Annotated in this window: 53 protein-coding genes and 1 pseudogene (1 of these 54 cut by a window edge); 28 read left to right on the plus strand and 26 right to left on the minus strand. The window is 69.3% G+C overall.

The window, feature by feature from the left end; genetic code table 11:
- Positions 1-95: 95 nt before the first annotated feature.
- Both RGD00_RS15420 and RGD00_RS15425 read left to right on the plus strand, forming a co-directional pair.
- Positions 96-446, plus strand: a complete 351-nt coding sequence (locus RGD00_RS15420) for a hypothetical protein (protein ID WP_310458177.1) — start codon at positions 96-98, stop codon at positions 444-446.
- Positions 447-588: 142 nt separating this feature from the next.
- Positions 589-1,290 carry a GntR family transcriptional regulator gene (locus RGD00_RS15425; protein WP_310458178.1) on the plus strand — a complete coding sequence of 234 codons (702 nt, stop codon included), beginning with the start codon at positions 589-591 and terminating at the stop codon, positions 1,288-1,290.
- 9 nt (positions 1,291-1,299) lie between these two features.
- On the opposite strand, the gene RGD00_RS15430 is transcribed toward RGD00_RS15425, so the two are convergent.
- The 4 genes from RGD00_RS15430 to RGD00_RS15445 form a co-directional block, all read right to left on the minus strand.
- Complete coding sequence (locus tag RGD00_RS15430; RefSeq protein WP_310458179.1) at positions 1,300-2,112, minus strand: IclR family transcriptional regulator; 813 nt, start codon at positions 2,110-2,112, stop codon at positions 1,300-1,302.
- A gap of 78 nt (positions 2,113-2,190) precedes the next feature.
- Entirely contained in the window at positions 2,191-3,315 is a 1,125-nt protein-coding gene (locus tag RGD00_RS15435) for an NADH:flavin oxidoreductase/NADH oxidase (RefSeq protein WP_310458180.1), read from the minus strand.
- Between the two features lie 97 nt (positions 3,316-3,412).
- Positions 3,413-4,228: a fumarylacetoacetate hydrolase family protein gene (locus RGD00_RS15440; RefSeq protein WP_310458181.1), complete on the minus strand. Its 816-nt coding sequence runs from the start codon at positions 4,226-4,228 to the stop codon at positions 3,413-3,415.
- Positions 4,229-4,394: 166 nt separating this feature from the next.
- Positions 4,395-5,276: a beta-keto acid cleavage family enzyme gene (locus RGD00_RS15445; protein WP_310458182.1), complete on the minus strand. Its 882-nt coding sequence runs from the start codon at positions 5,274-5,276 to the stop codon at positions 4,395-4,397.
- A gap of 252 nt (positions 5,277-5,528) precedes the next feature.
- On the opposite strand from RGD00_RS15445, the gene RGD00_RS15450 reads away from it, so the two are divergent.
- From RGD00_RS15450 to RGD00_RS15470, 5 genes are all read left to right on the plus strand, one after another.
- Positions 5,529-6,218, plus strand: coding sequence for a GntR family transcriptional regulator (locus tag RGD00_RS15450; RefSeq protein ID WP_310458183.1), 690 nt, complete (start codon positions 5,529-5,531; stop codon positions 6,216-6,218).
- 176 nt (positions 6,219-6,394) lie between these two features.
- Entirely contained in the window at positions 6,395-7,087 is a 693-nt protein-coding gene (locus RGD00_RS15455; protein WP_310458184.1) for an EthD domain-containing protein, read from the plus strand.
- A 37-nt stretch (positions 7,088-7,124) separates the two neighbouring features.
- Positions 7,125-7,856 carry an SDR family oxidoreductase gene (locus tag RGD00_RS15460; protein WP_310458185.1) on the plus strand — a complete coding sequence of 244 codons (732 nt, stop codon included), beginning with the start codon at positions 7,125-7,127 and terminating at the stop codon, positions 7,854-7,856.
- Positions 7,857-7,896: 40 nt separating this feature from the next.
- Positions 7,897-8,622, plus strand: a complete 726-nt coding sequence (locus RGD00_RS15465; protein WP_310458186.1) for a glutathione S-transferase family protein — start codon at positions 7,897-7,899, stop codon at positions 8,620-8,622.
- Between the two features lie 131 nt (positions 8,623-8,753).
- Positions 8,754-9,203, plus strand: coding sequence for a nuclear transport factor 2 family protein (locus tag RGD00_RS15470; protein ID WP_310458187.1), 450 nt, complete (start codon positions 8,754-8,756; stop codon positions 9,201-9,203).
- 44 nt (positions 9,204-9,247) lie between these two features.
- Here RGD00_RS15470 and RGD00_RS15475 read toward each other — a convergent pair whose 3' ends face one another.
- A complete protein-coding gene (locus tag RGD00_RS15475) occupies positions 9,248-10,003 on the minus strand; it encodes an IclR family transcriptional regulator domain-containing protein (protein ID WP_310458188.1) in 756 nt (251 codons plus the stop codon).
- A gap of 125 nt (positions 10,004-10,128) precedes the next feature.
- Between RGD00_RS15475 and RGD00_RS15480 the strand changes: the two genes are divergently transcribed.
- From RGD00_RS15480 to RGD00_RS15525, 10 genes and pseudogenes are all read left to right on the plus strand, one after another.
- Complete coding sequence (locus RGD00_RS15480) at positions 10,129-10,863, plus strand: 3-oxoacid CoA-transferase subunit A (RefSeq protein ID WP_310458189.1); 735 nt, start codon at positions 10,129-10,131, stop codon at positions 10,861-10,863.
- Positions 10,860-11,525, plus strand: a complete 666-nt coding sequence (locus tag RGD00_RS15485) for a 3-oxoacid CoA-transferase subunit B (protein ID WP_310458190.1) — start codon at positions 10,860-10,862, stop codon at positions 11,523-11,525. Before RGD00_RS15480 ends, RGD00_RS15485 begins: the two co-directional genes overlap by 4 nt.
- Position 11,526: 1 nt before the next feature.
- Positions 11,527-12,726, plus strand: a pseudogene (pcaF, locus tag RGD00_RS15490) (3-oxoadipyl-CoA thiolase).
- A 64-nt stretch (positions 12,727-12,790) separates the two neighbouring features.
- Positions 12,791-12,976: a hypothetical protein gene (locus tag RGD00_RS15495; RefSeq protein WP_310458191.1), complete on the plus strand. Its 186-nt coding sequence runs from the start codon at positions 12,791-12,793 to the stop codon at positions 12,974-12,976.
- 117 nt (positions 12,977-13,093) lie between these two features.
- The gene (locus RGD00_RS15500; RefSeq protein ID WP_310458192.1) at positions 13,094-13,585 is read left to right on the plus strand and encodes a MarR family winged helix-turn-helix transcriptional regulator; all 492 of its coding nucleotides are present in this window, start codon (positions 13,094-13,096) and stop codon (positions 13,583-13,585) included.
- 269 nt (positions 13,586-13,854) lie between these two features.
- The gene (gene ectA / locus RGD00_RS15505; RefSeq protein ID WP_310458193.1) at positions 13,855-14,397 is read left to right on the plus strand and encodes a diaminobutyrate acetyltransferase; all 543 of its coding nucleotides are present in this window, start codon (positions 13,855-13,857) and stop codon (positions 14,395-14,397) included.
- A gap of 31 nt (positions 14,398-14,428) precedes the next feature.
- Positions 14,429-15,709 carry a diaminobutyrate--2-oxoglutarate transaminase gene (gene ectB / locus RGD00_RS15510; RefSeq protein WP_310458194.1) on the plus strand — a complete coding sequence of 427 codons (1,281 nt, stop codon included), beginning with the start codon at positions 14,429-14,431 and terminating at the stop codon, positions 15,707-15,709.
- Positions 15,710-15,723: 14 nt separating this feature from the next.
- Complete coding sequence (locus RGD00_RS15515) at positions 15,724-16,125, plus strand: ectoine synthase (protein WP_310458195.1); 402 nt, start codon at positions 15,724-15,726, stop codon at positions 16,123-16,125.
- An 11-nt stretch (positions 16,126-16,136) separates the two neighbouring features.
- Positions 16,137-17,063, plus strand: a complete 927-nt coding sequence (gene thpD, locus RGD00_RS15520; RefSeq protein WP_310458196.1) for an ectoine hydroxylase — start codon at positions 16,137-16,139, stop codon at positions 17,061-17,063.
- A gap of 129 nt (positions 17,064-17,192) precedes the next feature.
- Positions 17,193-17,444 (plus strand): GlsB/YeaQ/YmgE family stress response membrane protein, encoded by a 252-nt coding sequence (locus RGD00_RS15525; protein WP_310458197.1) that lies wholly within the window; start codon positions 17,193-17,195, stop codon positions 17,442-17,444.
- A 30-nt stretch (positions 17,445-17,474) separates the two neighbouring features.
- On the opposite strand, the gene RGD00_RS15530 is transcribed toward RGD00_RS15525, so the two are convergent.
- The 5 genes from RGD00_RS15530 to RGD00_RS15550 all read right to left on the minus strand — a co-directional run bounded on the left by RGD00_RS15530 (position 17,475) and on the right by RGD00_RS15550 (position 23,694).
- A complete protein-coding gene (locus RGD00_RS15530; RefSeq protein WP_310458198.1) occupies positions 17,475-19,286 on the minus strand; it encodes an aminopeptidase P family protein in 1,812 nt (603 codons plus the stop codon).
- Positions 19,287-19,695: 409 nt separating this feature from the next.
- Positions 19,696-21,582, minus strand: coding sequence for a cobaltochelatase subunit CobT (gene cobT, locus RGD00_RS15535; RefSeq protein ID WP_310458199.1), 1,887 nt, complete (start codon positions 21,580-21,582; stop codon positions 19,696-19,698).
- The gene (locus RGD00_RS15540; RefSeq protein WP_310458200.1) at positions 21,579-21,968 is read right to left on the minus strand and encodes a hypothetical protein; all 390 of its coding nucleotides are present in this window, start codon (positions 21,966-21,968) and stop codon (positions 21,579-21,581) included. The genes cobT and RGD00_RS15540 overlap by 4 nt, the downstream gene beginning before the upstream one ends.
- A complete protein-coding gene (gene cobS / locus RGD00_RS15545; RefSeq protein ID WP_310458243.1) occupies positions 21,968-22,954 on the minus strand; it encodes a cobaltochelatase subunit CobS in 987 nt (328 codons plus the stop codon). Before cobS ends, RGD00_RS15540 begins: the two co-directional genes overlap by 1 nt.
- A 113-nt stretch (positions 22,955-23,067) precedes the next feature.
- A complete protein-coding gene (locus RGD00_RS15550; RefSeq protein ID WP_310458201.1) occupies positions 23,068-23,694 on the minus strand; it encodes a DnaJ domain-containing protein in 627 nt (208 codons plus the stop codon).
- Positions 23,695-23,767: 73 nt separating this feature from the next.
- Between RGD00_RS15550 and RGD00_RS15555 the strand changes: the two genes are divergently transcribed.
- Positions 23,768-24,025 carry a BolA family protein gene (locus RGD00_RS15555; RefSeq protein ID WP_310458202.1) on the plus strand — a complete coding sequence of 86 codons (258 nt, stop codon included), beginning with the start codon at positions 23,768-23,770 and terminating at the stop codon, positions 24,023-24,025.
- A 1-nt stretch (position 24,026) separates the two neighbouring features.
- Here RGD00_RS15555 and RGD00_RS15560 read toward each other — a convergent pair whose 3' ends face one another.
- From RGD00_RS15560 to gatB, 3 genes are all read right to left on the minus strand, one after another.
- The gene (locus RGD00_RS15560) at positions 24,027-24,503 is read right to left on the minus strand and encodes a DUF4177 domain-containing protein (RefSeq protein ID WP_310458203.1); all 477 of its coding nucleotides are present in this window, start codon (positions 24,501-24,503) and stop codon (positions 24,027-24,029) included.
- A 144-nt stretch (positions 24,504-24,647) separates the two neighbouring features.
- On the minus strand, positions 24,648-24,962 hold the full coding sequence (locus RGD00_RS15565) for a DMT family transporter (RefSeq protein ID WP_310458204.1): 315 nt from the start codon (positions 24,960-24,962) through the stop codon (positions 24,648-24,650).
- A 312-nt stretch (positions 24,963-25,274) separates the two neighbouring features.
- A complete protein-coding gene (gatB, locus tag RGD00_RS15570; RefSeq protein WP_310458205.1) occupies positions 25,275-26,786 on the minus strand; it encodes an Asp-tRNA(Asn)/Glu-tRNA(Gln) amidotransferase subunit GatB in 1,512 nt (503 codons plus the stop codon).
- 208 nt (positions 26,787-26,994) lie between these two features.
- On the opposite strand from gatB, the gene RGD00_RS15575 reads away from it, so the two are divergent.
- Positions 26,995-27,552: a transglycosylase SLT domain-containing protein gene (locus tag RGD00_RS15575; RefSeq protein WP_310458244.1), complete on the plus strand. Its 558-nt coding sequence runs from the start codon at positions 26,995-26,997 to the stop codon at positions 27,550-27,552.
- A 55-nt stretch (positions 27,553-27,607) separates the two neighbouring features.
- Here the strand turns inward: RGD00_RS15575 and pepN are convergent, their stop codons facing one another.
- Genes pepN through RGD00_RS15590 form a run of 3 tightly spaced genes read right to left on the minus strand, consistent with a single transcriptional unit; the run spans position 27,608 to position 31,920 of the window.
- The gene (gene pepN, locus RGD00_RS15580) at positions 27,608-30,199 is read right to left on the minus strand and encodes an aminopeptidase N (protein ID WP_310458206.1); all 2,592 of its coding nucleotides are present in this window, start codon (positions 30,197-30,199) and stop codon (positions 27,608-27,610) included.
- 57 nt (positions 30,200-30,256) lie between these two features.
- Positions 30,257-31,465 carry an NnrS family protein gene (locus tag RGD00_RS15585; RefSeq protein ID WP_310458207.1) on the minus strand — a complete coding sequence of 403 codons (1,209 nt, stop codon included), beginning with the start codon at positions 31,463-31,465 and terminating at the stop codon, positions 30,257-30,259.
- Positions 31,462-31,920: a group III truncated hemoglobin gene (locus RGD00_RS15590; protein WP_310458208.1), complete on the minus strand. Its 459-nt coding sequence runs from the start codon at positions 31,918-31,920 to the stop codon at positions 31,462-31,464. The genes RGD00_RS15585 and RGD00_RS15590 overlap by 4 nt, the downstream gene beginning before the upstream one ends.
- Before the next feature lie 132 nt (positions 31,921-32,052).
- Here RGD00_RS15590 and RGD00_RS15595 point away from each other — a divergent pair, with 132 nt between their 5' ends.
- Positions 32,053-33,333: an FAD-binding domain-containing protein gene (locus tag RGD00_RS15595; RefSeq protein WP_310458209.1), complete on the plus strand. Its 1,281-nt coding sequence runs from the start codon at positions 32,053-32,055 to the stop codon at positions 33,331-33,333.
- A 60-nt stretch (positions 33,334-33,393) separates the two neighbouring features.
- Entirely contained in the window at positions 33,394-35,562 is a 2,169-nt protein-coding gene (locus tag RGD00_RS15600) for a malate synthase G (RefSeq protein WP_310458210.1), read from the plus strand.
- A 22-nt stretch (positions 35,563-35,584) separates the two neighbouring features.
- Here RGD00_RS15600 and RGD00_RS15605 read toward each other — a convergent pair whose 3' ends face one another.
- Together RGD00_RS15605 and map are read right to left on the minus strand one after the other, a co-directional pair.
- On the minus strand, positions 35,585-36,355 hold the full coding sequence (locus RGD00_RS15605; protein ID WP_310458211.1) for a C40 family peptidase: 771 nt from the start codon (positions 36,353-36,355) through the stop codon (positions 35,585-35,587).
- 33 nt (positions 36,356-36,388) lie between these two features.
- Positions 36,389-37,135, minus strand: a complete 747-nt coding sequence (gene map / locus RGD00_RS15610; RefSeq protein ID WP_310458212.1) for a type I methionyl aminopeptidase — start codon at positions 37,133-37,135, stop codon at positions 36,389-36,391.
- 193 nt (positions 37,136-37,328) lie between these two features.
- Between map and RGD00_RS15615 the strand changes: the two genes are divergently transcribed.
- On the plus strand, positions 37,329-38,126 hold the full coding sequence (locus tag RGD00_RS15615; RefSeq protein ID WP_310458213.1) for a gamma-glutamyl-gamma-aminobutyrate hydrolase family protein: 798 nt from the start codon (positions 37,329-37,331) through the stop codon (positions 38,124-38,126).
- A gap of 145 nt (positions 38,127-38,271) precedes the next feature.
- Positions 38,272-38,817, plus strand: coding sequence for a flavodoxin domain-containing protein (locus RGD00_RS15620; RefSeq protein ID WP_310458214.1), 546 nt, complete (start codon positions 38,272-38,274; stop codon positions 38,815-38,817).
- Positions 38,818-38,852: 35 nt separating this feature from the next.
- Here RGD00_RS15620 and RGD00_RS15625 read toward each other — a convergent pair whose 3' ends face one another.
- The 4 genes from RGD00_RS15625 to truA all read right to left on the minus strand — a co-directional run bounded on the left by RGD00_RS15625 (position 38,853) and on the right by truA (position 42,788).
- Complete coding sequence (locus tag RGD00_RS15625; protein ID WP_310458215.1) at positions 38,853-39,470, minus strand: L,D-transpeptidase; 618 nt, start codon at positions 39,468-39,470, stop codon at positions 38,853-38,855.
- 71 nt (positions 39,471-39,541) lie between these two features.
- Positions 39,542-40,381 (minus strand): tryptophan 2,3-dioxygenase, encoded by an 840-nt coding sequence (gene kynA, locus RGD00_RS15630; protein WP_310458216.1) that lies wholly within the window; start codon positions 40,379-40,381, stop codon positions 39,542-39,544.
- A 355-nt stretch (positions 40,382-40,736) separates the two neighbouring features.
- Positions 40,737-41,930 carry a kynureninase gene (gene kynU / locus RGD00_RS15635; RefSeq protein ID WP_310458245.1) on the minus strand — a complete coding sequence of 398 codons (1,194 nt, stop codon included), beginning with the start codon at positions 41,928-41,930 and terminating at the stop codon, positions 40,737-40,739.
- 87 nt (positions 41,931-42,017) lie between these two features.
- Positions 42,018-42,788 carry a tRNA pseudouridine(38-40) synthase TruA gene (truA, locus tag RGD00_RS15640; RefSeq protein ID WP_310458217.1) on the minus strand — a complete coding sequence of 257 codons (771 nt, stop codon included), beginning with the start codon at positions 42,786-42,788 and terminating at the stop codon, positions 42,018-42,020.
- A gap of 102 nt (positions 42,789-42,890) precedes the next feature.
- On the opposite strand from truA, the gene RGD00_RS15645 reads away from it, so the two are divergent.
- From RGD00_RS15645 to ileS, 3 genes are all read left to right on the plus strand, one after another.
- Complete coding sequence (locus RGD00_RS15645) at positions 42,891-44,312, plus strand: YcjX family GTP-binding protein (RefSeq protein WP_310458218.1); 1,422 nt, start codon at positions 42,891-42,893, stop codon at positions 44,310-44,312.
- A gap of 12 nt (positions 44,313-44,324) precedes the next feature.
- Positions 44,325-45,350: a YcjF family protein gene (locus RGD00_RS15650; RefSeq protein WP_310458219.1), complete on the plus strand. Its 1,026-nt coding sequence runs from the start codon at positions 44,325-44,327 to the stop codon at positions 45,348-45,350.
- A gap of 152 nt (positions 45,351-45,502) precedes the next feature.
- Positions 45,503-48,496, plus strand: a complete 2,994-nt coding sequence (gene ileS / locus RGD00_RS15655) for an isoleucine--tRNA ligase (RefSeq protein WP_310458220.1) — start codon at positions 45,503-45,505, stop codon at positions 48,494-48,496.
- An 18-nt stretch (positions 48,497-48,514) separates the two neighbouring features.
- Here the strand turns inward: ileS and RGD00_RS15660 are convergent, their stop codons facing one another.
- Genes RGD00_RS15660 through fsa form a run of 4 tightly spaced genes read right to left on the minus strand, consistent with a single transcriptional unit; the run spans position 48,515 to position 51,624 of the window.
- Entirely contained in the window at positions 48,515-49,210 is a 696-nt protein-coding gene (locus tag RGD00_RS15660; RefSeq protein WP_310458221.1) for a CDP-alcohol phosphatidyltransferase family protein, read from the minus strand.
- A 56-nt stretch (positions 49,211-49,266) separates the two neighbouring features.
- A complete protein-coding gene (locus RGD00_RS15665) occupies positions 49,267-50,196 on the minus strand; it encodes a tyrosine recombinase XerC (protein WP_310458222.1) in 930 nt (309 codons plus the stop codon).
- Positions 50,197-50,207: 11 nt separating this feature from the next.
- On the minus strand, positions 50,208-50,924 hold the full coding sequence (locus RGD00_RS15670; protein WP_310458246.1) for a DUF484 family protein: 717 nt from the start codon (positions 50,922-50,924) through the stop codon (positions 50,208-50,210).
- A gap of 46 nt (positions 50,925-50,970) precedes the next feature.
- A complete protein-coding gene (gene fsa, locus RGD00_RS15675; protein WP_310458223.1) occupies positions 50,971-51,624 on the minus strand; it encodes a fructose-6-phosphate aldolase in 654 nt (217 codons plus the stop codon).
- 138 nt (positions 51,625-51,762) lie between these two features.
- Here fsa and RGD00_RS15680 point away from each other — a divergent pair, with 138 nt between their 5' ends.
- Together RGD00_RS15680 and msrA are read left to right on the plus strand one after the other, a co-directional pair.
- Positions 51,763-53,955: a primosomal protein N' gene (locus RGD00_RS15680; protein ID WP_310458224.1), complete on the plus strand. Its 2,193-nt coding sequence runs from the start codon at positions 51,763-51,765 to the stop codon at positions 53,953-53,955.
- A gap of 137 nt (positions 53,956-54,092) precedes the next feature.
- Positions 54,093-54,214, plus strand: the 5' end (the start) of a protein-coding gene (gene msrA / locus RGD00_RS15685) for a peptide-methionine (S)-S-oxide reductase MsrA (protein WP_310458225.1). 529 nt of this gene lie beyond the right edge of the window; only the first 122 of its 651 coding nucleotides appear in the window; it begins with the start codon at positions 54,093-54,095; its stop codon lies off the right edge, out of view.

Below are 54,214 nucleotides of genomic sequence, written 5' to 3' on the forward strand. Positions count from 1 at the left end.
GTCAGGAAAGGGCGGTGGGCAAACTTTTCCCGGCCAAAGCTGACGCCCTATTCGGCCAAAGCTGACGCCGCGCTACATCCACCGGCGGCGGTACGGTGCGCCGCACGGGGCACGCGGAAATCGAGGCGCATTATCGCGCGCTTCGGATCGGCACGTTCCGTCACCATGCCACCGGCGTTTCGGTGGACGTCTCGCCCGATGCGAAGGTCGCCGAGATCTCGTCGCTGTTCATCACCAGCTACCGGCATGCACTGAAGGGCGGGCTCTACGAGGTCCGTCTTGGCGCGGATGCCGCCGGCGCGTGGAAGATCGCGCGGCTGCATATCACGTCCTCCTGGGGCTGGCATGTCGCGGATGCGAGCATCGACTACTTCGGATCCTTCGCCCCGATGACCCTGCGGGGCGGCCGGCCGGTGGTATGGGGCAGGACGCTGGCGGATCGCTGAACATTCCCCTCGGCCAGCCCGGCGCTTGCGTGACCCGCTCTTGACGCGGTGGGGCCGTATTGAGAAAACCCTTACACCTTGCAAGCTTCCGTCCCGTGGACAGGGCGGGCCTTGCGAAGCCGACGCCGGGAGAGCAGCAAACATGTCCAGACGTGGCGACGCGAAATCACTCGTTCATGATGTTTCCCGCAAGCTCCGCCAAAGCATCTTCGAGGGCAAGCTGAAGCCGGGGGACCGCCTGCAACCGGGTGTGCTGAGCAAGGAGTTCGGAACCAGCACGACCGTCGTGCGCGAGGCGCTGATCCTTCTGGGCAACGACAGGCTGGTGCGGTCCAGCACGGGGCAGGGCTACTTCATCCCCCGGCTCGATCCGGTGGAACTGCGCGATCTGACCAAGGTCAGGTGCCATACGGAAAGCCTCGCGCTGACCCTTGCGATCGAGCGCGGCACGCTGGAGTGGGAATCGGAACTGACCGCCGCCCACCATCGCCTGACGCGCACCCCGCGCCGCAGCCCGAACGAAAGCCGGCATTCCAACCCGGAATGGTTCAAGGCCCACCGGGATTTCCATGCCAAGCTGATCGAGGCGTGCGGGATCGAGGTCCTGACCGATTTCTGCGATACGCTGGCCGCGGCGACAGAGCTATACCGGCTCTGGTCCGGGCCGATAGCCGCCAGCGCGACCAAGGCGCGCGACGTGGAAAAGGAACATGCCGACATCCTGGAGGCCGTTCTGGCGCGCGACGCGCCGCGGGCGACGGCGCTTCTGGTCGCGCATTACACCACCACGGTGGACAACCTCTTGGCCAGCTGGCCGGTTGCAGTCAAGGATGTGGCTGAATAGGTTCCGGCGTCACATGTCCGCACGGATCGCCCGGGCGACGATTTCCTGCGGCGTCAGGGCCGAAAGCTGCGCCGCGATGGCCGACAGGCGGGGGCCGATGCTGTCGCGCAGGAAATCCGGCGACAGCACCGTATCGGGGCCGCCGCAATTGATGGCATGAAGCATCCTGCCGTCGGCGGACAGGATGGGGGCCGCCACGCCGTTCACGCCGGGAAGCCACTGCCCGATGCTGGTGCAATATCCCCGTTCCGCGATCTCTGCGCGCGCCGCCTCCACCCTGTCGGCCGTTTCCGCGGGGGCGGTGGCCAGCAGTGCGGGCAGGTTCGGCCGCGGCTGTGCGGCCAGCCAGGCGCGCCCGATGATCGAGGTGAAAAGATCGACGGTCGATCCGACGCCCAGATGCAGGGTAACGGGGGCATTGCCGCGGCAGCACTCGATATAGACGATCTCGTCGCCCTCGCGCGTGCCGAGCGCCACGGACACGCCCGACAGGGTGGCGAGTTCCTGCATCAGGGGCCGTGCCCGGTGACGGATCTCCTGCGCGGCAAGATAGGTATATCCCAGCCGCAATACCGCGCCGCCCATGCGATAGCGCCCGCTGTCCGCGACCTGTTGCAGAAATCCAAGATGCGTCAGCGTATGGGTCAGCCGCGAGACGGTGGATTTGGGCAGGCCGGTGCGGGCGACGAACTCGTGATTGCTGAGATCGGTTTCGTTGGGCTGAAAGCATTGCAGGATGTCCAGCCCGCGGGCAAGGGCGGTGACGAACTGCCGATCCAGCTGCGGTTCCGTCTCGGATATGCTGCTGTCCTGTTCGGTCATCATCCCCGCCCCGCTGTGCCCCGGCCCCCCTCCTTAGCCCGTCGCGGCCGGACAGGCAATTTCCGCAAGGGGGGCGGCTCAGGCGACGGGGGCGCTGCGGAGCATCGCATATCCCGGCCAGACCCGCCCCGCTGCCCGCCAGTAGGACCGGGGGTAGACGGCTTCGTCGCCGAGTGCCTGTGCCGCGTGGAGCCCCCAACGCGGATCGTCCAGCGCCGCCCGGCCGATGGCGACAAGATCCGCCTTGCCTTCGGCGAGGATGTCCTCGGCCTGATGCGGCGTCAGCACCATGCCGACCGCCATGGTGGCGATCCCGGCCGTCGCGCGCACCTCTTGCGCCAGAGGGGCCTGATAGCCCGGCACGATCGGCGGTAGTTTCTGGCCGCGGGCGTTTCCGCCGCTGGACAATGCCACATAATCGAATCCCTCTTCTTTCAGGCGCGCCGCGACCTGCGCCGTTTCGGCGATGGTGATCCCGCCCTCCAGCCAGTCGGTGCCGTTCAGGCGCATCCCGAGCGCCTTTTGCGCCGGCCACGCCTTGCGCACCGCCCGGGCGATTTCCACCGCAAGCCGCATCCGGTTTTCCAGCGGCCCGCCATAGGCGTCGGTGCGCCGGTTCGCCAGCGGCGACAGGAAGGAACTGATCAGATAGCCATGCGCCCCGTGCAGTTCGATCAGGTCGTATCCGGCGCGGTCGGCGCGGTCGGCGCGGCGGGCGGCCTCGGCAAAGCCCTTGATCACCTCCCGAAGATCGTCCTGCGTCGCGACCCGGGGCAGGGGCCAGCTGTCGCCATGCTTTGCCGCCGAAGGGCCGAGCGGGTGCCACCCGCCCTTTTCCGGGGGAACATAGACATAGGAATCGAACGGCTCGCACGAGGCTTTGCGGCCGGCATGGGCAAGCTGGATCCCGAAACGCGCAGACGAAAAGCTGCGGATCCCCGCCAGCATGTCGGTCAGGGCGGCTTCCTGCGCGTCGGTGTAGATCCCCAGGCAGTTGGGGCTGATCCTGCCGATGGCGTCGACGCCCGTCGCCTCCTGGATGATCAGATCGGCGCCCGAAATGGCAAGCGCACCGTAATGCATGTGGTGCCACGGCGCCGGCAGGCCATCGGAAGCCGCCATGTACTGGCACATGGGCGGAATGACCACGCGGTTGCGCAGTTCGAGGTTCCCCAGGGTGATCGGGCTGAAAAGCCGGCTCATCGCGCACTCCTCGTTTCGGGTTGCGGGCAGATCAAAAGACAAGGCCGCCCCGACGGGGACCCGCCGGGGTGGCTGGTGCGGGCCGTGTCGGGCGGGGCTATTGCCCGCCGATCGGCGTTGAAAGGCGGCCGATCTTTTCGATCTCGATCTCGACGACCTGCCCCTGCTGTAGAAAGACCGGCGGGTTGCGCGCCGCGCCGACGCCGGCGGGCGTGCCGGTGGCGATCACATCGCCCGGCTGCAAGGTCATCGTTTCGCTCGCGAAGGCGCCGATCTGGCCAATGCGGAACAGCATCTCGCCGGTCCGTTCGGATTGCATGACCACGCCATCGACCCGCGTTTCCAGCCGCAGGGCATAGGGATCGGGAATTTCGTCACGGGTCACGATGGCGGGGCCGAAGGGGGCCGACTTGTCCGCGTTCTTGCCGACGCACCACTGGACCGAGGCGCGCTGATGCTTGCGCGCCGACAGGTCGTTGAGGATCGTATAGCCCAGAACCGCGTCCTCGACCTCTTCCGGGGTGGCGTTCTTCAGCGGGCGGCCGATCACCGCGGCCAGCTCTCCTTCCCAGTCGAGGCCGGGTTCGCCCGTGGGGATCGGCACCTCGGTGCAGCCGGTCACGAGCGTGGTGCGCCAGCGCGCGAAAATATCGGGCGCCGTGGGCCGCTGCCGCTTCGATTCGGCGATATGGTTGACGTAGTTCAGCCCGGCGCACAGCACCTTGGCCGTCAGCGGGATCGGTACCACCAGCGCGCAGCCGCGCACGGCGGCGGCCGGGGATGCCTTCGCCCGCGCCAGGTTCCCTTCGACATCCGCGAAGAAGGCGTCCACCTCGGCGACAGGCGCAGGGCCGTCCGGAGTTTCCACGGCCACCCAAGGCCTGGAGTTCAGTTCGATGCCGACGAGTCTCATGGGGCTGGTTCCTGTTCGATGAAAATTTATCGTTAATTTATATATATGTAAATTTAATGTCAATAAAACGAGTAAGTATATTTTTAACGATAAAATGGCAATCCTGCTACCGTTGAGCCCGCCCCGCCTGCGCCGGGCGGGCTGTCTGCGCCGTAGAGGCAGGGAATCAGGCGTTGGCCAGCCCGAGGATGCGGCGCGCTTCGGCGGCGGTGGCGACAGGCTGGTTCAACGCCTCGCAGATATGCACCGCCCGCTCGACCAGGCTGGCATTGTCGGGGGCCAGGACGCCCTTCGAAAGATACAGGTTGTCCTCCAGCCCGACCCGGATATGGCCACCCATCGCCACCGTGGCGGCGGCGATGGGAAATTCTCGCCGGCTGATGCCGAACGCCGCCCAGTGGGCATCCGCCGGAAGCTGGCCGCGCAGGGCGACAAGCGCCTCCACCGTCGCCGGCGCGCCATAGGGGATGCCAAGGCACAGTTGGAACATCGGCGGGCTGTCGATCAGCCCTTCGCGCATCAGTTGTTTGGCCAGTTCGATATGGCCGAGATCGAAGACCTCGATTTCCGGCCTGATCCCGGCGGCGCGGATTTCCGCCGCCATCACCCGCAGATGCGGCGGGGTGTTGATGAAGGGCGAGTCGCCGAAATTCAGCGTGGCGGTATCCAGCGTGCAGATCTCGGGCCGCAGTTCCAGCACATGTTCGATCCGGCGCTGCGGCAGGGACAGCGAGGATCCCGGGGCGGGGCGCAGCGGATCGTCCTCTGACGGGATGAAGCGCCCGCCCGCCCCGGTGGTCAGGTTGAGAATGACTTCCACGCCGGAATCCCGGATGCGCGCGACCACCTCGCGGTAATAGGCGGGTTCCATGCTGGCGAGGCCGGTCGCGGGCTCGCGCACGTGGATATGCACGATGGCCGCACCGGCCCGGGCCGCGCCGAGCGCCGAGGTGGCGATCTGTTCGGGTGTCACCGGCACAGCGGGGTTCGAACGTACCGAGTCGAATGCGCCGGTGACGGCGCATGTGATGATCGTCTTTGCCTGCATGGGCTGTCCTTCCGCGTCGAATGTTGGGGAGTGCTGCGGGTGCAGCGTATCGCAGGCGTAGTTGTTCTGCAATGCGGTTCAGCGTTCTGCATATTTCACCTCGCCGAGGTGCATCGACCGCCCAGTTTTCCTTGTATTATCGTGTATTTACTTCATTATCGATTGAAACGGAGGCCGAAACATGACAGGTTCGGCTTGAAACGGTCGCCCCTGTCGTGGGTGCCCGTGATCGCATCGGGGACGGAGGCATGCATGCGTGATGGCGGCGAGACCGGGCGCGAGCTTCGCACCATTCAGGTGTTCGAGGCGCTGCGTTTCGACCTGCTGGAAAGCCGCATCCGGCCGGGAGAGCGGCTGAAGCTCGTGGAACTGGCCGAGCGGTTCGGCATCAGCCAGACCGTCGTGCGCGAAGCCCTGACCCGCCTGTGCGAACAGGGCCTCGTCATCTCGAACCCCAAGCGGGGCTTCACGGCGGCGCCGCTTTCGGTGGACGATCTCGTCGATCTCACCAATGTGCGGCTCCGGCTGGAAACGATGGCCTTCGCCGACAGCATCCGCAACGGCGATCTGACCTGGGAAACCAACATGGTCGCGGCCCATCACGCGCTCGAACGCACGCCCTTCGTGACCGAGGCGCCGCAACATGCCGCGACATGGCGGCAGGCGCATCGCGCCTTCCATCAGGCGCTCTGCGCCGGCAGCGGCAGCCCGCGGCTGGAAAAGGTGGTGTCCCAGTTGCGTGACAGCGCCGAGCTTTATCGCATCTGGTCGCGCTCTCTGGGGGGCGAAAGGGCGCGCGATGTCGCGGGCGAGCACCGGGACCTGCTCGATGCCGCGCTCGACCGCGATGTCGAAAGGGCCACGCGGCTGCTGACCGAACATATCAGCCGCACGACCGAGGTGTTGCTGGCGGTCGCCGAAACGATCGGCCAGGGCGACTAGCGGCCTCGTTCTCTGCATCCTCCGGGCGGGTGTCGTCCCGAAACCGTGGCTGCGGCCCCGGTGCGGCAAGAGGCTTGACCTTGCCGAAAGAATCGATTTACAAGATTATAAAAGAAAATCACTATTATTATCGTGAAAACATTGCGGGTGGCGCGCCTGCGAAAGAGGAGGATGGAATGGCCGACATCGTTACGAACAAGCGCAACTGCCTGGTTGGACCGCGCGCGGGACTGTCGCGCAAGGATTTCCACGCCCACTGGTCCGGCCAGCACGCGAAATTCGCGCGCGAACTGCCCGGCCTGATCTGGTACGTGCAAAACCACTACCTGCGCACGCTGTGGCGCACCCCCGGCTTCGAAGAGCATTCCGAAGGGCTTGCAGAATTGGCCTATGCCGATGGGGCGGCCATCGTCGGCAATATCCAGAACTGGTCCGGCCTCGGTGAGCTTCTGGAGGACGAGGCGCGCTTTCTGGGCATGTGGACGGGGTGCTGGACCAACCTGCCGGCCGACGCGGCCAGCCCTGCGCAGCGCCGCATCCTGATCCAGCTGATCCGCCCCGAGGCGGTGCCGCCCGCGGAATTTTCCGCCCGCGTGGCGGCGGCGGCGGCCGCCATCCGCAATGTCCTGCCGTGCAGCACCGAAGAGACGCTGAACAAACTGGTGCGCGAACGGCCGGTCCTCGAATGCCACACATGGCCGGACTGGTTCATTTTCGTGGAATTGCCTGTCGCGGGCGATTTCGCGGCCCTGTTGTCGCCGGAAGGCCCGGTTCTGCGCCATGTGAACGGGCTGACCGACCGCGGCGTGGCCTATCTGGTCTATGCCGAGGCCAAGCGCCTGCCGGTCGATCTGGCTGCCGCCGGCTGAACCCGTCCCTTGGTGGGTGCCGACAACGGGCAAGATCATGAACCGTTTCCACGGAAAGACCGTCCTGATCAGCGGGGGCGCGCGCGGGCAGGGGGCCGCCGAGGCCCGGATGCTGGTGGCCGAGGGCGCCCGGGTCATCATCGGCGATATCCTCGACGATCAGGGCGGCGCGCTGGCGGCTGAACTTGGCGCCGCCGCGCGCTACATCCATCTGGATGTCACCAGCGAAGCGGACTGGGACGCCGCGGCCCGTCTGGCGGAGGAAACCGGCGGCCTGCACGGTTTTGTCAACAATGCCGGTATCCTCGTGCCGGGGACCATCCTCGGCACCAGCCTCGAGAGCTGGGACCGCGTGATACGGATCAACCAGACCGGCTGCTTTCTGGGGATGCGGGCGGTGGCCCCGGTGATGGCGCGGACGGGGGGCGGTTCCATCGTCAACATCTCGTCCGATGCGGGCCTGCGGGGAACGCCGGGCGGCTTTGCCTATGGGGCAACGAAATGGGCGCTGCGCGGGATGACCAAATCGGCTGCGCTGGATTTCGTCGGCCGCAATATCCGCGTCAACTCGATCCACCCCGGGCCGGTCGATACCGAACTGTTGCAGACCCGCACCGCCGAACAGAATGCACTGTCGCTGGCGATGGTTCCGATGGGGCGCTTGGGAACGGTGGACGAGGTGGCGCGGCTGGTGCTGTTCGTGCTGTCGGACGATTGCCCCTTCATGACCGGCGCCGAAATCGCGGCGGACGGTGGTATCTCGCTTTGAGCCTGCGACGCAGGCACCGCTATGGCGCAAGGAGCCGTTCATGATCGACCTCTACTGTGCCGGGACGCCGAATGTCCTCAAGATAGAGATCATGCTGGAAGAGACCGGATTGCCCTACCGGCTGTTGCCGCTGAACGTGTGGAAGGGAGAGCAGTTCGCACCGGCATTCCTCGGGATCAACCCGAACGGCAAGGTGCCGGCGATCGTCGACCACGACGCGGAGGAAGGCCCCTACGGCGTCATGGAATCCGCGGCCATCCTGATCTACCTCGCGGAAAAGACCGGCAGGTTTCTTCCTGCCGCAGGGCGCAATCGCCATGACGTGCTGCAATGGCTGGCCTTCCAGGCGGCGAACCAGGGGCCGGCGGGCGGGCAGTTCGTCCACTTCCAGCGTTACGCCGGTCCGGGGCACGACTATTCGCTGAACCGCTACCGGACGGAACTGCACCGGGTCTACGGCGTGATGGAGCGGCGGTTGTCTGCGGTTTCCCATCTTGCCGGGCCGGAGTATTCGATCGCGGACATGGCGGCGCTTCCCTGGCTCGTCAGCCTGTCGAACATGTTCCGCGACAGCGTGCCGTTCGTGGACATCGACTCGGCGCTGCATCCCGCGCTTTCGGCCTGGGCCGCCCGCTGCCTGCAAAGACCTGCCGTGCAGAGGGCGTTGAAAGCGCATGCGACGATCAGGTCCGGCCTGCCGGAGGCCACCGACGACGACAAGGACCGTTTCTTCGGCCGTGGACGTTACGCACACCGGATGGCGTGACCCGATGCGCCGGGCGGCCGCCTTGATCGCGGCGCGCCTGTTGCCTTGGACGCCGGCGGGGCGGTCTGCTAAGGGGCGGGACCGCAGTCCTTCACCGGCGAAACATCGCCATCCGCAGACAGGGGCCCATCATGCTCGGGAAAATGCTGAACATCGAGGACGAACGTGAAATCCAGTTCCTGCTGGCGCACTATGTCCATTACCTCGACGCCGCCGACGGCCCGCGTTGGGCGGCGCTGTTCACGCAGGACGGGCGCTGGATCCGCCGGAACGCCGCGCCGGTCGAGCAGGGCGGCTCGGGCATTGCCGCCGGCGTGCGGCAGGGGCGGGCGGAATTGGCCGCGCTGGCCGAATTCTCGGTCCAGAACTTCAAGGGGCTGTGTCGGCACCAGATGACCGATGTCGTCCTTTGGCAGGGCGCGGATGCCGGGACGGCAGAGGGCAAATGCCGGATGATCATCAGCGATTTCCGCCACGGACCCGGGCGCGTGGCCATGGCGGGCAGCTATGACCTGTCCTTCACCCGCACCCCCGAGGGGTGGCGGATCGCCGCGTTGTCGGCCGATTTTCTGCCGCGATAGGCGCCGCTTCGCGCGGGGGCGGCCCGGCGGGCGGCGCCGTGCGGCTAGATCGAATGCGACAGTTCGTTCTGGACATGTCGCATTTCCGGCAGGAAGCGGGAGGCCAGATCGGAAACGCTGGCCTGCGCTGCCGCCACGCCCACGTTCAGCGCGGCGACCACCCGTCCCCGCGCATTCGCCAGCGGAATGGCGATGGAACGCAGGCCGATCTCGACCTCCTGGTCGATGACGGCATGGCCTTGCGCGCGCACCCGCGCCAGTTCCGCCATGATCGCCGCCGGGTCGGTCAGCGTCAGGGCCGTGCGGGCGGGCAGCGGGCCGGGGCCCAGCACCGCGCTGGCCTGCGCCTCGGGCAGGGCCGCCAGCAGGACCCGGCCCATGCTGGTGCAATAGGCGGGCAGGCGCGAGCCCGGCATCAGGCCGATGGACATCACCCTGCGCTGCGCCGCGCGCGCCACATAGACGATTTCCGCCCCGTCGAGGATGGACACTGAACTGCTCTGCCCGATCCGGTCGGACAGGCCGTCCAGCAGCGGCTGCACGATCTGCGGCAGCGGCATGGTGGCCAGGCAGGCCGTGCCGAGCCGCAGCACCCGGGGAGTAAGCGTGAAGAACTTGCCATCCCAGTCGGCATAGCCGTGATGCGCCAGCGTCAGCAGGCAGCGCCGGGCCGTGGCGCGGTCGAGGCCCGAGGCGAGCGCCACCTCGGCGATAGACTGGCGCGGGCGATCGGCGTTGAAGGTTTCGATGACCGCCAGCCCCTTGGCCAGTCCGCCCATGATGTCGCGTTCCCCGATCATCTGCCACCCTTTCGTGCGATATGTCAACAAATGACGCATATCGCACAAATCGGATGGACGCAAAGCCGACCCGCCCGCTATCTCTGGCACCCGACCGGGGACTCGCCCGGGTGGAGGTTCATGAGATGGACAAGACGCTTCCCGACCTCGCCACTGCGGTGGCGGGGACCGACGACGGCATGACCGTGATGATCGGCGGCTTCGGCGGTGCCGGTGCACCGATCGAACTGATCCACGCGCTGATCGACCGCTTTGTCGCCACCGGCCATCCCCGGGACCTGACGGTGGTGAACAACAACGCGGGCAACGGCCATGTCGGCCTTGCCGCGCTGATCGAGGCGGGAATGGTGCGGAAACTGATCTGCTCTTTCCCGCGTTCGGCCGATCCGGTGGTGTTCACGCAACTCTATCTGGCGGGCGGGATCGAACTGGAACTGGTGCCGCAGGGCACGCTGGCCGAACGCATCCGCGCCGGCGGGGCGGGCATCCCGGCCTTCTACACGCCGACGGGCTACGGCACCGATCTGGCGCAGGGCAAACCGGTGGAGGTCTTCGACGGCAGGCCCTATATCCGCGAACGCTGGCTCCGGGCCGATGTCGCGCTGGTCAAGGCGCATCTGGGCGACAGGCTGGGAAACCTGACCTACCGGATGGCCGCGCGCAACTTCAACCCGCTGATGTGCATGGCGGCGGCGCGGACCATCGCGCAGGTCGGCCGGATCGTCGCCCCCGGCGGGATCGACCCCGAGGCGGTCGTCACCCCCGGCATTTTCGTGCAGGGCGTTGTCGAGGTGGCGAACCCGCAGCAGGAAGAGGACCTCAACCGCGCAGGCGCGACCTACCCGGAGACCGCGGCATGAAACTTTCCCCCACGCAGATCGCCTGGCGCGCGGCGCAGGACATCGCGGATGGCGCCTATGTCAACCTCGGCATCGGCTTTCCCGAACTGGTGGCGAAGTTCCAGCCGCCGGGCCGGCAGGCGATCTTCCATACCGAGAACGGCATCCTCGGCTTCGGCGAGGCCCCGGCGCCGGGGCAGGAGGACTGGGATCTGATCAACGCGGGGAAGAAGGCGGTGACGATCAGGCCCGGCACGGCCTTTTTCCACCATGCCGACAGCTTTGCCATGGTGCGCGGCGGGCATCTGGATGTGGCGATCCTCGGCGCTTATGAGGTGGCGGAAACCGGCGATCTGGCGAACTGGTCCACCGGGCCGAAAGGTGTGCCCGCCGTGGGCGGGGCGATGGATCTGGTCCATGGGGCGAAACGCGTCGCCGTGATCACCGATCACACCACGAAAGAGGGCCGGCCAAAGCTCGTCCGCCGCTGCACCCTGCCGCTGACCGGGGTCGGCTGCGTGACGCGGGTCTATACCAGCCTTGCCGTGATCGACATCGTGGGTGGGCGTTTCGTCCTGCGCGAAAAGCTGGCGTCGGTCGGCCTCGGTGAACTGCAATCGCTGACCGGGGCGGAACTGCATCTGCAAGGCCCGGTGGCCGACCTGATTATGGCAGAGGTCTGACATGCCCGAGGTGTTCATCTGCGATTACATCCGCACCCCCATCGGCCGCTACGGCGGTGCGCTGTCGTCGGTGCGGGCCGACGATCTGGGGGCGGTGCCCCTGCGGGCACTGGTCGCGCGAAACCCCGGCGTCGACTGGGAGGCGGTGGCCGACGTGATCTACGGCTGCGCCAACCAGGCGGGCGAGGACAACCGCAATGTCGCGCGCATGTGCGCGCTGCTGGCCGGGCTGCCGGTCGCGGTGACGGGCACGACGATCAACCGGCTTTGCGGCTCGGGGATGGATGCGGTGCTGGCCGCGGCGCGCCAGATCGCGGCGGGCGAGGCGGGGCTGATGATCGCGGGAGGCGTCGAAAGCATGTCCCGCGCGCCCTTCGTGATGCCCAAGGCGGATGCCGCCTTCAGCCGCCATGCCGGGATATACGACACCACCATCGGCTGGCGTTTCGTCAACCCCTTGATGCACAAGGCCTACGGCACCGATTCCATGCCGCAGACGGGGCAGAACGTGGCCGACGACTACGGCATCGACCGCGCGGCGCAGGACGCCATGGCGCTGGCCAGCCAGGCCAAGGCCGCGGCGGCGCAGGCCAGTGGGCGGCTGGCGCTGGAAATCGCCCCGGTGGCGATCCCGCAGAAGAACGGCGAGCCGCTGATGGTGGACCGCGACGAACACCCCCGCGCCACCACGGCAGAGACCTTGGCGAACCTGAGGCCGCTGTTCCCGGACGGTTAGGTCACGGCGGGCAATGCCAGCGGTGTGAACGACGGGGCGGCGGCGCTGATCCTCGCCAACGCCGAAACGGCGGCGAAATACGGGCTGACCCCGATCGCGCGGGTGCTGGGCGGGGCGACGGCAGGCGTGCCGCCGCGCATCATGGGGATCGGGCCGGCGCCGGCCAGCCGGAAACTGCTGGACCGGTTGGGCCTGACCATCGCCGATGTCGATGTGATCGAGCTGAACGAGGCGTTCGCCGCGCAAGGCATCGCCACGCTGCGCCAACTGGGGCTGGCCGATGACGATGCGCGCGTGAACCCCAACGGCGGCGCCATCGCGCTCGGCCATCCTCTGGGCATGTCCGGCGCCCGCATCACCGGCACCGCCGCGCTGCAATTGCGCGAAACCGGCCGCCGCCGCGCGCTGGCCACGATGTGCATCGGGGTCGGACAGGGCATCGCCATCGCGATGGAGCGTGTCTGATCCAAGGGGCGCGCCAGTCCCCGGTGCCTTGGCCTTTTGTCCCCGCGCCTGCCGAACGTCGTCGATGCGGCCGTGGCGCGCGGCGCTGGTGTGGAAGGCCGGGCATCGCCGCGCCGGTGCAAGAGCCGATGGCGAAGGCGGCATGGCCGTTCAGGGCGGCGCCCGGGGGCTCGGCCTGGCCCAGGAGGCGATGCCGCGGATCGCATCCGCGCTGAACCGGAGCCTTGCGGTCTGGATGGCGGCGGCCTAGAGCCTGTACTGGACCGGAATACGACGCCCGCCGGCGTGGGGCATTCGGGGCGGGATGTCGGGCATACGGACGGTGCGGCCTTCGGGGCCTGCCGTCATGACAGAAGGGTGCAGCGGGATGGGTGCCGCGAAGGACCGCACGGATGACAGTCTGATCGCGCTGCGGCGTATCCTGCGGGCGACCGAATTGTTCGAACGGCGGCTGGCGGCGGCGGGCGGGCTGACACCGGCGCAGTTGCGCGTGCTGCAAGTGCTGGCGCCCTGCGCCGACACCGGCATGACCCCCACCGCCATGGCCGACCGGATGGGCATCAGCCAGGCCACCGTATCCGTCCTGGTCGACCGGCTGGTCGCCCGCGCGCTGGTCGGGCGGCATCGGTCGCAGACCGACCGGCGCCAGACCCATATCGTGATCACCGAGGCCGGGCGCGCCGCCATCGGCGCCGCGCCGGATGCCTTGCAGCAGCGGTTCGTCGCCTCGTTCGAGCGGTTGCAGGACTGGGAACAGGCGATGCTGGTGGCGTCGCTCGAACGGGTCGCGGCCATGCTGGATGCGCGCGATCTGGATGCGTCGCCCATGCTGACCATCGGCGACATCGCCCGCGACTGACCGCCCCCCCGATTTCCTGTTCGGCATCGGTTGGCCGACGCCCCCGGCACCGCCGGGGCGGGCGGTGCCTGTCCCGGAATGTGATTTGATTCTGCTAAGTATGTGGTGGGGATTTCCGCCTGCTGTCGGTGGGGGCGAGCGCTGAAATACAGAATAATCCTTTTATAGTCATATATTTAAGGTTGGATCTTCGCGGGCTTTGGGTCGTTCGGGTTGACACGTTAATTAGTTTGGCTAACTAATAGCCCCACGGAATCTGGAGAATACCCATGCATCTTGCAGCAGTCAGCGCGCCCGGCCGCTTGGCCGGGCCCCGCCCTGCCATTTCCATCCGCCTCCCCCGCCGCGAGGACGGCGCGCGCGTCTGGGAGCTTGTCGCCGAAAGCGGCGGGCTCGATGCGAACTCGCTCTATTGCAACCTGCTGCAATGCAGCCACTTCGCCGAAACCTGCGCCATCGCCGAGGCGGGGGGCGACATCATCGGCTGGGTCTCGGGCTATATCCCGCCCGGCGCACCCGATACCTATTTCGTCTGGCAGGTCTGCACCGCCGAAAGCGCGCGGGGGCAGGGGCTGGCGCGGCGGCTGATCGCCTCGGTTCTGGCGCGGCCCTGCTGTGCGGGCGTGACGCGGCTGCAATCCACCATCACGGCCGCGAACACGGCCTCCTGGGCGCTGTTCGGGGGGGTGGCCGCGGCGCTTGGCGCCCCGATGACCCACGCGCCCCATTTCACCCGCGAGGCCCATTTCGCGGGCCGCCACGATACCGAGCATCTGGTCAGCATCGGCCCCTTCGCGCGCCGCGCCGCCTGACCGATCGCCGTACATCAAGGAGACGAGGCACATGACTGCCACCACCACGGTCTTCGACCGTATCGAAAGCCGGGTCCGGTCCTATTCCCGCAGCTTTCCCGCCCTTTTCGACAAGGCCCGGAACGCCACCCTCTATGGTGCCGACGGGCGGGAATACATCGACTTTCTCGCCGGCTGTTCGTCGCTGAACTATGGCCACAACGACCCCGACATGCAGGCCGCGCTGGTGGACTACATCCGCGCCGACGGCATCGCCCACGGGCTCGACATGTTCACGGGGGCCAAGCAGGATTTCCTGACCGCCTATGAACGGATCATCCTGAAACCCCGCGGCATGGACTACCGGCTGATGTTCACCGGCCCGACCGGCACCAACGCGGTCGAGGCGGCGCTGAAGCTGGCCCGCAAGGCCACCGGGCGCACGACCGTCATCGCCTTCACCAACGGCTTTCACGGCATGAGCCTCGGCGCGCTGGCCGCGACGGGGAACGCGGGCAAGCGCGAGGGCGCGGGCGTCGATCTGCCGGGTGTCCACCGCGCGCCCTTCGAGGGCTATTTCGGCCCCGGCGTCGATACCGCCGACATGCTGGAACAGATGCTCGACGATCCTTCGGGCGGGATCGGCGCGCCGGCCGCGATCCTGGTGGAGCCGGTGCAGGGCGAGGGGGGCCTTCACGCCGCCTCGGCCCCCTGGATGCAGAAGATCGAGCGTATCGCCCGCCGCCATGGCGCGCTGTTCATCGTCGACGACATCCAGGCCGGTTGCGGGCGGGTGGGGACGTTCTTTTCCTTCGAGGGCCTCGGGGTTTCGCCCGACATCGTGACGCAGGCGAAATCGCTGTCGGGAATGGGGCTGCCCTTCGCGCTGACGCTGTTCAAGCCGGAATACGACATCTGGAAACCGGGCGAACACAACGGCACCTTCCGGGGCAACAACCATGCCTTCGTCACCGCCCGCGTGGCGCTGGAAAAGTTCTGGCACGACGACAGTTTCGCGGCGTCGGTGCGCGCCAGGGGCGAAGGTCTGCGCACCCGCCTTGCCGCCATCGCCGACCGCCACGGCATGTCGCTGCGCGGCAGGGGCATGATGCAGGGCATCGACACCGGCGACGGCGCCACCGCCGCCCGCATCTGCGCGCTGTGTTTCGAGAACGGGCTGATCATCGAAACCTCGGGCGGGCATGACGAGGTGGTCAAGATCCTCTGCCCGCTGACCATCGAGGACAGGCTGCTGAACCGCGGCCTCGACATCCTCGACGCCGCCTTTGCCGAGGTGCTGGGCTCTGCCGCCGCGCGCACCGCCGCCGAATAACGAAAGGACAGGATATGATCGTTCGGGATCTGCATGAGGCCCGCAAGGGCGAACGTCTGGTCAAGGCCGATGGCTGGGATTCGACCCGCCTGCTGCTGGCGGGCGACGGGATGGGCTTTTCCTTCCACATCACCCGCATCCATGCGGGCACCAGCCATGTCTTTCACTACAAGCACCATTTCGAAAGCGTCTATTGCATGGCCGGCGAGGGCGAGATCGAGGATCTGGCCACCGGGCAGGTCCACCAGATCCGCCCCGGCGTGGTCTATGCGCTGAACGAAAACGACCGGCACCGCCTGACCGCGCGGTCGGAACTGGTCATGGCCTGCTGCTTCAACCCGCCGGTGACGGGGGCCGAGGTCCACCGCGAGGATGGATCCTACGCCCCCGCCGCCGAACTGGCCCCCGCCGACTGAAGGAGGTGACGATGACACGCGCTGCCGTTCATACCCGCGCCGACGACTACCCGACCCGCGCTGCCAGCGAAAGCTGGCTGGACCGCAGGGATCCCGTCTGCTGGGGCAAATGGACGCCCGAGGCGCCGCTGACCCGCGCGCAGGCCGACGAATTCGACCGCAAGGGCTTTCTGGTCCTGCACGACCTGTTTTCCGCCGCCGAGATCGCCCGGCTGCAAGAGGAATCGCGCCGCCTGCGGTCGGGCGAGGCCGATCTTCACGCCGACAACGTGGTGACGGAACCGGGGTCCGATGACGTGCGCACCGTCTTTCGGCTGGAGGAGGAAAGCGCCCTCTTCAACCGCCTTGCCTGTGATGCCCGCGTCGCGGGCAAGGTGCGCTTCCTGCTGGACGACGATCTTTACCTTCACCAGAGCCGCCTGAACTACAAGCCCGGCTTCACCGGCAAGGAATTCTACTGGCATTCGGATTTCGAGACATGGCACGCCGAGGACGGCATGCCCCGGATGCGCGCGATTTCCGCCTCGGTCCTGCTGACGGACAACGACGCGCTGAACGGGCCGCTGATGCTGATCCCCGGGTCGCAGAACCACTACATTTCCTGCGCGGGGGCGACGCCCGAGGACAACCACAAATCCTCGCTGAAAAAGCAGGAAATCGGGGTGCCCAGTCCCGATGCGCTGACCGGACTGGCGCGGAAGTTCGGCATCGAATATGCGGCGGGCAAGGCCGGGACGGTGATCCTGTTCGACTGCAACACCATGCATGGGTCGAACGGGAACATCACGCCGTTTTCGCGCTCGAACGCGTTCTTCGTCTATAACGCCTGGTCGAACCGCTGCGGCGCGCCTTTCGCGGCGGTAAAACCGCGCCCGGCCTTTCTTGCCGCGCGCGACCCGAAGGCGCCGATCGGGATCGTTTCGGGCCGCATCGCGTGATCCTGGCCCGGGCCGCCGGCGGGACGGATGTCCCGGTGCGGGTCGGGCTGCGGCCGTACAAATATGCTTGACAGGTCAATCTTTCGGGCGAAGCTCGATCCGGGGGAAGAACCCTGTCAGGAGGATTGCATGGAAGACACTCAGATCGGCTGGATCGCCGCCATCATCATTGGCGGCCTTGCAGGCTGGGCCGCGTCCAGTCTGATGAAAAGCGATACCGGAATCCTGCTCAACGTCATCCTCGGCATCGTCGGCGCGGCGGTGGCGAGCTTTCTGTTCGGCCTTCTGGGCGTCAGCTTCGGCGGCTGGGTCGGCTATCTCGTGGCGGGGATCGTCGGGGCCTGCATCCTGATCTGGGGCGCGCGCGCGATCCGCAGCTAGCGCGCGCGGCCGGCTCCGGGGGCCCGGCCGTCACAGCGGCCGGGTCGCCCTGTCCAGCCAGGCGCGCGCATGCGGCGACACCATCGGCCCGATCCGCGCCGCGACCTGCGCGTGATAGGCATCGAGCCATCCGCGCTCATCCGCCGACAGCCGTTCGGACAGGATCAGCCGCCGGTCGATGGGGGCGAAGGTCAGCGTCTCGAACGCCAGCATGGCGCGGGCATCGGCGCCGGGCAGGGCGGGAGCCTCCGTCACCACGATCAGGTTCTCGATGCGGATGCCGAAGGCGCCCTCGCGGTAATAGCCGGGCTCGTTCGACAGGATCATGCCGGGGTCCAGCGGCACCTCGGATATGCGCGACAGCCGCTGCGGCCCCTCGTGCACCGACAGGAAGGCCCCCACGCCATGGCCGGTGCCGTGGTCGTAATCCTGCCCCGCCAGCCACAGCGGATAGCGCGCCAGCGCATCCAGATCGCGCCCCGCCAGCCCCTTGGGCCAGCGCAGGCGGGATATGGCGATCATCCCCTGCAACACGCGGGTGAAGGCTTCGCATGCCTCTGCGGGCGGCTCGCCCACGGCGACGGTGCGGGTGATGTCGGTGGTGCCGTCGCGGTACTGGCCGCCGGAATCGACCAGCAGCAATTCGCCCGCCGCCAAGGGCCGGTTGGTGTCCTCGGTCACGCGGTAATGGACGATGGCGCCGTTCGGGCCCGCGCCGCAGATCGTCTCGAAGCTGAGGTCGTGCAGCTGGTTCGTGGCGCGGCGGAACCCTTCGAGCCCCCGCACCACGTCGATCTCCGTTACCTTCGCCCCGGCGCAGACCGCCTGCGCCTGGGTGTCGAGCCAGCAGAGGAATTCCACCACCGCCGCGCCGTCGCGCAGATGGGCGGTGCGGGTGGCGGCGATTTCGGCCGGGTTCTTGCGCGCCTTGGGCAGGCGGCAGGGATCGTCGCCCCAGACCCGCGCGACCTCTGCCGCGTCGAGTTCCTGCACCACGGCAAGCGGCGCGCTGGTCCGGTCCACCCGCACCGGGCCGGTCAGCGTGTGCAGCGCGGGCACGAAGGCCGCGGGCGGGCGCAGGGTGACGTGATCGCCCAGATGGGCGCGGGTTTCCGGGCCGAACTTGGCCGGTTCGGCAAAGACGCTGACGCGGGCGTCGTCGTGCAGGATGGCGAAGCCCTGCACCACCGGATTGCGCGGCACATCCGCGCCGCGGATGTTCAAAAGCCAGCAGAGCGAATCCGGCAGCGTGATCACCGCCGCGCGCTGGCCCGCGGCGCGCAGGGCCTCGGCCAGCCGGGCGCGCTTGGCGGCGGCGGATTCGCCCGCCAGATCCTCGGGGTGGGGGACGGCCGCGCCGCAGGGGGGCGGGGGCTGGTCGGGCCAGACCGCGTCGATGGGGTTGGCGACGGGGCGCAGGGTGACGGGATGGCCGGCCAGTTGCGCCTCGATCTTCTCGATTTCTTCCGCCGTGTGCAGCCAGGGGTCGAAGCCGACCACGCCGTCCGCCAGATGGTCGCGCAGCCAGTCGCCGGGGCGGGTTTCGGGCCAGTTGACGGGGGTGAAGCAATCGGCCACCTGCGCGCGCACCTGCAGCCGGTAGCGGCCGTCGATGAACACCCCGGCGGTATCCGGCAGCACGATGCAGAACCCCGCCGATCCGGTGAAGCCCGTCAGCCAGGCCAGCCGTTCATCCCGCGCCGCGACATATTCGCCCTGATGCGCATCGGCGCGGGGCACGATGAAGCCCGCCAGCCCCTGCACCGCAAGCGCCGCGCGCAGGGCGGCAAGGCGCGGGGGCCCCTGGTCGGGCGTGGTCGTGGCGGTGAAGGTCTGCAACATGGCGGGCCCCTGTCGGTATGGCAATCGGCGCAGGGTCGCATCGCCGTGCGCCGGGTGCAATGGGGACCCGGCCTTCCACGCCCCCGCTCTGGCTGGCGAAGGCGCGTGCCTTCGCCACGTCCTGCGGGTTGAGCTTGTCCCGGCCGGGGGCCCCAAGCCCCCGGCCAGCGCCCGCCCCGCCCATGGCGGGCGCTTCTCGCCCGCCGGGGCAGGCGCCGGCCTACCCTTTGTGCCTGTGATCTCCGTTTTCAGTGGAAAGGTCGCGCGACGGGCGGGGGAAACGCAGTGCGTTTCCTGTTCCCACCCGGCCCGACGTGATGCGGTTTCCGGTCCGTTTGGTCATGCCGAGGCAAGTCCCGGCCTGTGGACGCAGGGGCCCGGCCCGGGCGGCGTACGACCGCCTCCCGCCCTACCGCCGCCAGACGCCGCTTGCGACCTTGTTCATCCCCAGCACCCGGGCGCGCTTGCGCGGGTCGGTGTCGAAGAGCCCGGCCAGCTGTTCCGTCATCGCGCCGGCCAGCTGTTCCACATCGGTGATCGTCACCGCATGCTGGTAATAGCGCGTCACGTCATGGCCGATGCCGATGGCGATCAGTTCCACCGCCTTGCGCTTTTCCACCATGGCGATCACGTCGCGCAGGTGCTTTTCCAGATAGGTCGCGGCATTGACCGACAGCGTGCTGTCATCCACCGGCGCGCCGTCGGAAATCACCATCAGGATCTTGCGCGCCTCGCGCCGGGCCAGCATCCGGCGGTGCGCCCATTCCAGCGCCTCGCCGTCGATGTTTTCCTTCAGCAGCCCTTCCTTCATCATCAGGCCGAGGTTCTCGCGCGTGCGCCGCCACGGCGCATCCGCCCCCTTGTAGACGATGTGCCGCAGATCGTTGAGCCGCCCCGGCGCCTGCGGGCGGCCGGCGGCGAGCCATTTTTCCCGGCTCTGCCCGCCCTTCCAGGCGCGGGTGGTGAAACCCAGAATCTCCACCTTCACCTGGCAGCGTTCCAGTGTGCGCGCCAGCACATCGGCGCAGATCGCCGCGATGGAGATCGGCCGGCCCCGCATGGACCCCGAGTTGTCGAGCAGAAGCGTGACCACCGTGTCGCGGAACTCGGTGTCCTTTTCGACCTTGAAGGACAAGGGCGTCGTCGGGTTCGCCACCACGCGGGCAAGGCGGGCGACGTCGAGGATGCCTTCCTCGCGGTCGAATTCCCAGCTTCGGTTCTGCTGCGCCTGCAACCGGCGTTGCAGCTTGTTCGCCAGCCGCCCCACCGCACCCTTCAGCGGTTCCAGCTGCTGGTCGAGATAGGCGCGCAGGCGTTCGAGTTCCGCCGGTTCCGCCAGATCCTCGGCGTGGATTTCCTCGTCGTGGTCGGTGGTGAAGGCGCGATAGTTGGGGTCGGCGTCGGAATGCGGCGGCGGGGCGGGCGGTTCCGGGGGCTCGTCGCCCTCGGGCATCTCGACTTCTTCCATCGCCTCCATGTCGGCGGTGTCTTCCATCGAGACCTGGGCCTGCGTCTGGTCCTGCTGCTGGTCCTGGCTCTGTTCGGGGGCGGCCTCGGTGTCGTCGGGCTCGTCCTCGCCGGTGCTGTCGGGGGCGTCCTCGTCCTCGGAGGCGTCTTCGGACGAATCGTCCTCGGGGTCGGGCTGGTCGGGGTCGTCGCCCAACTGGTCGGCATAGCCCAGATCGGCGATGACCTTGCGGGCCAGCCGCGCGAAGGCGGCCTGATCGGCCAGCACATGGTCTAGGTTTTCCAGCGTGCCGCCAGCCTGCGATTCGATGAACCCGCGCCACAGATCCATCACATTCGCCGCGCCCTCGGGCAGCGCGCGGCCCGTGGCCAGATGGCGCACCAGATAGCCCGCGGCGGCGGGCAGGGGGGCATCCTCGGCGCGGGTGATCTGGGCATAGCCGCGCCGGTCGGCCTCGTGCGCGATGCGCGCGTCGATATTGCCCGCGGTGCCGGGCATCGCGCGCGCGCCCACGGCCTCGCACCGGGCGGTTTCCATCGCCTCGTAGATCTCGCGCGCCAGCGGGCCGGAGGGGGCGTAGCGGCTGTGGGTCGCGTCGTCGTGGTGGCGGCGGCGCAGCGCGAAGGCATCGGCGGTGCCGCGGGCCAGCAGCACCTCGTCCCGCGTCAGGCGGCGGCTGACCTGCGGCAGGCGCATCGTCTCGCCCGTCATGCCCGGCGCATCGACCGAATAGTTCACCGTCAGGTCCGGCGCGTCGGCCAGCGTCTTGGTCGCCTCTGCCAGCGCCTTCTTGAACGGATCAGCGGGGTTGTCGGTGGGCTTGGTCACGGCAGGTCTCGGGTCTCGGGCTGGGTCGCGGCGAAATCCTCGCACCGTTTCAGCAGCCGGTCATGGATGTCGCGGCTGGCGGCATCGCCGCCGAGGACATGGGCCCGCACGGTCAGCGCCATGCGGGGCCGTTCCTCGGCGATGAAGGCGTCGATCTTGCCCGCATCGCCCCCGCCGAGCCGCACCGCCGCATCGCGGAAGGCGCGCGCGCGGTCGCGGTCGGACGGATGGGCATCCAGATGCCGCGATCCCGCCGCCACATCCGACCGCCCCATCCAGAAGGCCGCGCACTGGGCCGCGGGAAAGAACGCCCGCGCCTCTTGCGCCGCGGCCGCCCCGGCCGAAAGCGCCAGCATCGCCGTCGCTTGCGCCCAGCCCCGGACCATCACCGCATCGCCTGGCTCGCCGCGCTTTCCGGCAGTTCCTCGTTGAAGCAACGCTGGTAGAATTCCGCCACCGTCTGGCGTTCCAGTTCATCGCATTTGTTGAGGAAGGAAAGGCGGAAGGCATAGCCCACGTTGCGGAAGATCTGCGCGTTCTGCGCCCAGTTGATGACCGTCCGCGGGCTCATCACCGTCGACAGATCGCCGTTCATGAAGGCGGTGCGCGTCAGATCGGCGACCGTCACCATCTGCGCGATGGTCTTGCGCCCGGCGGCGGTGTTGTAATGCGGGTTCTTCGCCAGCACGATCGCGGTTTCCGCATCGTGGCTGAGGTAGTTCAGCGTCGCCACCAGCGACCAGCGGTCCATCTGCGCCTGGTTGATCTGCTGCACGCCGTGGTAAAGCCCGGTCGTGTCGCCCAGACCCACGGTGTTCGCGGTGGCGAACAGGCGGAAGCAGGGATTGGGGGTGATGATCTCGTTCTGGTCCAGGAGCGTCAGCTTGCCGTCATGTTCCAGCACGCGCTGGATGACGAACATCACGTCCGGCCGGCCGGCGTCGTATTCGTCGAACACGATGGCGACGGGGTTGCGCAGCGCCCAGGGCAGGATGCCTTCGTGGAATTCCGTCACCTGCTTGCCGTCGCGCAGCTTGATCGCATCCTTGCCGATCAGGTCGATCCGGCTGATGTGGCTGTCGAGGTTGACCCGCACGCAGGGCCAGTTCAGCCGCGCCGCCACCTGCTCGATATGGGTGGATTTGCCGGTGCCGTGATAGCCCTGGATCATCACCCGGCGGTTGTAGGCAAAGCCCGCAAGGATGGCGAGCGTCGTGTCGGGGTCGAATTTGTAGGTCGGGTCGATTTCGGGCACACGGTCGGTGCGGTCGGCAAAGCCCCTCACCTTCATGTCGGTGTCGATGCCGAAGATGTCGCGCACGGCGATGTCCTCGGTGGGTTTCGCGTTCATGTCCGTCATGCCTGCCGCCATCGTCTGGAACCACACCGGCCCCGCGGGGCCATCCGGCGAGTTGTGGTACATATCGCCCGCCCCTGCAAGGGCAAGGCGGCATCGCGCCGCGCGGGACGGGCGCCCCCGGCGCCTCAGTCGCGGAAGTGGCGGCTGTCCTTGATCTGGTCCCAGGCCCAGACCACCTCTTGCAGCCGTTCCTCGTCGGCGCGGTTGCCGCCGTTGAGGTCGGGGTGCAGGTCCTTGACCAGGCTCTTGTATTGCTTGCGGATTTCCGCCCGCGTCCAGCTGTCGCGCGCATCGAGGATGTCGAGCGCGCGGCGTTCCGTCGGCGGCAGCTTGCGCGTCGGGCCCGGCGTCGGGTTGCGTGTGGCCTTTTCGCCCAGAATCTCCATCGGGTCCTCGACGCCGAGCCGCGCCCAGGCCCGGCCCTCGTCGGGGCGGTTGCCGAAGGGCTTGGTCTCGCGCCCCCAGAGCCGGTCCTTGTCGAGGAATTTCTGGAATTCCTCCTCGGTATGGCCCTGGAAGAAGTTCCATTTGAGGTTGTATTCGCGCACATGGTCGCGGCAGAACCACAGGTATTCGTCCAGCGAATCCGGGGATTTGGGCGCGCGGTACTGGCCCGGCGCGGTGCAGCCGGGATAGTCGCAGGGCCGGTCCACACCCTCGAAGGCGCCGGACATGCCGCGCCGGCCGCGGGTGCGGCGCTTCTTGTCCGCCGAAACGCGGATGTCGAATTCGAAGGGCGAACCTTTGGTCATCTGCTTGCCTTTCCGACTCGGAGGCGAGAGTTTAGAGTTTTCCACGGCGGCTTGAAGGGGTTGACACAGCGAAATGCGGATCGAGAATCAAATTCGCGCGCGCCTGACCGGGGCTTTCGCGCCCGAACGGCTGGAAGTGGTGAACGAAAGCCACCGGCACAAGGGGCATGCGGGCGATGACGGGTCGGGCGAAAGCCATTTCCGCGTGGTCATCGCCGCCCCCGCCTTTGCGGGGATGAGCCGGATCGAACGCCACCGCGCGGTGCATGCGGCGCTCGGCCCCGCGGTGGTGGGGCGCATCCACGCGCTGGCGCTGGACATTTCCGGCTAGGCTATTCCGCCGCCTGATCGGGCCGGGGCGTGGCCGGGCCCGCGGGCGTGGCGGGGCCGACGGGCGGGGCCTGCCCGGGCGCGGCCGGTGCGGCGCGGGTGACGGCGGCGAACAGCGACCGCCCGGCGGCGATGGGGCCCGCGATGGGCGAGGGCGCGGGGGCCGCCACCTCGGGCGCGGCGGTCAGCGCCCGGCGCGCGGCCTCTGCCGGGTCGGGGGCGGCGGCCGGCGCCGCGGCGGCGGGGGCAAGGCTGCGGCGGAACACCAGCATGTTCTGGAAAGAGGTGGTCTTGCTGGTCAGGCCGCTGCGTTCTTCGCAGGGCAGGGTGTCGGCGCGCAGGTATTCCCAGCCCTCGCGGCCCAGGTCGTTCATCATCTGCGTCAGCGCAAGGGCAAAGCGGTCCGCCGTGGTCCGCGCGCCCCTGGCCTTTTCGCCGCGGCGCGGGGCCGGGATGACCTTGTATTCGTAGTGCTGCATTCTCTGCCCCTCGGGTTGTGCCGGCATTCTATGGGATTCGCGCCGCAAGGCCAAATGCCCAAAGGCTTTTTCGGCACAAAACCGCGGGAGCGCGATGTTGTGGGGGCATGGACCGCAGACGCTATTGGTGGTGGCGGGCCGGGATCAGGATGCGATCTTCATCAGCACCAGCCCCGCCACGATCAGCACCGCCGCCACCAGCCGCATCGGCGTGACCGCCTCGCCCAGCACCGCCCAGCCGACCACGAAGGCCCCCACGGCGCCGATTCCCGTCCAGACCATATAGGCGGTGCCGAGCGGCAGCACCTTCATCGACAGCGACAAAAGCGCGAAGCTGCCCACCATGCCCACCACCATCACGCCGGTATAGACCGGCTGGGTGAACCCGTTCGACAGTTTCATCGCCCACGCCCAGAGGATTTCCAGCAGCCCCGCCAGAAACAGCATGATCCAAGCCATCGCGGCTCTCCATATCCAAGAGCCGGGCCGTCCCGGACAATGCGCCAAGGCCGGGGTCGTCCCCGGCGGGGAAAGGGTAGCACGCATGGCCGCCGGGACAAGCCCCCGGCCTGCGGATCCTGCGCCCTTCGCCCGGCGGCGGTGCGGGGGGAAAGGGCGGTGGCCTCCGGCGGGGATATTCAAGTCCAGCCTGAAGGTGGGGGGGCGCCCTAGCGCGGAAGGCGGCGCGGCTTCATCTTGCCGAAAATACTCCCGCGCGGAGCGCCCCCGGCAGAAGCCGCCGGGCGCCCGCGCCGGGGGTGGGCGCCGGGGTCAGAGCCCCAGTTTCTGCGCCACCATCCGGTTCACCACCGCCGGGTCGGCCTTGCCGCCTGTGGCCTTCAGCACCTGCCCGGTGAACCAGCCGGCGAGTTTCGCGTTGACGCGCGCCTTTTCCACCTGCGCGGGGTTGGCGGCGATCAGCCCGTCCAGCGCCTTTTCGATCTCGGCGGTGTCGGTCACGGCCTTCATCCCGCGCGCGGCCGCGACCTCGGCGGGGTCGCCGCCTTCGGTCCACAGGATCTCGAACAGCTCTTTCGCCATCTTCGACGTGATCTCGCCCCCGGCCAGCAGGTCGAGCATCCCGCCAAGCTGCGCCGCCGACACCGGCGTTTCCGCGATGGTCAGCCCTTCCTTGTTCAGGCGGCCGAAAAGTTCGTTGATGACCCAGTTCGCCGCCTGCTTGCCGTCGCGCCCCGCGGCCACCGATTCGAAGAAGGCGGCGGCGTCCAGTTCGGTGGTCAGCACGTTGGCGTCATAGTCGGTCAGGCCGAAATCCGCCATGAAGCGGGCCTTCTTGGCATCCGGCAGTTCCGGCATCGACGCGGCGATGTCATCGACCCAGCCCTGTTCGATTTCCAGCGGCAGCAGGTCGGGGCAGGGGAAATAGCGGTAGTCGTGCGCCTCCTCCTTGCTGCGCATCGACCGCGTTTCGCCCTTGTCGGGATCGTAGAGGCGGGTTTCCTGATCCACCTTGCCGCCGTCTTCCAGAATGGCGATCTGGCGCCGGGCCTCGTATTCGATGGCCTGTTGGATGAAGCGCATGGAGTTCATGTTCTTGATCTCGCACCGCGTGCCGAGATGGCCGAAATCCTGCGTTTCCTGATAGCGTTCATAAGCGCCGGGCGGGCAGACAGAGACGTTGACGTCGGCGCGCAGGTTGCCGTTCTGCATGTTGCCGTCGCAGGTGCCTAAGTAACGCAGGATCTGGCGCAGCTTGGCGACATAGGCCGCAGCTTCCTCCGGCCCGCGCAGGTCGGGGCGGCTGACGATTTCCATCAGCGCCACGCCGGTGCGGTTGAAATCCACGAAGGACATCGCCGGGTCCATGTCGTGGATCGACTTGCCGGCGTCCTGTTCCAGGTGGATGCGCTCGATCCGCACGCGGCGCGCCACGCCGGGGGCCATTTCCACGATCACCTCGCCCTCGCCCACGATGGGGTGGTAAAGCTGGCTGATCTGATAGCCCTGCGGCAGGTCGGGGTAGAAATAGTTCTTGCGGTCGAAGGCGGACATCAGGTTGATCCGTGCCTTGAGGCCGAGGCCCGTGCGCACCGCCTGTTCCACGCAGAATTCGTTGATCACCGGCAGCATGCCGGGCATCGCGGCATCCACGAAGGACACGTTGGCATTGGGTTCGGCGCCGAAGGCGGTCGAGGCGCCCGAGAACAGTTTCGCGTTCGAGGCGACCTGGGCGTGGATTTCCATCCCGATCACCAGTTCCCAGTCGGCCTTGGCCCCGGCGATGACCCTGGGCTTGGGGGCGGTATAGGTCAGATCGAGCATCGGACACCTCGCTTGGATCGCGTTCGCGGATATGCCAGCCCCGCGGGCGCAGCGCAAGGCCGCCCGCCCCCGCGCGGGATTCCGCCGAAGGATTCACGCGATTGTTGCAGCATGTTGCCGCTATGGGCAAGTTGCGCGCGCCGGCCAGCGGGGCCGGTGCAGCGGAGACGGTCGGATGGCAACCTGGATGCGGCGCCTTGCACTCGCGATGGTCACGGTCTTGCCGATGGCCTGTACGATGGCCCCGGGGGCGACGCGCGACCAGGTTCCGGTGATGCGGTGGGACCACCGGCCGGAGGCAGAGATCTGGACCACCCGGGCGCTCGCGTCGGTCGAACGCCATGACGACGACCTGACCGAACTGGTGCCCGCCGACATCGCCGCATGGTGCCCGGGCTATGTGAAGGCGGACGAAACCGACCGGCGGGCGTTCTGGGTCGGCATCCTGTCGGCGCTGGCCAAGCATGAAAGCACGTGGAACCCGGCGGCCTCTGGCGGTGGCGGGCGCTGGATCGGGCTGACGCAGATCGCGCCGGGGACGGCGCGGGCCTTCGGCTGCGAGGCGACCTCGGCGGGGGCGCTGAAGGATGGCGGGGCGAACCTGTCCTGCGCGGTGCGGATCGCGGCGGTGCAGGTGGGGCGCGACGGGCTGGTGGCCGGGAACGGCAGGCAGGGCCTGGGCCGCGACTGGGCGCCCTTCCGCAGCGCCGACAAGCGCGCCGAGATGGCGGCCTGGACCCGGGGGCAAAGCTACTGTCAGGGCTGAGGCAGGGCGGGCAGACCCCCGCCCTGTGGGGCCGCGCCGTTGTGCAGGGCGGGATTTATCCCGCGGCGCCGGCGGCCGCGTCGATCCCCGCCAGCATCCGCCCCGCCATTTCCGTCATGTCGCGCGACAGGCCCGGCACCGCGAGGATCCGCGCCAGTTCCGCCCCGATCAGGCCGCGCCGGTCGGCGTCATAGCGGGTGGCGGTGTCGAAGGCGGTGGACATCCGCGCCGCCGTCTGCGGGTTCAGCGGGTCGAGCCGGATCAGCCAGTCCGCCACCAGCCGGTAGCCCGCGCCATCGGCACGGTGGAACCCGGCATGGTTGCCCGAAAACGCCCCGATCACCGCGCGGAAGCGGTTGGGGTTCTTCCAGTCGAAGGCCGGATGCGCGGTCAGGCCCGCCACCAGTTCCGCCGCCCCCGCGGGTGCCGCCAGCGCGGACTGGAGCGAGAACCACTTGTCCATCACCAGCCGGTCATGGCCCCACTGGCGGGCGAAGGCGGCCAGTTCCGCGTCCGCGCGCCCGGCCTCGATCAGGCAGGCGAGTGCGCCGGTCTGGTCGGTCATGTTGTCGGCGGCGGCATAGGCGCGGGCGGCGCGGGTGCCCCCGTCGATCCGCGTCATCAGCGCCAGCACCGCCAGCCGCAGCGCCCGTGCGCCCGCCGCCCGCGCATCGGGCGTATAGGGGCCGGGCAGGGCCAGCGCCTCGTAAAGCCCCGGCAGATGCGGCGCCAGATGCTGGGCCAGCCGGTCGCCCAACCGCTTGCGCGCGGCATGGATGCGGTCGGGGTCCGGCGTCAGCCCCGCGGTGTGGAGCGTCTGCGCCATGTCGTCCTCGCCCGGCAGCCGCAGGCAGAGCGCGCGGAAGGCGGGGTCGAGCGTTTCGTCCAGCAGCACCCGTTCCACCGCCGCCAGCCAGTCGGGGCCCGGCGCGGCATTGTCCGTCACCATCCGCGCCAGCACCTGTTTCGCCAGCGCCCGCCCGGCTTCCCACCGGTTGAAGGTGTCGGTGTCATGCGCCAGCAGGAAGGCGCGTTCGGCATCCGTCCGGTCGTGGTCGAGGATCACGGGGGCGGAAAAACCCCGCAGGATCGACGGCACGGGCCGCGCCGCCAGCCCCTCGAACCGGAAGCTCTGCCGCGCCCCGGTCAGTTCCAGCACGGTGGTCGGCACCACCTCGTCCCCGTTGGGGTTCAGCAGGCCCACCGCCACCGGGATCGGCACCGGATGCTTCACCGGCTGGCCGGGGGTGGGGGGCGTCGCCTGTTCCAGCGTCAGGGTATAGGTGCCGCCATCCCAGTCCTCTGCCACCGTCACGCGCGGGGTGCCCGCCTGCGTGTACCAGCGGTGGAACTGCGACAGGTCGCGGCCCGTCGCATCCTCGAACACCTTCAGCCAGTCCTCGATCGTCGCCGCCTGTCCGTCATGGCGTGCGAAATAGAGGTCGAGCGCGTTTGCATAGCCCTCGGCCCCCACCAGACGGCGCAGCATGCCGATCAGTTCCGCGCCCTTTTCATAGACGGTGGCGGTGTAGAAATTGTTGATCTCGACATAGCTGCCGGGCCGCACCGGATGGGCGAGCGGCCCCGCATCCTCGCGGAACTGGCGCGCGCGCAGCAACAGCACGTCCTCGATCCGCTTCACCGCATGGGACCGCATGTCGCCGGTGAACTGCTGGTCGCGGAACACCGTCAGCCCCTCTTTCAGGCACAGCTGGAACCAGTCGCGGCAGGTGATGCGGTTGCCGGTCCAGTTGTGGAAATATTCATGCGCGATGATCGCCTCGATCCGGGCGAAGTCGTCGTCGGTCGCGGTCTCTGGGCTGGCGAGGACGTAGCGGGAGTTGAAAATGTTCAATCCCTTGTTCTCCATCGCGCCCATGTTGAAGTCGTCGACGGCCACGATGTTGAAAATGTCCAGGTCGTATTCGCGCCCGTACACCTCTTCGTCCCACCGCATGGACCGGATCAGCGATTCCATCGCCCAGTCGCACCGCCCTTCGTCGCCCGGGCGGACCCAGACGGCCAGCGCCACCTTGCGCCCCGACCGGGTGGTGAACTGCCCGCGATGCGCGCGCAGGTCGCCCGCCACCAGCGCGAACAGATAGGCGGGCTTGGGCCAGGGGTCGTCCCATTCGGCCCAACCCGGGCCTTGCGCCACAAGATTGCCGTTCGACAGCAGCACCGGCAGGCCGGATTCGACGCGCACCCGGAAGGGGGCCATGACATCGGGCCGGTCGGGGTAGAAGGTGATCTTGCGGAAGCCCTCGGCCTCGCATTGCGTGCAATACATGCCGTTCGACATGTAGAGCCCTTCCAGCGCGGTGTTGCCTTCGGGGGCGATCTCCACCTCCGTTTCCAGGGTGAAGGGGCCTTGGGGCAGGGCCGCGGCGGGGATGGTCAGGCCGGTGGCATCGGGGGTGACATCCAGCGCCACGCCCCCGATGGCGGCGCGGATCAGGCGCAGCCCCTCGCCATCCAGCCGCAGGTCGTGCCGCCCGGGGCGCGCCGGGTTGGGGGCCAGGTCCAGCCGCGCCGCGACGCGGGTCGCCCGCGGGGCCAGCCGGAAGGTCAGCGCGACGGCGCGGACAAGCCACGGCCAGGGCTGATAATCGGACAGGTACTGGACCTGCGGCGCTGCATCCTGCATCGGAACCTCCTTGCCTGGCCCCGACCATCGCGCCGGGCGCGGGCGGCTGCAAGGGGGTCAGGCGCGGCGCATGGCCTGTTTGCGCGCCGCGCGGGGCAGCAGGAGGATCGGCGCATAGATCACCGCGAAGCCGCCGAAGGCCAGCAGCCAGAATCCCGCCGACAGGTGCAAAAGCCAGACCTCTGCCGGCATCAGGCCGGAGGCGAAGCGCGTCACCACCGCCAGCGCCAGCGCCACATAGCAGGCCGCGACCCAGGGCCCGGCGTGCAGCGGCCGCCCGGCGTGGCCGAGGCTCGCCCGCGTCATCACCGCCAGCGTCATCAGCCCGATGGCGCCCGCCAGCCACACATGCCGCGCGCCCGCCTGCGGCAGCCAGTCCACCGCCGCCGCCGCGACCGAAAGAAAGCCGAGCGCGTAGAAGGCATAGGCGAGATGCAGCACCCAGAGCAGCGGCTCCGCCCCCGTCTGGCCGCCCTGCCAGCGCGACAGCCGCCACAGTTGCGCCAGCCCCGCCAGCCCGCACAGCGCCGCCGTCAGCGGATGAAGGGGCAGCGCGACAAACCCCGCCAGCGCCAGCCCCGTCAGCGCCATCACCGCCCCGTCCGCCCGCCCGAAGGGCACCGGCAGCCGCGTGGCGCGCCGCTGCGCCAGCCAGTTGCGGGTGAAGCTGGGGATGATCCGCCCGCCGATGAGCCCGATCAGCATCAGCACCGCCGCCAGCCCGAACCGCAGGCCGAAACCGTCCGAGGCCACATCGCCCCGCCAAGACTCGGCATGGAACACTGCGTTCGCCAGCAGGAACAGCAGCAAAAGCCCCAGCACCGGCAGGTTGCGCCAGTTCTTTCCGGCCACGATTTCCCGCCCCAGAAACAGCGCCAGCGCCACCATCATCGCCAGATCCGCCACCAGCACCAGCCAAGAGGGCAGCAACGCGCCGAAGGCCACCGCCAGCCTTCCTGCCAGCCACAGCGCCGCCAGCCCGCCGAGCCGCCAACCCACCACCGGCAGCCGCCCGGTCCAGTTCGGCACCGCCGTCAGCAGGAACCCGGCGATCACCGCGCTGGTGTATCCAAAGACGAATTCATGCGCGTGCCAGGCGACCGGATCGAACCCGGTGGGCAGCGCCAGATGCCCGGTCAGCATCGGCAGCCACAGCAGCATCGCCACCACGGCCCAGGCCCCGGCCATGAAAAAGAAGGGCCGGAAGCCGAAGCTCAGCACCGCCGGGCCGGTCCAGCCGCGGATCAGTTCTGCCGACGTGCTCATGCCCCCGCCCCCCGGCGATAGAGCGCGGGCATGCCGCCCGCCGCATCCTTGATCGCCATGTCGAGCGACCGCGCGATGCGTTCGGCCCGCACGATCAGGTAGTCCGCGCCCTCGGGCGTGCAGGTTTCGTGCGCGGTTTCGCGGAACAGCGCCAGCCAGCGTTCGAAATGCGCCCAGTCCACCGGCAGCCCCATATGCGCCGGCACCGGCGCGCCGTGATAGCGCCCCGTCATCAGCGCGACCGAGGACCAGAAATCCACCATCCGGTCCAGATGGGGGCCCCAGTCGTGGATGCGTTCGGCGAAGATCGGGCCCAGAACGGCATCCGCGCGGATCCTGGCGTAGAAATTATGGACCAGCGCGGCGATGAGCGCCTCGTCCAGCCCGGTTTCGGCCATCAGCGCGGCGGTCTGCCGGGGGCGGGCGGAACGGATCGGGGGCAGGGGTTCGGACATGGAGGAACCGGGATCAATTGGTATCTGTAATGCACATTAGCACCCCGCAACGCCCGCCGCATCCCCCGCCGGGGTGCCGGATGGTCGCAGGGGGGCTTGCCTGCGGCGCGGCCGGCGCTACAAGTTTGTTCCATGAATGTTCTTGTCTGGTTCAGGCGCGACCTGCGGGTGGCGGACCACCCGGCGCTGGCCCTTGCGGCCGGCCTCGGGGCGGTGTTGCCGCTTTATATCGTGGACCCTGCCGACTGGGCGGCGGCAGAGGCTTCGGCCCGGCAATGGGCCTTCGTGGCCGAATCGCTGGCGGATCTGCAGGGGGCGCTGGCGGGGCTCGGGGCGCCGCTGGTGGTGCGCGTGGGTCCGCCGGCAGAGGTGCTGGCCCGGCTTTGCCGCGCGCACCGGATCACGCGGATCGTCTGCCATGCGGGCCCGGGGGATGCGGGGCTGGCGGCCTGGGCGCGGGCGCAGGGGATCGGGTGGGAGGCGCTGCCCCCGCCCGCCCCCGGCGCCGCGCCGCTGCTCCCGCCCGGCGCGCTGACCCCCGTGACGGGCGTCGCGCCGGGGCTGATCCCGGTGGCGCGGGCGCTGCGGCTGGCCGACGACCGCTGCGCCCACCGGCAGGCCGGGGGGCGGGCGCAGGGGCTGGCGCTGCTGGACAGTTTCCTTGCCGCCCGGGGCGAGGGCTATGGCCTGCCCGCCGCGCCGATGGTGGCGGAACGCGCGTCCTCGCGCCTGTCGCCGCATCTGACCCATGGCACGCTGTCGCCGGCAGAGGTCGCGGCGGCGGTGGCGGTGCGGGTGGCCGAACGCCCCGGCGGGCGCTGGCCGGTGGCGCTGCGCGCCTTTCGCGCGCGGCTGGACCAGCGGACCCAAGCCCCGGCCATGATGCCCGAAGGCCCCGCCACCCCCCATCTGGCGGCTTTTGCGGCGGGCGAAACCGGGTTGCCCTTCGTGGATGCCTGCCTGCGCTATCTGCGCGCCACCGGCTGGCTGGACGACCGGCTGCGGGCGATGCTGGCGGGGGTCGCCTGCCGGCATCTGGGGATCGGCGCGGGGCCTGCGGGGACGGTGCTGGCCCGCGCCTTCACCGATTACGACCCCGCCATCCACTGGCCGCAGATGCAGCGTATCGCCGCCGGGCAGGGCGCGCGGGCGGGTCATCCGGTGCGGCTGGGCCAGACCTGCGACCCCGAGGGCGCCTTCCTGCGCCGCTGGCTGCCGGAACTTGACGCGGTGCCCGATGCCTTCCTGCACACCCCCTGGCGCTGGCGCGGTGCGCCCGGGGTGCTGGGCCGCCGCTACCCCGAACCGCTGGTGGACCCGGCCGTCCCCCTGCCACGCCCGCCCGCCGCCGCCCCCCGCCGCGCCCCAAGGCCGCGCCCCGTGCCTGCGGGGCAACTCTGCCTCGACCTCTGAGGTTGCCGTCGCGGGGGCAAGCGCCTAGCCTGCGCCCGGCACTGACGATAGGAGACGGGGATGGCGGATCGGCTGGATCGGGCGGGCTTGCAGGTGGACCTGCGGCTTGCGGCCTTTGTCGAGGGGCGGGTGCTGCCCGGGACGGGTATCGCGGCGGAAGGCTTCTGGGCGGGGCTCGCGGCGGCGGTGCAGGACTTCGGCCCCCGCAACCGCGCGCTGCTGGACCGGCGGGCGGAATTGCAGGCGCAGATCGACGCCTGGCACATCGCCCGCCGGGGTCAGGCGCCCGACCCGGCGGCAGAGCGCAAGTTCCTGGAAGGGATCGGCTATATCGAACCCGAAGGCCCCGATTTCACCATAGAGACCACCGGCACCGACCCCGAGATCGCCACCATTCCCGGCCCGCAGCTGGTGGTGCCGGTGACGAATGCGCGCTATGCGCTGAACGCGGCGAATGCGCGGTGGGGCTCGCTCTACGATGCGCTTTACGGCACCGATGCGCTGGGCAGCCTGCCGCCCCCGGGGGGCTATGACGCGGCGCGCGGGGCCAAGGTGATCCGCTGGGGGCGCGATTTCCTCGACGCCGCGGCGCCGCTGGTGGGTGCAAGCTGGCGCGAGGCGCATCGTTTCGCGATCCGGGACGGCAGGCTGTCGATCGGGCTTTCGGCCGGGTCCGCGGGCCTGAAACAGCCGGAAAAGTTCGTGGCCCATGAAGGCCCCACCGGATCGCCCACCCGCGTGGTGCTGTGCAACAACGGGCTGCATATCGACATCCGGGTGGATGCGGGCACCCCCATCGGCGCGGCGGATCCGGGGCGGATCGCCGACATCCGGCTCGAATCCGCCGTGTCCGTGATCATGGATTGCGAGGATTCGGTGGCCTGCGTGGATGCCGCCGACAAGGTGGCCGCCTATGCCAACTGGCTGGGCCTGATGAAGGGCGACCTGACCGCAGAGGTGACGAAGGGCGGCCGCACCTTCACCCGCCGTCTTGCCGCCGACCGCCGCTATACCGGCCCCGAGGGCGGGCCGGTCACGCTGAAGGGCCGGGCGCTGATGCTGGTGCGCAACGTGGGCCATCTGATGACCACGCCCGCCGTGCTGGACCCCGATGGCGCGGAAATCCCCGAAGGCATCCTCGACGCCTTCGTCACCGTGCTGTGCGGGCTGCACGACCGGGTGAAAGAGGCCCCGCGCAATTCCGCCACCGGCGCGATCTATGTCGTCAAGCCCAAGATGCACGGGCCGGCCGAGGTCGCCTTCACCGTCGATCTGTTCGACCGGGTGGAGGATGTGCTGTCCTTGCCGCGCAACACGGTCAAGCTGGGCATCATGGACGAGGAACGGCGCACCAGCGTGAACCTCAAGGAATGCATCCGCGCGGCCAAGGCCCGGGTCGCCTTCATCAACACCGGCTTTCTGGACCGCACCGGGGACGAAATCCACACCGCGATGGAGGCCGGGCCGATGATCCGCAAGGGCGACATGCGCGCCGCCCCCTGGATCGCGGCCTACGAGGACCGCAATGTCGATATCGGGCTTGCCTGCGGGCTCAGGGGCCGGGCGCAGATCGGCAAGGGCATGTGGGCGATGCCCGACCGGATGGCCGACATGCTGGCGCAGAAGATCGCGCATCCCAAGGCGGGGGCAAGCTGCGCCTGGGTGCCCTCGCCCACCGCCGCGACGCTGCATGCGACGCATTACCACCGGGTGGACGTGGCGGCGCGGCAGGACGAGATCGCGGCCGGCGGCCCCCGCGGGCGGATGGAGGATCTGCTGACCATCCCCCTTGCCCCCGCAGGCTGGACGGCGGAGGAGGTTCAGGCCGAACTCGACAACAACTGCCAGGGGATCCTGGGCTATGTCGTGCGGTGGGTGGATCAGGGCGTGGGCTGTTCCACCGTGCCCGACATTCACGACATGGGCCTGATGGAGGACCGCGCGACCTGCCGGATTTCCGCGCAGGCGCTGGCGAACTGGCTGCACCATGGCGTGGTGACGCCGGAGCAGCTGGACGAAACCCTGCGCCGCATGGCCGTGGTCGTGGACCGCCAGAATGCCGCCGACCCCGCCTACCGCCCGATGGCGCCGGGGTTCGACGGCCCCGCCTTCCTTGCCGCCCGTGCGCTTGTGGCCGAGGGCCGCGCGCAGCCCTCGGGCTATACCGAGCCGATACTGCATGCGGCGCGGGCGGCGGTGAAGGCGACGCTGGACGACACCACGGCGTGAGCGATCCGGCCGCCGGGCCGGATCAATCCCAATGCAGCTTGCGGAAATCGAACCCGTCCCCGATGGCGGGTTTGACGATCTCGAAATAGGGCGACAGGTCGAAATCGCGCGGCGCGAACAGGGAATAGTGGCGGATGTGGAAAACCTCCCGCGCGGCGTCGTCGTCGAGGGCACCGCTGTCGGATACCTCGGGCAGGATGGGATAGTTGATCGACTGGAACGCCTGCGCGATCAGCGAGGAACAGATCGCCCGCGTCGGATCGCCCGATCCGAACGCCAGCGCCCGGCGCCGCAGATGCGCGGGCAGGGGCGGCAGCGGCAGAAAGAAACGCAGCAGATCGAAGATGTTTCGCAGGTCGTAGCGCAGACCGATCTTGCCCGCCATGAAGGCCACCAGCGCCGCCCGGTCCGCATCGCCGAGCGAACTTGCCCGGCAGATGCGCAGGTTGAAGCCGCGGTAGGATCCCAGGGGTGCCGCGACGCAGCCCTGATGCAGGTTGACCTCGATCAGCCGGGGGCGTTCCGATCCGTCGGCGGGCGCGGGCAGGGCGTCGCCGATGTAAAGCGCGGCATGCGACCAGGTGGATTGCGTCAGATACTTGATCGCGCCCGAAATCCGCTCGTTCCCCTCGACCAGCAGCACATCGCCGGGCCGCAGCGCCCGGCAGATCCTGTCGAAGTCGATATGCGCGCGCGGTTTGTAGCCGGGGCGCTTTGCGTGCAGCATCCGCGCCATGCCGTGGCCGAGCCTGCCGAGCAGCCCGTCCCATGTTTTCCGCAGTCCTTCCATCATCGGACCCCCCTTCGGGGACGGATACCGGAACGGTCAGCCCGGCAGCGTCACCACGATCGCCCCGCGATCCGTCGCCACCACGGTATGTTCGTACTGCACCACCGGCGCGGCGGGTTCGGCGCGCAGCGTCCAGCCGTCATCCCCCTCGGCCGCCCAGAGGCCGCCCATGGACAGGAAGGGTTCGACCGTCAGCACAAGCCCCCTGTCGATGCGGCGCTTGTCGCGCGTGGGCCATGTGGCGATTTCCTCGGGGTATTCGTGCAGCGACCGGCCCACGCCGTGGCTGGCGAGGTTGCGGATCAGGGTATAGCCGCGCGCATCGGCGAAACGGCCGATGGCCCTGCCGATCCCGGCCAGCGGCCGGCCCGCCCCGACCTGCGCGATGCCGATCTGCATCGCGCGCCTGCCGTCGCGGCAGAGCCGGTCCAGCGCAGGGCGCACCGGCGCGACACGCCATGTCGCCCCGGTATCGGCGAAATAGCCGTTCTTCGAGGCCGACACGTCGATATTGACCAGATCCCCCGGCGCGATCGCCCGGGGGCCGGGGATGCCGTGGGCGATTTCCTCGTTCACGCTGATGCAGGTCGCGCCGGGGAAACCGTAGGTGGATTGCGGGGCGGACAGCGCGCCCTCCTGTTCCAGCAGCGCGGCCCCGATGGCGTCGAGATCCTGCGTCGTCATGCCCGGTTCCATCGCCTTCGCCATCGCCTGCATGGTGTTGGCGACGATCCGGCCGATGTCCCTCAGCCCGTCGAGTTCGTCCTGATGCGTGATCGTCATCTGCCGGGGTCTTTCCGAAGCCGCCTGTCGGGGGCAGTCTAGCGCCGGATGCCGGCAATGTCCCGCAGGCAGGCGCCTGCCGGCTGTGCATCACCGCACCGCATCTGATCAAATGCCCTTGTGCGGGGCGGCCCCCCTTCACCTGCCGCGCGCAAGCGCCTATCATCATCCCGAGCGGAACAGGAAAGCGCAGATGCAACGCCCCGTCGCGCGGCGGCCGGTTGTCGGGATCATCGGCAACATGGCGCTGCTGAACGAAAGCTACCCCGTCCATGCGGGCGGCACGATGAACACCCAGGCGGTGGCCGAGGTGGCAGGCTGCCTGCCGCTGCTGATCCCGGCCGATCCGCGTTTCGTCACGGTGCCGGAACTGCTCGACATCTGCGACGGCTTCCTGCTGACGGGGGGGCGGCCGAACGTCCACCCCTCGGAATACGGCGAGGAGGAAACCCCCGCCCACGGCACGTTCGAGCGTGCGCGCGACGCGATCACCCTGCCGCTGGTGCGTGCCTGCGTGGAACGCGGCCAGCCCTTCTTCGGCATCTGCCGCGGGTTTCAGGAGGTGAACGTGGCCCTGGGCGGCACGCTCTACCCGGAAATCCGCGACCTGCCGGGGCGGATGAACCACCGCATGCCGCCCGACGGCACGATCGAGGAAAAGTTCGCCCTGCGCCACATGGTCCGCTTCACCCCCGGGGGGGTGTTCGCGCGGCTGATGGGGGCGGAAGAGGTGATGACCAACACGCTGCACGGCCAGGGGATCAAGACCCCGGGCGCGCGGATCGTGATCGACGGGCAGGCGCCCGACGGCACGCCCGAGGCGATCTATGTCAAGGATGCGCCGGGCTTTACCCTGTCGGTGCAGTGGCACCCGGAATGGAACGCGGCCAACGATCCGGTCTCGCGCCCGCTGTTCACGGCCTTTGGCCGGGCGGTGGCGGATTGGGCGTCGGCGCGCGAGGGCCCCGCGGCGGCACGCCGCAGCGCCTGAGCGCCGGTTGCAAAACGCGCGCCCGTCGCGGATGATCGGGCATCGTTCCGGGACGTGCGCCTGCGCGCGGGATTCCGGGACGAATGCGCGCCTGCGCGCGGGATCCCGGGGCATTTGCGCGCCTGCGCGCGCGGGGGGGCATGCGATGAAATTCGTCATCGTCTACGGCACCACCGAAGGCCAGACCCGCCGCATCGCGCGGTTCTGCGCCGATCGGCTGGCCGATGCGGGCCATGCGGTGGAACTGCTGCCCGCGGCAGAGGCGGGCGATCTGGAACTGTCGCGGTTCGACGGCGCGGTGCTTGCCGGTTCGCTGCATATCGGCGCGTTCCAGAAGGAACTTGCGGCTTTCGCCACCGCCCGGGCGGCGGCGCTGCGGGCGATGCCGACGCTGTTCCTGGCGGTGTCGCTGGCGGCGGCGGGGCAGGATGCGGGCGACTGGGCGGGGCTGCGCGCCTGCGTCGAACGGTTCAGCGCCGCTTCGGGCTGGGTGCCGGGGCAGGTGGCGCATGTGGCGGGGGCGTTCCGGTTCACCCAGTACGATTTCTTCCGCACCTGGGCGATGCGCTGGATCGCCTCGGAAAAGGGCGTCGCCGTCACGGCGGGCGCGGATACCGAGTTCACCGACTGGGCCGCCCTCGGGGCGCTGCTCGACACCTGGGCCGCGGGCGTGACGCCGCGCCGGGGATGACGGGGGCAGGGCAGGCCCCGACCTGTGCAGGGGCGTCAGCGGACGATGACCTTCGCCCCCACCGGCACGCGGTCGTAAAGGTCGATCACGTCCTGGTTGACCATGCGGATGCAGCCCGACGAGGCCGCGCGCCCGATCGTCCACCATTCCGGCGTGCCGTGGATGCGGTAGCCGGTATCGTGCCCGTCCTGCGCCAGATAGATCGCCCGCGCCCCCAAGGGGTTCTTCGGCCCGCCCGGCCGGCCATCGGCCCATTGCGCCAGTTCCGGCTGGCGCCGGATCATCTCGGGCGGCGGGGTCCATTTGGGCCAGTGCGCCTTGCGGTCCACCACCGCCTCGCCCGTCCAGCCGAACCCCTCGCGCCCCACGCCGATGCCATAGCGCAGCGCGCTGCGGTCGTCCTGGATCAGGTAGAGATAGCGCGCCGCGGTGTCGATGATGACCGTGCCGGGGGCTTCTTCCGTCTGCATCCCCACCAGCGTGCGCTGGAAGGCGGGGTTGACCTTTTCCGCCGGGATCGCGGGCAGGGTATGCCGCCCGTCCGCGCGCGAGACATACGGCACGGGCGTGGGCGTATCCTCGACCGGCGGCGGTTCCAGACAGCCGGCCAGCGGCAGGATCAGGGCCAGGGCAATCGCAAGGCGGATGGGCATCGCGCGGATCCTCGGGTTACGTGAAGAGTCTACCGCAACCGCCTTGCACTGCAACGGCTTTCCGTGCCCGATCACAGACTGGTGCGCAGATGCCAGAGTTCGGGGAACAGTTCCACCTCCAGCATGCGGCGCAGGTATTGCACGCCCGAGGTGCCGCCGGTGCCGCGCTTGAAGCCGATGATGCGCTCGACCGTGGTGACGTGGTTGAAACGCCAGCGGCGGAAGTAATCCTCGAAATCCATCAGTTTTTCGGCCAGCTCGTACAGCTCCCAATACCGTTCCGGTTCGCGGTAGACGGCCGCCCAGGCGGCCTCGACCGCCGGATGGGGCGCCCGGGGCGCGCGCGGGTCGCGGGCCGTCGCCTCGGGGGGCAGGGCGAAGCCCGCCGCCGCCAGCCGCCCCACCGCCACATCGTAAAGCGAGGGGCGGGCCAGTTCTGCCTCCAGCGCCGCGGTCAGGTCGGGGCGGTGGGCATGCGGGCGCAGCATGGCGAGGTTGCGGTTGCCCGCGGTGTATTCGATCAGCCGGTACTGCCAGGACTGGAACCCCGACGACTGGCCGAGCGCGTCGCGGAAGCGCGTGTATTCCGCCGGCGTCATCGTGCGCAGCACGTCCCAGGCGTTGTTCAACTGCTCGAAGATCCGCGCCACGCGGGACAGCATCTTGAACGCCGGCCGCAGGTCGCCCGCCGCAATCAGATCCCGCGCCGCGCCCAGTTCGTGCAGCGCCAGCCGCATCCACAGTTCCGAGGTCTGGTGCTGGATGATGAACAGCATCTCGTCATGCGCGGTGCTGCGGGGATGCTGCGCGGTCAGGATCGCGTCGAGGCAGAGGTAGTCGGTATAGGACATGCGGCCGTCGAAGGCCATCTGCGCGCCGTCGCGGGCGGGGTCGTAGGGGGTCCGGGTCATCGGTCTCTCCTTGCAATTGGGGGGGCGGCTCAGGATGCCGCCGCCCGCCCGTTGCAGGCCGAAACCATCGCCATCCGCCGCCAGAGGCAGGCCCAGGCCGAGGGCCGGCAGAGCGGCACCGACGCCGCGCGGCCGTTCCATTTTCTGTCTGCAAATATCCCCGCCGGAGGCGCCCCACCCCGCCGTTTGCGCGAAGGGATGGGGCGGTGGCCTCCGGCGGGGATATTTGGGTCACGGTGAAAGACCGGGGCGCGGGGCCTGCGCCGGGCGGCTTCATCTTTTCCCAAATACCCCCCGCGCGGCGCACCGCCGGCAGCGGTCAGGGGGGCGGGCGGCGGGGATGAGGGGCGCCCCATCACGTCACCCTTGCGCGGGTCCGGTATTCGGGGCGGTCCCAGGCGGCGGTCGCCATCACCTCGGCCAGGATGTCGACGGCGCGGGCGACTTCTTCCATCCCGATGAAAAGGGGCGTGAGGCCGAAGCGCAGGATGTCGGGGGCGCGGAAATCGCCGATCACGCCGCGGGCGATCAGCGCCTGCATGATGGCGTAGCCTTCGGGGTGGCGGAAGCTGACCTGGCTGCCGCGACGGGCCGGGTCGCGGGGGGTGGCGAGGGTCAGGCCGGGGCAGGCGGCCTCGACCCCGGCGATGAACGCCTCGGTCAGGTCGATCGACCGCGCGCGGACATCGCGCATCTCCACCATGTCCCAGATGTCGAGTGCTGCGTCGAGGGCGGCGAGTTGCAGGATCGGCGGCGTGCCGACGCGCATCCGTTCGATCCCCCTGCCGGGGCGGTAGTCGAGGTCGAAGGCGAAGGGCGATTCATGCCCCAGCCAGCCCGACAGCGCCGGGCGGGCGGTTTCGGCGTGGCGGGGGGCGACATGGATGAAGGCGGGGCCCCCGGGCCCGGCGTTGAGGTATTTGTAAGTGCAGCCCACGGCGAAATCGACATTGCATCCCGCCAGATCCAGATCCACCGCGCCCGCCGAATGCGCCAGATCCCAGATCGTCAGCGCGCCCGCGGCATGGGCCTTTTCGGTGATCCGGCGCATGTCGTGGCGCCGCCCGGTGCGATAGTCGACCTCGGTGATCAGCGTCACGGCGACGGTATCGTCGATCGCATCCTCCACCGCCTCGGGCGCGACCGTGCGCAGCGCGTAGCCCTGGCCGAGCGTGCGCACCAGACCATCGGCGATATAGAGATCCGAGGGGAAGTTGCCGGTATCCGACAGGATCACCCGGCGGGCGGGGTTCATCTCCAGCGCGGAGGCGAGCGCCTGATAGACCTTGATCGACAGCGTGTCGCCCATGACCACGGTGCCCGGCTGCGCCCCGATCAGGCGCGCCACGCGGTCGCCGATACGGGCGGGCATGTCCATCCAGCCGGCGCGGTTCCAGCCGGTGATGAGCATCCGGCCCCATTCCTCTGTCACCGTGCGGGCCACGCGGTCGGCGGCGGCGCGCGGCAGGGGGCCGAGCGAGTTGCCGTCGAGGTAGATCATCCCGTCGGGGATCTGGAACAGGGCGCGGGTGGCGGCGAAATCGGTCATGGGCTCCTCCATCGTCTCAAGGCGTGGCATGGGGCGCGGAGCCGGTCAAGTTCGGGCTTGCGATGCCCTTGCGGCAGGGGTCCGGGGTCAGGCGAAGGGATCCGCCGGATAGCGCACGCCGGTGAGATAGAGCCCCTGCGGCGGGCAGACCGGGCCGCAGGCCGCGCGGTCGCGGGCGGCCAGCGCCGCTGCCACCCGGGCGGGGGGCCAGCCGCCGGCACCCACCCGTTCCAGCGTGCCGACGATGGACCGCACCTGATTGTGCAGGAAGCTGCGCGCGCGCAGGTGGAAACGGTATTCGGTGCCGCCGGGCACGGCGTGGGCCTCGATGCCGATCTCGTCCAGCGTCTTGACCGGGGAGGCCGCCTGGCAAAGCGTGGACCGGAAGGTGGTGAAATCGTGCCGCCCGACCAGATGGGCCGCGCCGTCGCGCATCGCCGCGATGTCCAGCGGGTGGCGCACCTGCCAGACACGCCCGGCATCCAGCGCGGCGGGCGCGCGGCGCGACAGCAGGCGGAAGGTGTAGCGGCGTTCCAGCGCGGCGAAGCGGGCGTGGAAATCGTCGGCCACCCGCGCGCAGGCCAGCACCGCCACGGGGGCGGGTTTCAGGTGCCAGTTCAGCGCCTCTGCCAGCCGGAAGGGATCCCAGTCGCGCGGCAGGTCGCAATGGGCGACCTGCCCGGTGGCATGCACCCCGGCGTCCGTCCGCCCCGCCGCCGCCACCGTCACCGGCCCCGGGGTCAGCCGGGCCAGCGCGGTTTCCACCGCCGCCTGCACCGACGGCTGGCCCGCGGCCTGGCGCTGCCAGCCCTGGAACGGCATGCCGTCATATTCGATCCTGAACGCATAGCGGGGCATGGCCGGGGCCTAGCGCGCCGCCCGCGGGCTGGCAAGGGGGAAGCCCTACACATCCCCGCCCCGAGTGCCTATGGTGAAGGGATCGGCGGGGCGAGGGCGGCCATGGGGCTTCAGGAACTGGCGCAGGATGTTGCGCATGGGGTGGAAACGCGGCTCGCCTCGGTCACGGAATCGCTGTTCGATCCGGTGATCCGGCTGGGGGTGACGGGGCTGGCGCGGGCGGGCAAGACGGTGTTCATCACCTCGCTGGTGTCGAACCTGATGGACCGCGGGCGCATGCCGCAGCTGCGCGCCGCGGCCGAGGGGCGGATCGAGGCGGTGTGGTTGCAGCCGCAGCCCGACGACACCGTGGCGCGGTTCGACTACGAGGGCCACCGCGCCGCGCTGACGGGCGATGCCCCGCGCTGGCCGGACTCCACCCGGGCGGTATCGGAACTGCGGCTGTCGTTCCGGCTGCGGCCCTCGGGGCTTTTGGGCGGGCTGCGGGGGCCGAAGCGGCTGCATCTCGACATCATCGACTATCCGGGCGAATGGCTGCTGGACCTGACGCTGCTGGACAAGGGCTATCAGGACTGGGCGGCGCAGGTGCTGGACCGGTTGGCGCGGCGGCCCGAGGGCGCGGCCTATCTGGCCCGCGTTCAGGCGGCCGATGCCGCCGCCCGGCTGGACGAGGCGCAGGCGCAGGGCCTTGCCGCCGACTATACCGCCTGCCTGTCGGCGCTGCGGGCGGCGGGGCTGTCGGATGTGACGCCGGGCCGGTTCCTGATGCCCGGGGATCTGGCCGGGTCGCCCGCGCTGACCTTCGCCCCCCTGCCGCGCCCCGACAATCCGCCCCGAGGCAGCCTGTGGCGGGAAATGGAACGGCGCTACGATGCCTACCGCACCCGCGTCGTCCGCCCGTTTTTCCGCGACCATTTCGCCCGGATCGACCGGCAGGTGGTGCTGGTCGATGCGCTCGGCGCGATCCACAACGGCCCCGCGGCGGTGGAGGATCTGCGCCGCACGCTGGCCGATGTGCTGACCGCCTTCCGCCCCGGGCGCAACGGGGTGCTGGCGGAACTGGTGCGGGGGCGGCGGGTGGAACGGATCCTCTTCGCCGCGACCCGGGCCGACCATCTGCACCACACGCAGCACCCCCGGCTGGCCGCCATCCTCGCCGCGCTGCTGCGCGAAGCGAAGGACCGCGCGGATTTCGCCGGGGCGGAAACCGCGGCGATGGCCATCGCATCCCTGCGCGCGACGACAGAGGCAGAGGTGCCCGTGGCGGGCGGGCGCATGGTGCAGGGGGTGCGCGGCACGCTGTTGTCCACCGGCAGGCAGGCGCTGATGTATGCGGGCGAACTGCCCGCCGACCCCGCCCGCCTGCTGTCGCCCGCGCGCGAGGGGGCGGAGGGGTGGCTGGATGCCGATTATGCGGTGATGACCTTGGCGCCCGCGCGGATGGCTCTGGTCCCGGGCGAGGGGCTGCCCCATATCCGGCTGGACCGCGCCGCCGAATTCCTGCTGGGCGACCGGCTGCGCTGAGCGGAGGACCGCATGACCGACCCCAGGGATGACCTGAACCGCCCCATTGTCGTGGAGTTGGACGAGGGCGAGGCGCCTTCGCCCGCGCTGGCCCCGCCGGTGCCCGACGGGCCGGGGGCCGATGGTGCCGTCATGCAGCGCGCGATGCGGATCGGCGCGCGGCGGGGCTCGGCGGCGGGGCGGTTCTTTCTTTGGGCCCTGGGGGCGCTCTTCACCTTCGTGATCTCGGTCGCGGCCTGGGATTATGTGTGGGGGCTGGTGGCGCGCAACGCGGTGCTGGGGGCGATCGCCACGGTGCTGCTGGCGGCGGTGGTGATCGGCGCGCTGGTGCTGGCGCTGCGCGAGGCGGTGGCGTTTTCGCGCATCGCCCGCATCGACGGGCTGCGCGCGCGGGCCGCCGCGGTGCTGGTGCAGGGCGATCTGCCGGGCGCGCGGGCGGTGCTGGCGGAACTGGACCGCCTTTATGCCGGCCGGCCCGAATCCGCCCGCGCGCGGCAGCGGCTGGCGGAACTGGCGCCGGAACTGCTCGATGCCGATGCGATATTGTCGCTGGCGGAAACCGAACTGCTGGCGCCCCTCGACCGCGCCGCGACGGCGGAAATCGAGGCCGCATCCCGCGCCGTCGCCGCCACCACCGCGCTGGTGCCGCTGGCGCTGGCCGACGTGGCGGTGGCGCTTGGCGCGAACCTGCGCATGATCCGCCGCATCGCCGAAATCTACGGCGGGCGGGCAGGGTCGTTCGGCAGCTGGCGGCTGATGCGGCGGGTGTTCACCCATCTGCTGGCCACCGGGGCGGTGGCGGTGGGCGACGACCTCATATCCTCGGTCGCGGGGGGCGGCGCGCTGGCCCGCCTGTCGCGCCGTTTCGGCGAGGGGGTGGTGAACGGCGCGCTGACCGCGCGGGTGGGCATCGCGGCGCTGGAGGTCTGCCGCCCGCTGCCCTTCGCCGCCATGGCCGAACCGCGCATCACCGCGATTCTGGGCCGCAGCCTGACCGGGCTTTTCGACCGCACCGGGCGCGACGGCGGGCCCGCCTGATCCACTGGACCCTTCGCCGCGCTGCCGCTATAGAGCCCGCATGACCCTGCGCGCCGCAACAGTGATCCGAATTAGCGGCCCGGCGTCCTGATCCGTCAGGGCCGCCGGGGTCTTTTCGCCTTTCCCACCGGATCACGCCAAGGACCGCTTTCATGTGCGCCGATACGCCCGACTACCGCGACACCGTTTTCCTGCCCGAGACCGATTTTCCCATGCGCGCCGGCCTGCCGCAGCGCGAACCCGACTGGCTGGCGCATTGGGCGCGGATCGGCATCTATGACCGGCTGCGGGAAAAGGCGGCAGGGCGCACGCCCTTCACCCTGCATGACGGCCCCCCTTACGCGAACGGCAACCTGCATATCGGCCATGCGCTGAACAAGGTGCTCAAGGATTTCATCGTCCGGTCGCAGCAGATGCTGGGCCATGACGCGCGCTATGTGCCGGGCTGGGATTGCCACGGCCTGCCGATCGAATGGAAGATCGAGGAACAGTACCGCGCCAAGGGCCTGAACAAGGACGAGGTGGATGTGGTCGCCTTCCGCCAGGAATGCCGCCGCTTTGCCGAACACTGGATCGACGTGCAGCGCGAGGAGTTCAAGCGCCTCGGCGTCACCGGCAACTGGGCCGACCCCTACCTGACGATGGATTTCCACGCCGAGGCGGTGATCGCCGAGGAATTCATGAAGTTCCTCATGAACGGGTCGCTCTATCAGGGGTCCAAGCCCGTGATGTGGTCGCCGGTGGAAAAGACCGCACTGGCCGAGGCAGAGGTGGAATACCACGACCACACCAGCCACACGATCTGGGTGCGGTTCAAAGTCGTTGAGGCACCGAACGCTAACGATCCGCTGCCTGGAACGATCGACCAGCAGTTTACGCCGATCAAGGACCGTGAACTGGGTTCGGTGCGCGCAAACCCCGCTGCGACAGCGCGATTGGCTGACGCATCTGTCGTGATCTGGACAACGACTCCTTGGACGATCCCTCAGAACCGGGCGGTGGCGTTCAGTCCAGATGTTGCTTACGGTCTTTACATCGTGATCGACAATACTACGGAAGGCGCATCGGCTAAGGCGGGTGAGTTGCTACTCATTGCCGACAATCTGGCAGGGGCTTGTCAGCAAGCATCGCGGGCGACGTTCCAGAAGGTGCGGAGCGTGTCACGCGAAGAGTTGGCTTCTATGATCCTTGCCCATCCCTATCGCGGCCTGCCCGAGGGCAAGGGTGAGTGGGACTATGACGTGCCGCTGCTGCCGGGCGATCATGTGACCGACGATGCGGGCACCGGGTTCGTGCATACCGCGCCCTCGCATGGGGACGACGACTATCAGATGGGTCTGAAATTCGGCCTGCCGATGACCTGGAACGTCGAGCCCGACGGGTCCTACCGGCAGGATCTGCCGGTGTTCGGCGGCCAGCACATCATCCTGCCCGATGGCAAGGAAGGCCCGGCGAATGTCAGCAACATCAAGGCGCTGGCGGGGCAGGGGGCGCTGCTGGCCAAGGGCAGGATGAAGCATTCCTACCCGCATAGCTGGCGGTCCAAGGCGCCGCTGATCTACCGCAACACGCCGCAGTGGTTCGCCGCCATCGACAAGGTGCTCGACGACGGGATGGGCACTTTTGGCGACACGATCCGGCGGCGTGCGCTGACCTCGATCACGCAACTGGTGGAATTCACCCCGGTCTCGGGGCGCAACCGGCTGCATTCCATGATCGAGGCGCGGCCGGACTGGGTGCTGAGCCGCCAGCGCGCCTGGGGCGTGCCGCTGACCTGTTTCGTGAAAAAGGGCGCCAAACCGACCGACCCGGATTTCCTGTTGAAGAACGCGCAGGTCAACGCCCGCATCGTCGCGGCGTTCGAGGCCGAAGGCGCCGATGTCTGGTATGTGCAAGGATTCAAGGAAAAGATCCTGCAAGGCATCGTCGATCCGTCGGATTATGAACAGATCTTCGACGTGCTGGACGTGTGGTTCGATTCTGGGTCCACCCATGCCTTCGTGCTGCGCGACCGCCCCGACGGCACCGCGGACGGGATCGCGGACCTTTACCTCGAGGGCACCGACCAGCACCGGGGCTGGTTCCATTCCTCGATGCTGCAAGCCTGCGGCACCAAGGGCCGTGCGCCCTACCGGGGCGTGCTGACGCATGGCTTCACGCTGGACGAGAAGGGCATGAAGATGTCCAAGTCGCTCGGCAATACCGTCGCGCCGCAAGCGGTGATCGACGAATACGGCGCCGATATCCTGCGGCTGTGGGTGGCGCAGTCGGATTACACCGCCGACCTGCGCATCGGGAAGGAAATCCTCAAGGGCGTTGCCGACAGCTATCGCCGGCTGCGCAACACCATGCGCTTCCTGCTGGGCAACCTCGCCGGGTTCACCGAAGAAGAACGGGTGGAACCCGCCGCGATGCCGGAACTGGAACGCTGGGTCCTGCACCGGCTGGCCGAACTGGACGCCGAGGTCCGCAAGGGCTACGCCGCCTACGACTTCCAGGGCGTGTTCCAGAAGCTTTTCACTTTTGCGACATCCGACCTGTCGGCTTTCTACTTCGACGTGCGGAAAGATGCACTTTACTGCGATCCGCCCGCATCCGCCCGCCGCCGTGCCTGCCGCACGGTGCTGGACATCCTGTTCCACCGGCTGACCACCTGGCTGGCCCCCATCCTCGTCTTCACGATGGAGGATGTGTGGCTGTCGCGCTTTCCGGGCGCGGACAGTTCCGTCCACTTGCAGGACATGCCCGCCACGCCCGCCGGCTGGCTGGACGAGGCGCTGGCGCAGAAATGGCAGGGCATCCGCCAGACCCGCCGCGCCGTGACCGCCGCGCTGGAGGTGCAGCGCGCGGCCAAGGTCATCGGGGCGAGCCTGGAGGCCGCGCCGGTCGTCCATGTCGCCGATGCGGGCGTGCTGGCGGCGTTGAAGGGGGTGGATTTCGCCGAACTCTGCATCACCTCCGCCATCGTGCTGACGGGCGACCCCGAACCGGCAGAGGCGTTCCGCCTGCCCGAGGTGCCGGGCGTGGGCGTGGTGTTCGAAAAGGCGGAAGGCGAGAAATGCGCCCGCTGCTGGCAGATCCTGCCCGATGTGGGCAGCCATGCGCATGCCCATACCTGCAAACGCTGCAACGACGCGCTGGCCTGATCGCGGGCCCCGCCGCGTTCAGGCGCGGCGGGGCGGCACGATCTGCTGCGCGATGCCCACCAGCACCAGATAGACCGAGGTCACGACCAGCCCCCAATGCGCCCAGCTTTCGGGGTGGAAATCCACCACCGCGGCCCAGGCGGCAAAGAAGGTCCAGGCCAGCGCCACCGGCAGCGTCACCCCCCGCCAGCGTTCCGTGCGTACCGGGTGGACGAATTTCAGCGGCGTGAACATCGCCCCCGCCAGCACCACGACGATCGCCAGCGTCACCCAGAAATCGGGGTGCAGCGCAAAGATCACCACCGCCACCATGTTCCAGCAGGCGGGAAAGCCGGAAAACGAATTGTCCTTCGTCTTCATGCGCGTATCGGCGAAATAGAGCGCCGAGGCGAAGGTGATGACCCCGATCGCCACCCAGCCCGTCCAGCCGGGCAGCAAGCCGCTGGCGAACAGCGCATAGGCCGGGATGAACACATAGGTCAGGTAGTCGATGATCAGATCGAGGATCACCCCGTCGATCTGCGGCGCATGCATGCGCACGCCATAGCGGCGGGCGAGCGGGCCGTCGATGCCATCGACCACGAAGGCGACGACGAGCCAGCCGAACATCAGGCTCCACTGCGCCTGTACGGCGGCAAGCATCGCCAGCATCGAAAAGACCGCCCCCGTGGCGGTCAGCAGGTGGACGGAGTAGGCTTTGAAGAAGGGATTCATCTGCTGGTGATGCGCGAAAACGGGTGGCGATGCAATGCGGCAGTGGGGGGAAGGCGTCACGCGCGCGGATGGGCGCGGTCGTAGACCTCCATCAGCCGGGCGGCGTCGACGGCCGTATAGGCCTGCGTGGTGGACAGGGATTCGTGGCCCAGCAATTCCTGGATCGCGCGCAGGTCGCCCCCGGCCGACAGCAGATGCGTGGCGAAGGAATGGCGCAGCGCGTGGGGCGTCGCGGTCGCGGGCAGGCCGAGCCGGTGCCGCAGCCGTTCCATCGCCGCCTGCACGGGGCGAGGCGACAGCGGGCCGCCGCGGACGGCGCGAAAGAGGGGGGCCGCGGGTGTCAGGTCATGCGGGCAGGCCGCGACATAGGCCGCCACCGCCGCGCGGGCCGCGGGCAGCACCGGCACCATGCGCTGCTTGCCGCCCTTGCCGGTGATGCGCAGCGTATCGGGCAGGGGATGGGCGGCCCCGGTCAGCGCCAGCGCCTCGGATATCCGCAGGCCGCAGCCGTAAAGCAGCGTCACCACCGCGGTGTCGCGCGCGCCGACCCAATCGTCGCGCGCATCCTCGCCCACCCCGTCCAGCACCGCGCGGGCGGCATCCTCGGCCAGCGGGCGGGGCAGTTTGCGGCGATAGCGCGGGCTGCGCGCGGCCAGAACGGCGGTGGCATCCGCCCCCTGCCGGTCGGCCAGCCAGCGGGTGAAGCCCTTGACCGCCGACAGCCGCCGCGCAGTGGACCGGGGCGAGACCCCGCGCGCGGATTCGGCGGCCATATAGGCGCGGATGTCGGCCTGCGGCAGGGTGGCCAGCGCCGCCAGCCCCTCGGCCCCGCCGCGATATTCGGCGAGGAAGGCCAGATACCGGCCCACGTCGCGGGCATAGGCCGAAACCGTCGCCTCTGCCGCGCCGTCGAGCGCGCGCAGATGCGACAGCCATTGTTCCAGCGCGTCGCGCGCGGCGGGGGATATGGCCAGACTGCCCGTCATGGCCGGGCCGCTCATGACAGCCAGCGGCGCATCACCCGCTCGAACACCCCGGCGAAGAAGGCCAGCAGGTCGGTGCCATGCGTGGGGCGGAACTGGTGGGGATCCTCGGATCCCAGCACCAGCATCCCCGGCAGCCGCCCCTTGCCGAAGTCGAGCCGCATCATCGCCTCGGACCTTATATGTTCGGCCATAGCGCCATGCACGCGCGCCGAATCCGGGATCGCCTGCCGCAGCACGACCGTGCGCACCGGCACGTTGCGCCCGGCGGTCAGGTAATCGTCGATGAAGCCCGGTTCGGCCACGCACAGAACCTCGCCCAACCGGCGGATGGCGGGGTCGTCGGGGTTCTGCACGCTTTCCAGCACCAGCCGGATCGAATCCACCCGCAGCGTTTCCGCCACCGGCCCGGCGAGGCCGGCGAGGAAATCCTCGAAGCTCAGCGGGTCGAGCATCGACAGGATCGCGCGGTGCACCATGTTGGTGCCGGCGAGGTTTTCATAGGCGGCGGCGATGACGGAACGGTGCGTGTCCTCCAGCCGGTCGAGCCGGCCTTCCAGACGCTTCATCGCCACGCCGCGCAGATCGACGATGTTCTCGCCCATCGCGCGGTCGTTCGCCGCGATCAGCGCGCGCATCATCTCGGCGTCCTCGAGGATCAGTTCGGGATCCGACAGGATCCTGTCGCGGATTTCCTCGCTGATGCCCTGCGCCCCTGCACTCTCGCCCATGCCGTCCTGCCCGTTCACGTTTCCGTCCCGCGAGCCTAGCACCGGATCACAGGATTTTCTGCCCCGTTTTCGCCCAGTCGGCCATGAACTGTTCCAGCCCCTTGTCGGTCAGGGGGTGGCTGGCCAGCGCCTTGATCACCGAAGGCGGCGCGGTCATCACGTCGGCGCCCACCAGGGCTGCCTGTTTCACATGGTTCACGCTGCGGATCGAGGCGGCGAGGATTTCGGTCTTGAAGTCGTAATTGTCATAGATCTGGCGGATTTCCGCGATCAGTTCCATGCCGTCGAGGTTGATATCGTCAAGCCGCCCGATGAAGGGGCTGATGAAGGTCGCCCCCGCCTTGGCCGCCAGAAGCGCCTGGTTGGCGCTGAAACACAGCGTCACGTTGACCATGAAGCCCTCGGACGACAGCACCTTGCAGGTCTTGAGCCCGTCCCAGGTCAGCGGCACCTTGACGGCGATATTGGGGGCGATCGCGGCGAGCTTGCGGCCCTCTGCGATCATCTCGTCGGCTTTCAGCGCCACGACCTCGGCAGAGACGGGGCCGGCGACGATGCCGCAGATTTCCTTGGTGACTTCGAGGATGTCGCGCCCCGACTTCAGGATCAGCGAGGGGTTGGTGGTCACGCCGTCGACCATGCCGAGATCGTTGAGTTCGGCGATGGCGGGCACGTCGGCGGTGTCGACGAAGAATTTCATGGCGGGCTCCTGCGGCCGGTGTGGGGTTGGCGCCCTCTTACCCCATGGGGCGGGGGGCCGGAAGGATTTTCGTCCGAAAGCGCGCGGCCCCGGCGGCGGGGCCTCGCGCCGCCGCGCCGCCTCCTGTAGGCAGGGGGCATGAGTGGCGAGACCTTTCCCCCCGGCGTGCGCGTGGGCGTGCTGACCTCGGAACCCCCGGGGATGGTGCTGGATTACCGCGCCCCCGAAGGCGGCTGCGCCCTTGGGGATTTCGTCGAGGTACCGCTCGGCCCCCGGCGGGTGGCGGGCGTGGTCTGGGGTCCGGGCGAGGGGCGCATCGACCCCGCCCGCCTGCGCGCCGTCGCCCGCGTGCTCGACGTACCCCCGATGCGCGAGGAGTTGCGGGCCTTCCTGTCCCGCGCCGCCGACTATACCCTGACGCCCCCCGCGCTGATGCTGCGTCTGGCCACCCGCGCGCCCGGCCTGCTGGACCCGCCCGCGATGCGCCGTCTGGTCCACGCCACGGGCACGGCCCCCGACCGTATGACCACGGCCCGCGCGCGCGTGCTGGAGGTTCTGGCCGATCATGGCGGCGCGGGCTTCACCGCGGCGGAACTGGCGGGGTTGGCGGGGGTGGGTGCGACGGTGGTCAAGGGGCTGATCGCGCAGGGCGCGCTGCTGGAATCAGAGGCCCCGCGCGACACGGCCTTGCCCCGGCTGGACCCGGCCCATGCCGTGCCCGTCCTGACCGAAGGCCAGGCCGCCGCCGCCGCCGCCCTGCGCGAGGATATGACGGCCGACGCCTTCCGCCCCACGCTGCTCAAGGGCGTCACCGGGTCGGGCAAGACCGAGGTGTATCTGGAGGCCGTGGCCGAATGTCTGGCGCGCGGCCGTCAGGCGCTGGTCCTGCTGCCGGAAATCGCGCTGACGGCGGAATTTCTGGTGCGCGTCGAGGCGCGGTTCGGCGCGCGGCCGGGCGAGTGGCATTCGGGCGTGACCCAGACCGAGCGGCGGCGGCTGTGGAAGATGGCGGCGACGGGCGGGGTGGGGCTGGTCGTCGGCGCGCGATCCGCGCTGTTCCTGCCGTTCCGCGATCTGGGCCTGATCGTGGTGGATGAGGAACACGACACCTCCTACAAGCAGGAGGACGGCGTTCTCTACAACGCGCGCGACATGGCAGTGCTGCGCGCCTCCATCGCCGGTTGCGCGGTGGTGCTGGCGTCGGCCACGCCGAGCCTGGAAACCTGGGTCAATGCCGCCACCGGCCGTTACGCGCGGCTCGATCTGCCCGCGCGCTTCGGCACCGCGGAACTGCCTCAGATGCGCGCGATCGATCTGCGCGCCGAACGGCTGGCGGCGGACCGCTGGATCTCGCCCACGCTGCAACAGGCGGTCACGGCGCGGATCGCGGCGGGCGAACAGGCGCTTTTGTTCCTCAACCGCCGCGGCTATGCCCCCGTCACCATCTGCCGCGCCTGCGGCCACCAGATCGGCTGCGACGATTGCGATGCGCGGCTGGTCGAACACCGCTTTCAGCGTCGGCTGGTCTGCCATCAGTGCGGCGCCAGCAAACCCCTGCCGGATGCCTGCCCCGCCTGCGGGGTGGAAGGCCGCCTTGCCGCCGTTGGCCCCGGCGTGGAACGCATGGCCGAAGAGGCCGCAAGCCTCTGGTCCGAGGCGCGGATCCGCATCCTGTCGTCCGACCTTTTCGCCTCGGCCCGCGCGCTCAAGGCCGAAATCGCGCTGATCGCCGAAGGCGGGGCCGATATCATCATCGGCACCCAGATCGTCGCCAAGGGCCACAACTTTCCGCTGCTGACGCTGGTCGGCGTGATCGACGCCGACCTCGGCCTGCAAGGGTCCGACCTGCGCGCGGCGGAACGCACGTTTCAGCTGATGCGGCAGGTGTCGGGCCGGGCCGGGCGGGCGGAACGGCCGGGGCTGGCGCTGCTCCAGACCCATCAGCCCGACCACCCGGTGATCCGCGCCATCCTCGGCGGCGAGGAAGATGCCTTCTGGCGGGCAGAGGCCGACGCCCGCCGCGCCGCCGGCATGCCCCCCTTCGGGCGGCTCGCCGGCATCATCCTGTCGGGGCCCGACCTGCCGGCGGTGTTCGAGGCCGGCGCCGAACTCGCCCGCCGCGACGGCCCCCTGCGCGCGATCGGCGCGCAGGTCTGGGGCCCGGCGCCCGCCCCCATCGCCCGCATCCGCGGCCGCCACCGCGTGCGCCTGCTGGTCAAGGCCGACCGCACAGCGCCCCTGCAACCCGCACTCGCCGCCTGGGCCGGCCAACTGCGCCTGCCCGCCACCCTGCGCCTCGCCATCGACATCGACCCGCAAAGCTTCCTGTAAAAACACCGCCTTCATTTTCTGTCCAGAAATATCCCGGGGGTCCGGGGGCTGGCCCCCGGCGCGCCGCCAATCACCTGCACCACCATTGCCTGATCCCCCCGCCTCCCCCATATTTCCCGTATAAAAGGGAGGCCCCGATGTTTTCTCTCACCCGCAAACCGCTCGACCTCGTGCCGCCGGATCAGGCCCTGCCGGGCCGCGCGACGCCCATTCCCACGGCGGAACGGCATTTTCTGTCGGACCTGCCGCTGAAATCCCC

This window comes from Ruixingdingia sedimenti (genome assembly GCF_031432425.1).
Taxonomy (GTDB): domain Bacteria; phylum Pseudomonadota; class Alphaproteobacteria; order Rhodobacterales; family Rhodobacteraceae; genus Ruixingdingia; species Ruixingdingia sedimenti.

What these genes read in the sequence shown, in the direction of transcription:
- RGD00_RS15425 (WP_310458178.1), top strand. Translation starts at nt 589, where the DNA reads ATGTCCAGACGTGGCGACGCGAAATCACTCGTTCATGATGTTTCCCGC.
- RGD00_RS15430 (WP_310458179.1), bottom strand. Translation starts at nt 2,112, where the DNA reads ATGACCGAACAGGACAGCAGCATATCCGAGACGGAACCGCAGCTGGAT.
- RGD00_RS15435 (WP_310458180.1), bottom strand. Translation starts at nt 3,315, where the DNA reads ATGAGCCGGCTTTTCAGCCCGATCACCCTGGGGAACCTCGAACTGCGC.
- RGD00_RS15440 (WP_310458181.1), bottom strand. Translation starts at nt 4,228, where the DNA reads ATGAGACTCGTCGGCATCGAACTGAACTCCAGGCCTTGGGTGGCCGTG.
- RGD00_RS15445 (WP_310458182.1), bottom strand. Translation starts at nt 5,276, where the DNA reads ATGCAGGCAAAGACGATCATCACATGCGCCGTCACCGGCGCATTCGAC.
- RGD00_RS15450 (WP_310458183.1), top strand. Translation starts at nt 5,529, where the DNA reads ATGCGTGATGGCGGCGAGACCGGGCGCGAGCTTCGCACCATTCAGGTG.
- RGD00_RS15455 (WP_310458184.1), top strand. Translation starts at nt 6,395, where the DNA reads ATGGCCGACATCGTTACGAACAAGCGCAACTGCCTGGTTGGACCGCGC.
- RGD00_RS15460 (WP_310458185.1), top strand. Translation starts at nt 7,125, where the DNA reads ATGAACCGTTTCCACGGAAAGACCGTCCTGATCAGCGGGGGCGCGCGC.
- RGD00_RS15465 (WP_310458186.1), top strand. Translation starts at nt 7,897, where the DNA reads ATGATCGACCTCTACTGTGCCGGGACGCCGAATGTCCTCAAGATAGAG.
- RGD00_RS15470 (WP_310458187.1), top strand. Translation starts at nt 8,754, where the DNA reads ATGCTCGGGAAAATGCTGAACATCGAGGACGAACGTGAAATCCAGTTC.
- RGD00_RS15475 (WP_310458188.1), bottom strand. Translation starts at nt 10,003, where the DNA reads ATGATCGGGGAACGCGACATCATGGGCGGACTGGCCAAGGGGCTGGCG.
- RGD00_RS15480 (WP_310458189.1), top strand. Translation starts at nt 10,129, where the DNA reads ATGGACAAGACGCTTCCCGACCTCGCCACTGCGGTGGCGGGGACCGAC.
- RGD00_RS15485 (WP_310458190.1), top strand. Translation starts at nt 10,860, where the DNA reads ATGAAACTTTCCCCCACGCAGATCGCCTGGCGCGCGGCGCAGGACATC.
- RGD00_RS15495 (WP_310458191.1), top strand. Translation starts at nt 12,791, where the DNA reads ATGCGGCCGTGGCGCGCGGCGCTGGTGTGGAAGGCCGGGCATCGCCGC.
- RGD00_RS15500 (WP_310458192.1), top strand. Translation starts at nt 13,094, where the DNA reads ATGGGTGCCGCGAAGGACCGCACGGATGACAGTCTGATCGCGCTGCGG.
- ectA (WP_310458193.1), top strand. Translation starts at nt 13,855, where the DNA reads ATGCATCTTGCAGCAGTCAGCGCGCCCGGCCGCTTGGCCGGGCCCCGC.
- ectB (WP_310458194.1), top strand. Translation starts at nt 14,429, where the DNA reads ATGACTGCCACCACCACGGTCTTCGACCGTATCGAAAGCCGGGTCCGG.
- RGD00_RS15515 (WP_310458195.1), top strand. Translation starts at nt 15,724, where the DNA reads ATGATCGTTCGGGATCTGCATGAGGCCCGCAAGGGCGAACGTCTGGTC.
- thpD (WP_310458196.1), top strand. Translation starts at nt 16,137, where the DNA reads ATGACACGCGCTGCCGTTCATACCCGCGCCGACGACTACCCGACCCGC.
- RGD00_RS15525 (WP_310458197.1), top strand. Translation starts at nt 17,193, where the DNA reads ATGGAAGACACTCAGATCGGCTGGATCGCCGCCATCATCATTGGCGGC.
- RGD00_RS15530 (WP_310458198.1), bottom strand. Translation starts at nt 19,286, where the DNA reads ATGTTGCAGACCTTCACCGCCACGACCACGCCCGACCAGGGGCCCCCG.
- RGD00_RS15540 (WP_310458200.1), bottom strand. Translation starts at nt 21,968, where the DNA reads ATGGTCCGGGGCTGGGCGCAAGCGACGGCGATGCTGGCGCTTTCGGCC.
- cobS (WP_310458243.1), bottom strand. Translation starts at nt 22,954, where the DNA reads ATGGCGGCAGGCATGACGGACATGAACGCGAAACCCACCGAGGACATC.
- RGD00_RS15550 (WP_310458201.1), bottom strand. Translation starts at nt 23,694, where the DNA reads ATGACCAAAGGTTCGCCCTTCGAATTCGACATCCGCGTTTCGGCGGAC.
- RGD00_RS15555 (WP_310458202.1), top strand. Translation starts at nt 23,768, where the DNA reads ATGCGGATCGAGAATCAAATTCGCGCGCGCCTGACCGGGGCTTTCGCG.
- RGD00_RS15560 (WP_310458203.1), bottom strand. Translation starts at nt 24,503, where the DNA reads ATGCAGCACTACGAATACAAGGTCATCCCGGCCCCGCGCCGCGGCGAA.
- RGD00_RS15565 (WP_310458204.1), bottom strand. Translation starts at nt 24,962, where the DNA reads ATGGCTTGGATCATGCTGTTTCTGGCGGGGCTGCTGGAAATCCTCTGG.
- gatB (WP_310458205.1), bottom strand. Translation starts at nt 26,786, where the DNA reads ATGCTCGATCTGACCTATACCGCCCCCAAGCCCAGGGTCATCGCCGGG.
- RGD00_RS15575 (WP_310458244.1), top strand. Translation starts at nt 26,995, where the DNA reads ATGGTCACGGTCTTGCCGATGGCCTGTACGATGGCCCCGGGGGCGACG.
- pepN (WP_310458206.1), bottom strand. Translation starts at nt 30,199, where the DNA reads ATGCAGGATGCAGCGCCGCAGGTCCAGTACCTGTCCGATTATCAGCCC.
- RGD00_RS15585 (WP_310458207.1), bottom strand. Translation starts at nt 31,465, where the DNA reads ATGAGCACGTCGGCAGAACTGATCCGCGGCTGGACCGGCCCGGCGGTG.
- RGD00_RS15590 (WP_310458208.1), bottom strand. Translation starts at nt 31,920, where the DNA reads ATGTCCGAACCCCTGCCCCCGATCCGTTCCGCCCGCCCCCGGCAGACC.
- RGD00_RS15595 (WP_310458209.1), top strand. Translation starts at nt 32,053, where the DNA reads ATGAATGTTCTTGTCTGGTTCAGGCGCGACCTGCGGGTGGCGGACCAC.
- RGD00_RS15600 (WP_310458210.1), top strand. Translation starts at nt 33,394, where the DNA reads ATGGCGGATCGGCTGGATCGGGCGGGCTTGCAGGTGGACCTGCGGCTT.
- RGD00_RS15605 (WP_310458211.1), bottom strand. Translation starts at nt 36,355, where the DNA reads ATGATGGAAGGACTGCGGAAAACATGGGACGGGCTGCTCGGCAGGCTC.
- map (WP_310458212.1), bottom strand. Translation starts at nt 37,135, where the DNA reads ATGACGATCACGCATCAGGACGAACTCGACGGGCTGAGGGACATCGGC.
- RGD00_RS15615 (WP_310458213.1), top strand. Translation starts at nt 37,329, where the DNA reads ATGCAACGCCCCGTCGCGCGGCGGCCGGTTGTCGGGATCATCGGCAAC.
- RGD00_RS15620 (WP_310458214.1), top strand. Translation starts at nt 38,272, where the DNA reads ATGAAATTCGTCATCGTCTACGGCACCACCGAAGGCCAGACCCGCCGC.
- RGD00_RS15625 (WP_310458215.1), bottom strand. Translation starts at nt 39,470, where the DNA reads ATGCCCATCCGCCTTGCGATTGCCCTGGCCCTGATCCTGCCGCTGGCC.
- kynA (WP_310458216.1), bottom strand. Translation starts at nt 40,381, where the DNA reads ATGACCCGGACCCCCTACGACCCCGCCCGCGACGGCGCGCAGATGGCC.
- kynU (WP_310458245.1), bottom strand. Translation starts at nt 41,930, where the DNA reads ATGACCGATTTCGCCGCCACCCGCGCCCTGTTCCAGATCCCCGACGGG.
- truA (WP_310458217.1), bottom strand. Translation starts at nt 42,788, where the DNA reads ATGCCCCGCTATGCGTTCAGGATCGAATATGACGGCATGCCGTTCCAG.
- RGD00_RS15645 (WP_310458218.1), top strand. Translation starts at nt 42,891, where the DNA reads ATGGGGCTTCAGGAACTGGCGCAGGATGTTGCGCATGGGGTGGAAACG.
- RGD00_RS15650 (WP_310458219.1), top strand. Translation starts at nt 44,325, where the DNA reads ATGACCGACCCCAGGGATGACCTGAACCGCCCCATTGTCGTGGAGTTG.
- ileS (WP_310458220.1), top strand. Translation starts at nt 45,503, where the DNA reads ATGTGCGCCGATACGCCCGACTACCGCGACACCGTTTTCCTGCCCGAG.
- RGD00_RS15660 (WP_310458221.1), bottom strand. Translation starts at nt 49,210, where the DNA reads ATGAATCCCTTCTTCAAAGCCTACTCCGTCCACCTGCTGACCGCCACG.
- RGD00_RS15665 (WP_310458222.1), bottom strand. Translation starts at nt 50,196, where the DNA reads ATGACGGGCAGTCTGGCCATATCCCCCGCCGCGCGCGACGCGCTGGAA.
- RGD00_RS15670 (WP_310458246.1), bottom strand. Translation starts at nt 50,924, where the DNA reads ATGGGCGAGAGTGCAGGGGCGCAGGGCATCAGCGAGGAAATCCGCGAC.
- fsa (WP_310458223.1), bottom strand. Translation starts at nt 51,624, where the DNA reads ATGAAATTCTTCGTCGACACCGCCGACGTGCCCGCCATCGCCGAACTC.
- RGD00_RS15680 (WP_310458224.1), top strand. Translation starts at nt 51,763, where the DNA reads ATGAGTGGCGAGACCTTTCCCCCCGGCGTGCGCGTGGGCGTGCTGACC.